At 74.1% G+C, this 57,671-nt stretch carries 27 protein-coding genes and 1 pseudogene (1 of these 28 running past the window's edge); 21 read left to right on the forward strand and 7 right to left on the reverse strand.

The window, feature by feature from the left end; all coding sequences use genetic code 11:
* The 3 genes and pseudogenes from KV557_RS11020 to KV557_RS11030 all read left to right on the forward strand — a co-directional run.
* Positions 1-348: malic enzyme-like NAD(P)-binding protein (locus KV557_RS11020; RefSeq protein WP_305148980.1), on the forward strand; the 348-nt coding region annotated here is incomplete at its 5' end.
* Positions 349-440: 92 nt separating this feature from the next.
* Positions 441-1,784 (forward strand): GH1 family beta-glucosidase, encoded by a 1,344-nt coding sequence (locus KV557_RS11025; protein WP_218199652.1) that lies wholly within the window; start codon positions 441-443, stop codon positions 1,782-1,784.
* An 86-nt stretch (positions 1,785-1,870) separates the two neighbouring features.
* A pseudogene (locus tag KV557_RS11030) lies at positions 1,871-2,002 on the forward strand (family 1 glycosylhydrolase); the annotation flags it as partial.
* A 162-nt stretch (positions 2,003-2,164) separates the two neighbouring features.
* Here KV557_RS11030 and KV557_RS11035 read toward each other — a convergent pair.
* The gene (locus KV557_RS11035; RefSeq protein WP_218199653.1) at positions 2,165-2,404 is read right to left on the reverse strand and encodes a hypothetical protein; all 240 of its coding nucleotides are present in this window, start codon (positions 2,402-2,404) and stop codon (positions 2,165-2,167) included.
* A gap of 165 nt (positions 2,405-2,569) precedes the next feature.
* Here KV557_RS11035 and KV557_RS11040 point away from each other — a divergent pair, with 165 nt between their 5' ends.
* The 10 genes from KV557_RS11040 (at position 2,570) to KV557_RS11085 (ending at position 18,471) form a co-directional block, all read left to right on the forward strand.
* On the forward strand, positions 2,570-2,851 hold the full coding sequence (locus tag KV557_RS11040; protein ID WP_218199654.1) for a hypothetical protein: 282 nt from the start codon (positions 2,570-2,572) through the stop codon (positions 2,849-2,851).
* 161 nt (positions 2,852-3,012) lie between these two features.
* Positions 3,013-4,659, forward strand: coding sequence for a TIGR02677 family protein (locus tag KV557_RS11045; protein WP_218199655.1), 1,647 nt, complete (start codon positions 3,013-3,015; stop codon positions 4,657-4,659).
* Positions 4,656-5,870, forward strand: coding sequence for a TIGR02678 family protein (locus KV557_RS11050; RefSeq protein ID WP_218199656.1), 1,215 nt, complete (start codon positions 4,656-4,658; stop codon positions 5,868-5,870). Before KV557_RS11045 ends, KV557_RS11050 begins: the two co-directional genes overlap by 4 nt.
* A gap of 19 nt (positions 5,871-5,889) precedes the next feature.
* On the forward strand, positions 5,890-10,008 hold the full coding sequence (locus KV557_RS11055; RefSeq protein ID WP_218199657.1) for a TIGR02680 family protein: 4,119 nt from the start codon (positions 5,890-5,892) through the stop codon (positions 10,006-10,008).
* Positions 10,005-11,231 carry a TIGR02679 family protein gene (locus KV557_RS11060; protein WP_218199658.1) on the forward strand — a complete coding sequence of 409 codons (1,227 nt, stop codon included), beginning with the start codon at positions 10,005-10,007 and terminating at the stop codon, positions 11,229-11,231. Before KV557_RS11055 ends, KV557_RS11060 begins: the two co-directional genes overlap by 4 nt.
* A gap of 399 nt (positions 11,232-11,630) precedes the next feature.
* A complete protein-coding gene (locus KV557_RS11065) occupies positions 11,631-12,974 on the forward strand; it encodes a cytochrome P450 (RefSeq protein ID WP_218199659.1) in 1,344 nt (447 codons plus the stop codon).
* A 40-nt stretch (positions 12,975-13,014) separates the two neighbouring features.
* On the forward strand, positions 13,015-14,124 hold the full coding sequence (locus tag KV557_RS11070) for a terpene synthase family protein (protein ID WP_218199660.1): 1,110 nt from the start codon (positions 13,015-13,017) through the stop codon (positions 14,122-14,124).
* Between the two features lie 235 nt (positions 14,125-14,359).
* Entirely contained in the window at positions 14,360-15,442 is a 1,083-nt protein-coding gene (locus tag KV557_RS11075) for an alpha/beta fold hydrolase (protein ID WP_218199661.1), read from the forward strand.
* Between the two features lie 321 nt (positions 15,443-15,763).
* Positions 15,764-15,982, forward strand: a complete 219-nt coding sequence (locus tag KV557_RS11080; protein WP_374106614.1) for a DUF5132 domain-containing protein — start codon at positions 15,764-15,766, stop codon at positions 15,980-15,982.
* 143 nt (positions 15,983-16,125) lie between these two features.
* Positions 16,126-18,471 (forward strand): ABC transporter ATP-binding protein/permease, encoded by a 2,346-nt coding sequence (locus KV557_RS11085; protein WP_308129845.1) that lies wholly within the window; start codon positions 16,126-16,128, stop codon positions 18,469-18,471.
* Here KV557_RS11085 and KV557_RS11090 read toward each other — a convergent pair.
* Genes KV557_RS11090 through KV557_RS11110 form a run of 5 tightly spaced genes read right to left on the reverse strand, consistent with a single transcriptional unit; the run spans position 18,426 to position 25,026 of the window.
* Entirely contained in the window at positions 18,426-19,736 is a 1,311-nt protein-coding gene (locus KV557_RS11090; protein WP_218199664.1) for an NAD(P)/FAD-dependent oxidoreductase, read from the reverse strand. The genes KV557_RS11085 and KV557_RS11090 overlap by 46 nt on opposite strands.
* Positions 19,733-20,734: an ABC transporter ATP-binding protein gene (locus KV557_RS11095; protein ID WP_218199665.1), complete on the reverse strand. Its 1,002-nt coding sequence runs from the start codon at positions 20,732-20,734 to the stop codon at positions 19,733-19,735. The genes KV557_RS11090 and KV557_RS11095 overlap by 4 nt, the downstream gene beginning before the upstream one ends.
* A complete protein-coding gene (locus KV557_RS11100) occupies positions 20,731-22,587 on the reverse strand; it encodes a dipeptide/oligopeptide/nickel ABC transporter permease/ATP-binding protein (protein WP_308129846.1) in 1,857 nt (618 codons plus the stop codon). Before KV557_RS11100 ends, KV557_RS11095 begins: the two co-directional genes overlap by 4 nt.
* Positions 22,588-22,592: 5 nt before the next feature.
* Positions 22,593-23,561 carry an ABC transporter permease gene (locus KV557_RS11105; RefSeq protein ID WP_218199666.1) on the reverse strand — a complete coding sequence of 323 codons (969 nt, stop codon included), beginning with the start codon at positions 23,559-23,561 and terminating at the stop codon, positions 22,593-22,595.
* A gap of 13 nt (positions 23,562-23,574) precedes the next feature.
* Positions 23,575-25,026: an ABC transporter substrate-binding protein gene (locus KV557_RS11110; protein WP_308129847.1), complete on the reverse strand. Its 1,452-nt coding sequence runs from the start codon at positions 25,024-25,026 to the stop codon at positions 23,575-23,577.
* A 377-nt stretch (positions 25,027-25,403) separates the two neighbouring features.
* On the opposite strand from KV557_RS11110, the gene KV557_RS11115 reads away from it, so the two are divergent.
* From KV557_RS11115 to KV557_RS11145, 7 genes are all read left to right on the forward strand, one after another.
* Complete coding sequence (locus tag KV557_RS11115; RefSeq protein ID WP_218199668.1) at positions 25,404-27,119, forward strand: DUF885 domain-containing protein; 1,716 nt, start codon at positions 25,404-25,406, stop codon at positions 27,117-27,119.
* Positions 27,116-27,472, forward strand: coding sequence for a DUF5132 domain-containing protein (locus tag KV557_RS11120; RefSeq protein WP_218199669.1), 357 nt, complete (start codon positions 27,116-27,118; stop codon positions 27,470-27,472). The genes KV557_RS11115 and KV557_RS11120 overlap by 4 nt, the downstream gene beginning before the upstream one ends.
* 113 nt (positions 27,473-27,585) lie before the next feature.
* The gene (locus KV557_RS11125; protein ID WP_218199670.1) at positions 27,586-51,354 is read left to right on the forward strand and encodes a non-ribosomal peptide synthetase; all 23,769 of its coding nucleotides are present in this window, start codon (positions 27,586-27,588) and stop codon (positions 51,352-51,354) included.
* A gap of 37 nt (positions 51,355-51,391) precedes the next feature.
* On the forward strand, positions 51,392-51,607 hold the full coding sequence (locus KV557_RS11130; RefSeq protein WP_218199671.1) for an MbtH family protein: 216 nt from the start codon (positions 51,392-51,394) through the stop codon (positions 51,605-51,607).
* A complete protein-coding gene (locus KV557_RS11135) occupies positions 51,604-52,851 on the forward strand; it encodes a cytochrome P450 family protein (protein WP_308129848.1) in 1,248 nt (415 codons plus the stop codon). The genes KV557_RS11130 and KV557_RS11135 overlap by 4 nt, the downstream gene beginning before the upstream one ends.
* Positions 52,852-52,884: 33 nt before the next feature.
* On the forward strand, positions 52,885-53,616 hold the full coding sequence (locus KV557_RS11140; protein ID WP_218199672.1) for an SRPBCC domain-containing protein: 732 nt from the start codon (positions 52,885-52,887) through the stop codon (positions 53,614-53,616).
* A gap of 92 nt (positions 53,617-53,708) precedes the next feature.
* Positions 53,709-53,882, forward strand: coding sequence for a hypothetical protein (locus KV557_RS11145; RefSeq protein WP_218199673.1), 174 nt, complete (start codon positions 53,709-53,711; stop codon positions 53,880-53,882).
* Between the two features lie 255 nt (positions 53,883-54,137).
* Here KV557_RS11145 and KV557_RS11150 read toward each other — a convergent pair whose 3' ends face one another.
* Positions 54,138-57,170, reverse strand: coding sequence for a hypothetical protein (locus KV557_RS11150; RefSeq protein WP_218199674.1), 3,033 nt, complete (start codon positions 57,168-57,170; stop codon positions 54,138-54,140).
* Between the two features lie 440 nt (positions 57,171-57,610).
* Here KV557_RS11150 and KV557_RS11155 point away from each other — a divergent pair, with 440 nt between their 5' ends.
* Positions 57,611-57,671 carry the 5' portion of a hypothetical protein gene (locus tag KV557_RS11155; RefSeq protein WP_218199675.1) on the forward strand. It continues 536 nt past the right edge of the window, so 61 of the gene's 597 nt are visible here — the first part of the coding sequence; its start codon is at positions 57,611-57,613; the stop codon falls past the right edge of the window.

Here is a 57,671-nt window from a genome sequence, read left to right on the forward strand (position 1 = left end):
TTCCCGAACCAGATCAACAACGTGCTGGTCTTCCCGGGCGTCTTCCGTGGCCTGCTGGACGCCCAGAGCCGCACGGTCAACACCGAGATGATGATCGCCGCCGCCCGGGCGCTGGCCACCACCGTCGCCGACGACGAGCTCAACGCGAACTACATCATCCCCAGCGTCTTCCACAAGGACGTCGCCAAGACCGTCGCCTCCGCGGTGCGCGAGGCGGCCCTGGCCGGGGCCCAGGAGGACGCCGCCCCGCCCCGCCCCACCCCGGGCGGCCACCACGAGATCCGCTGCCGGAGCCTGGCGACGGCCTTCGAGGGACGGGCCAACTCGGCGACGGCCCAAGGGGTTTGAGCCGTCGCACCGCGCCGGGGCCGGTCGCCTCTGGTGTTTTGGTGTCGCGCAAGTAACATGAGGCATCCTCATATTCTTGCTGGGAGGCTGCCGTGCCGGATCGTTTCGACTTGCCGGTCGGGTTCCGGTGGGGCGCTGCCACCGCCGCGTACCAGATCGAGGGGGCGGTGGAGGAGGACGGGCGCGGGCCGTCCGTGTGGGACACCTTCTGCGAGCGGCCGGGCGCGGTGCGGGACGGGCACTCGGGGACGGTGGCCTGCGACCACTACCACCGGTACGGCGAGGACATCGAGCTGATGAAGGGCCTCGGGCTGGACGGCTACCGGTTCTCGGTGGCGTGGCCGAGGGTGGTGCCCGCGGGGGCGGGCGCCGTCAACCCGGCCGGGACGGCCTTCTACGACCGGCTGGTGGACGCCCTGCTGGAGGCCGGCATCGCGCCGCTGCCCACCCTGTTCCACTGGGACCTGCCCCAGGGGCTCGAGGACGCCGGCGGATGGCTGAACCGCGACACCGCGTACCGGTTCGCCGACTACGCGGCCGTCGTCGCCGACCGGCTCGGAGACCGCGTCCCCGCCTGGATCACCCTCAACGAGCCCTTCGTGCACACGGTGTTCGGGTACGCGCTGGGCACCCACGCTCCCGGCCGCACGATGATGTTCGAGGCCCTCCCGGCCGCCCACCACCAGCTCCTGGGCCACGGCCTGGCCGCCACCGTCCTGCACGACCGGGGCCTGGAGGTGATGCTCTCCAACAACCTCACCCCCGTCGAGCCCGCCACCCCCTCACCCGCCGACGCGGAGGCCGCCGCGGCCTACGACACCCTCCACAACCGGCTGTTCACCGACCCCGTCCTCCTCGGCCGCTACCCCGACCTCTCCGCCCTCGGCGTCCCCGAGGACATCTACGGCGCCGTCCGCCCCGGCGACCTCGACCTCATCCACGCCCCCGGCCTCGACGGCCTCGGCGTCAACTACTACAACCCCACCCGCGTCGCCGCCCCCACCACCCCGGGCCTCCTCCCCTTCGACCTCGTCGACATCCCCGACGCCCCCCACACCGCCTTCGGCTGGCCCGTCGTCCCCGAGGCTCTGACCCGGCTCCTTCTGCACCTCCGGGACGTGTACGGCCCCGCCCTCCCGCCCGTCACCATCACCGAGAACGGCTGCTCCGTCACCGAACCCACCACCCCCGACCAACCCCGCATCGACTTCATGGCTTCCCACCTCGACGCCCTCGCCCAGGCCGTCGCCGAGGGCGTCGACGTTCGTGGCTACTACACCTGGTCCCTCCTCGACAACTTCGAATGGGCGCAGGGGTTCAATCAGCGTTTTGGTCTCATCCATGTCGACTTCGCGACCCAGCGCCGCACTCCGAGGGCTTCGTACGCCTGGTATCGCGACCTGATCGCTGCCCACAAGGCGCGGCATGCGAAGTAGGGGTCGATAACTCCCGTCACTGGTAGGTAAGTTGGGGAGGCTCGTGGCTGACGGTTGTGGTTTCCCTATAATGCCAGCTTGTTCGATGGGCCGAGGGGTTCAGCCAGAGATTCGGGCTCGTCCACGTCGACTTCGAGACGCAGAAGCGGACTCCGAAGGCCTCGTATGCCTGGTACCGCGACCTGATCGCCGCCCACCGGGCCAAGCGCAGGCGGTAGTTGGGGTTTTAGATGGGGGCGGAACTCATCAAGCCCAGGCCAGGGGAGCCGGAGACGACCACCAGCAGGGCCCCGGTGCGGACGGCGGGCTGCTTGAAGAGCCGCCGAGCGATCGGCAGGACGCCGCCGTCCGATCCGCGGATGGGGCCCGGTCCCGGCGGGTCAGGCGTCCAGGGGCCGCCACGGCGGGCCGTCTCCATCCTGCTGGACGTGTTTGAACGCCACGTCGGCGAAGTGGACACCGAAGCCGATCGTGCCGGGCTCTGCCAACTCGGCGACGAGACGGCGGCGGTGGTCGGCGGTCCGGGCGGGGTCGTGGTCGAAGGACGAGGACCAGTCGGGGTGGTCGATCTGGATCGGCGAGTGCACGGCGTCACCCCGCAGGAGCAGCGCGTCCTTCACGGCCTGCTGGAGCAGGCCGTCACCTCTCCGTGAGTCGGCGTCGGCGCAGCAATCGGAGGTACCCGGGAGCGTGGGGTGCCGCGGCTGAGGAACTGCGCCCTTCCTGCACCATGCCGGGGCCCCGTCGGTACTGTGGTGGCCCGGGGCGAGGAGGGGGCGGGCAGGATGGGATCAGGAACCGGGGCAACCGGGTGGCGTGCGCCGCTCGCCGCGCTGCGCGCCAGGCTGCTGGCCGAGATCAACGCCACCGTGCACGGGCAGGACCTGCACCTGGAGCGCTACGACCGCCCGGCCGGGGACCCCGGCCTCTTCGGCCCGGCCAGCGTGGTGTGGCGGGTGCACGGGCACCCGGCCGGGATGCTGGTGGGCGGCCGGATCATGGTCTGGGCCTGCGGCCCCTCGCAGATCCGCGCCGCCGCGTACGCGCGCCTCGGTCGGCGCACTTGACCGGCGCTGGGCGTATCTCCGCGCCCCGTGCGCCCCTGCCCGGTGCCTGACCTCGGGATCTCGCTCCGCCCTGTCAGTGCGTCCGCGTAGTGTGGTGCCGTCCTTGGAACAGGGGGGACCGGGGGAGAGGAGGGGAGCCGTTGCGCAGGGTGCCGCCGGAGATGTTCCGGTTCACGACCGGCGACCGGGCCGAGCTCTACAGTGCGATCCTGCAGGCGTTCGGGGCGGCCAACGAACGGCTGGAGACAGCGCTGGGGCTGGACGAGGTCCGTGCGCGCCTGCGGACGGTGGGCTGGCTCGACTCGACCCACGACGACGATCTGCAGGAGGCGCTGCGGAAGCTCAGGGAGTGGCAGCTGCTTGACGTCGTCCAGAACCACGCGGAGAACTACCGCACGGCCGAGGAGTACGAGCGCCGGAACCTCCACTACTCCCTGACGCGGCGCGGCGAGGCCGCACTCGCCGGGGTCGAGCACGCCATGTCCGTGCTCGCTGCCACGGGCGCGCTCCAGACCGCCGTACTGGAGGCCGTCACCGACCGGCTCGACGAGCTGTACGTGCTGCTCGGCGACCCGGCGTCGTCGGACCGCCGGGTCTTCACCACCCTGCACGAACTGGAGGGCCACCTGGAGGCGCTGCTGGCCAACACCCGGGCGTTCAACGGCGAGCTGCAACGCCTGCTGCGCGCCGAGGGTGCGGACCTGGCGACCTTCCGCGAGGTCAAGGCCGCGACGGTGGCGTACCTCCAGGAGTTCCTCCTCAACCTCGACCAGCGCGGTCAGGCGGTGGCCTCGGCCGCGCGACGGGTCGAGCAGCGCGGCGTGCGCCTGCTGCACGAACGGGCCTTGCGCGGTGCCGAGTTGCCGCCGCTCGCCGGTGGCGACCCCGCCCCGGCGTGGCTGGAGCGTCGGCAGGCGCGCTGGGAGGGCCTGCGGGCGTGGTTCCTGCCGACGGACGGCTCACGGCCCCGTGTGGAACAGCTGCACGACGTGGCCCGACGTGCGATCGTGACGCTTCTGCAGGTCCTCGACCGGATCACCGAGTCGCGTCGGCGCTCCTCCAGCGCCGCGCAGGACTTCCGCGAGCTGGCCCGCTGGTTCGCCGCCGCGCCCACGGAGGAGGACCTGCACCGCCTCTGGTCGGCCGCCTCCGGCCTCGGACCGGCTCGCCACGCGCACCTCGCCCACCCCGACCCCGAGGTGGTGCCGCCGTCGTCCACCTGGGCCGAGGCCCCACCGGTCGAGGTGTCCGCCCTGCTGCGCACCAGCGGCCGCACCGAGCGGTTCACGCGGACCGGCAAGGTGCGCGACATCGGCGGGATCAAGGCGGCCCGGGCCGAGCGGGCCCGGAAGGAGCGTGCCGAACTGGAAGCGGCCTGGGACATCCTGGGGACGGACGGCCCCGTGCGGCTCTCCGCGTTCGGCAGTCTGGAGCACGCGGTCTTCGAGCGACTGCTCGACCTCCTCGGCAGGGCGCTGGCCGTACGGCCGGACGGCAGCGGCGTGCGCCGGGCGGTCACCTCGGACGGCCGCGTCGAGATCGTCCTCCGGTCGGGCGACGGTGGACGAGCCGTCCTGCGGACGTCCCGCGGACGGCTGGAGGGGCCGGACTACCTGGTGGAGATCCGCAGTCCGGGCGGCCGGACGGGTGGTCCTTCGGGAGGCGGCCGGATGAGCGAGCGACGGGGGCTCCCCCGGCCGGAGGCTGGGGGAGAGCGAACAATCGAGAGTCGCGTGGGGGTGAATGCCCCTGTCGAGCCGCGGGAGCACCTCCCAGCCGCCATGGCTCGGGAAGGGGCGGGAGCATGAGCACCCTCGCCAACCAACTGGTCCTGGCCGAGCGGGAGGACGTCGCCCGAGGCATCAGACTGCTCCTCGGCCGGCCGCTGATCACCGAGCGCGGCGACTCACCCGCCTTCGAAGTGATCCGCCGCAGGCAGGACCCGCTGACGAAGTGGTTCGACTACCACTGCGGCTGGCACCTGGTGGTCGAGCCGCGGTTGGGGTACGCCCGGCTGCTCAAGATCCGGACCGTCCCCGACGCCTCCCGTCCGGCCCGCCGACTGCGCTCGGGCAAAGCGCCGTTCGACCGGCGGCGCTACACCCTGCTGTGCGTCGCCGCCGCCGAGCTGCTGCCGGTCCCGGTCACGACCGTCGGCCTGCTCGCCGACCGCGTCGTCCAGGCCTGCGCTGCCGACGAGGCGCTGCCGCCCTTCGACACCGCGAGCAAGGCCGAACGCATGGCCTTCGTGGACGTCCTGAAGCTGCTGGAGTCCTACGGCGCGCTGCTCACCGTGGACGGTGCCACGGAGAGTTTCGCCGACTCGGCGGACGCCAAGGTGCTCTACCGGGTGGACGCCACCGTGCTGACGCGCCTGCTCGCCGCACCCGTCGGCCCGTCCCGGCTGGCCGTCCCGGCCGACGAGGTACCTCTGCGCTTCGAGGGACTCCTGCGGGAGACGGTGCGCGAGCAGCGGTACGGGGGTGCCGATGCGTCGGAAGCCCAGCGAAACCTTCGGCTCCGGCACTCGGTCCTGCGTCGGCTCTTCGACGACCCGGTGCTCCACCACGACGAGCTCTCCGCCGACGAGCTGGCCTATCTCACGTCACCGACGGGCCGTCAGATCGTCCGGCGCGCGGCCGAGCAGAGCGGCTTCGTACTGGAGGAGCGAGCCGACGGCCTGCTGCTCGTGGACCCGGACGGGATTGCCACCGACAGCCGCTTCCCCGACGACTCCGCCACCGCCCGCGTCGCCGCCCTGCTCCTGCTGGAACCGTTGACGGCCGCACCGGGCGGGCTGATGCCGGAACAGCTCACCGCCGAGGCGTACGACCTGCTGCGCCGCTTCCCGCAGTGGGCGAAGAGCTACCAGTCGGAGGACGGAGCCCAGCGTCTGACTACCGACGCCGTCCGCGTCCTGACCGACTTCGGCCTGGCCCGCCGAGTTGGCGACCGTACGGTCCCCCGGCCCGCGGCCTTCCGTTACCGGGCCGCCACTGCCGACAGCCCCGCACCGTGACCAGGGAGGAACCCAACCGATGACCTTGACGGAACTCCCGCTGCCCTCGGCACCCCGAACCGTGGAGGCCGGTCCGGCGCGGTGGCAGCCCGCCAGGGCCGGAATCCTCAACGTCTGGCGCTATTACGACGAGACCTTCACCTTCCACGAGGGCCGCCTGCTGCTGAGGGGGCAGAACGGCACCGGCAAGTCCAAGGCGCTGGAGGTGCTGCTGCCGTTCCTGTTCGATGCCAGTCTGCGCCCCAACCGGCTGTCCACCTTCGGCGGTTCCGAGCGCACCATGCACTGGAACCTGATGGGTGAGGGAGCGTCCGGCAAGACCCGGGTCGGCTACGTCTGGCTGGAGTTCGTCCTCACCGACGGCCGTCACACCGACAGCCGGCACACCGACGGCCGTCCCGCCTGGTTCACCTGCGGCGCCAGGCTCCAGGCGAGCGTGCACACCAGCGGTGTCACGGCCGACTTCTTCACCACCACCGCGCGGATCGACCGTCCCGGCGGCCTCGCCCTGGTCAACGACGCGGGTCAGCCGCTCACCCGCGCCGCCCTGGCGGAGGCCCTGCAGGGCCGGGGCGAGCTCCACGCATCGGCGGCCGACTACCGCAATGCCGTCCGGACCACCCTGTTCCCCGGCCTGAGCGAGCAGCGCTACGACGCCCTGATCACCGCCCTGCTCCAGCTCCGCACCCCGAAGCTCTCCGAGCGCCTGGACCCGTCGCTGCTGTCCTCCCTCCTGTCCCGTGCCCTGCCCCCGCTCGGTCAGGGCGAGATCACCGAACTCGCCGAGGGTTTCGAACGTCTCGACCGCCAGCGTGAATACCTGAGGACTCTGGACGAGGAGGTCGCCGCGGCCACCGCCGTCGCGACCCAGCAACGCGGCTACGCCCAGCGCGTCCTGCGGAGCGGGGCGGCCGCGCTCATCTCCGCCACCACCGAGATGGACAACCTCACCCGGATCGCCCGCGCGAGCGAGGAGGACCACACCGACGCCCTCGGCGAGCGCGAGCGGCGCACTTTGGCCAAGGCGGAGCTCGAACACACCGCGCAGGAGACCGAGGGCGCCGTCCAGGGACTCCTGGACTCGGAGGTCTACCGGCAGGGCCGGGAACTTGACCAGCTCCGCCGCCGCACCGAGCACGCCGTAGCGACCGCCGCACGCCTCCGCGCCGCCGCCGACCGCAAGATCCTGGCGGCCTCCGAGGGCGCCGGCCGGGCCGACGAGGCCCGGCTGCGATCGGAGCAGCGCGCCGAGCACACCCGGGCCGCCGCGGAGGACGCCCGGGGCGCGGCGCGGCGAGCGGCCATGGAGTCCCTCTGCGCAGAGGTGCAGACCATTCTCGGCACCGCATCCGGCCCGTCCGCGGAGTCGGGGGAGCAGTCGCACGGCGCACGTCGCCTGCTGCGCGGCGCGATCGCGTCCCGCCACGGCCAGATCGCCCGGGTCCGTGCCGCCGTCGAGCGCCACGAGCGGTGTGTCACGGACCGCACCGTGGCGGAGGACCACCTCGACAAGGCCCGAGGCAGGCTGGCCGACGCGACCGCGCGGCGTGACCAGAACAGCCGCCACCACGAGACCACCGTCGACGCCCACGCCGACCGGTTGCGCCGGTGGGCGACGGCCGACTGCACCGAGCTGCGCATCGCCGACACCGAGGAACTCGCCTCCTGCTCCGCCGTCGAGACCGACGTCCTCGCCCTGGTCGAGACCGCTGCCCGCGCCGCCGAGAGCGACATCACCGCCGACGAGACCACCGCTCGCGCCACCCGGGACGGCGCCCGCGCCCGCCGTGACCGGATCGCCGACGAGCTGGAACACACCGCCGGTGAGAGCGATCTCCCGCCCGTTCCGCCACGCACCCGCACAGCGGACCGGTCGGCCATGGCGGGAGCACCGCTCTGGCGCCTGCTGGCCTTTCGGCCGGACGTGCCGCCCGCCGACCAGGCCGGCATCGAAGCCGCCCTGGAGGCGGCGGGGCTGCTGGACGCCTGGCTGACTCCCGATGGCGGCCTTGCCATCCCCGGCCACGACACGCTGGCCGACCCGGCATCGGCCGACCCCGTACCGGGCCCCTCGCTGCTCGACGTCCTGCGTCCCGAATCCGACGGCCCCGTGCCGGCCGACCGGGTACGGCGGCTGCTCGCCGGCGTCGCCTACGGCCCCACGCTCCCCGCAGGCCACCCGGCCGCCGTCGCGGCCGACGGCAGCTGGCGCCTCGCGACGGCCACCGGCACCTGGTCCAAGGACGAGTCCAGCCACATCGGCGCCGCGGCTCGGGAGCGTGCCAGACAGCGTCGGATCGCCGAACTCACGGCCCAGTTGGCCGAGGTCAACGCCACCGTCGCCGCGCTCGACGCGGAGCTGCGCACCCTCGCCGACCGTCGGCTGCGCCTCGGCGCCGACCTCGCGTCCCGGCCGCACCACCGGGAGGTGGACCAGGCCAGGCGCGCCTGGGAGCGTTCGGAGTCCGAGGTGGGCGCCCGCGAGGACGCCGTACGCGAGGCCGTCGAACGGCTCGCGCAGCAGGAGGACGTGGTCGCCGTCGCTCTGCGCGCACTCGCCGTGACCGCCGCAGAGCATGCCCTGCCGACCGAGCGCGCCGCCCTGGACACCGCTGCCTCCGCCGTCGATGGGCTGCGCGAACACGCCGACGTCTGGCTGGACTCCCACCTCGCCTGGGTGGCGGCCCGACAGGCCTGGGACACCGCTCGCGGCCATGCCGAGGCGTCCCGTGCCGTCGCCGAGGAGAGCGCGGCCGAAGCCGAGCAGGCCGAGGCCGACGCCCGGGGGCTCAGGGCGGCGCTCGCAGCCGTCGAGAACACCGTCGGCGCGGACTACCGCGAGGTGGCCGCCCGCATCAGCGACCTGCGCCAGGCGCTCGGCCGCACCCGCGGCGAGATCGAAGCCGCCACCAAGGCGCTCATCGCCCTGGAAGGCCGGATCGGCTCGCTGAGCGCGACCATGGCCCAGGACGCGGACCGCCGGGACCGGGCCGTGGCGGACCGCAACGAGGCCGCCCAGCGCTTCCGGCGCCTCTGCGTCCTCGGCTTCCCCGAGGACGCCGGCCTCACGCTCGCCCTCACCGCCGAGGACGGCACCCGCGCCACCCTCGAAGCCGCCCGCGAGACCGCCGCCAAGTGGCCGAACCTGCCGTACGGCACCAGGAACCTCGGCGACTCGCTCAACCGCCTGGCCGAAGCCGTCCACCGGGCCCGCCAGAGCCTCAGCACCCGTGCGGACCTCGAACTCGAAGCCGACGAGGACATCCACGTCCTCACCGCCACCATCGACGGCGTCCGGACCGGTGCGACGGGCCTCCTCTCCACCCTCACCAGCGACCGCGACCGCAGCCACGAGGACATCACCGCCGCCGAACGGAACCTCTTCGACCAGACCCTCACCGGTGACACCCGGCGCCACCTCGCCTCCCGCATCCGCCAGGCCGGTGAGCTCGTCGAGCGGATGAACGGCCACCTCGAACGGGTTCGCACCGCCTCCAAGGTCGCCGTCCGCCTGGTCTGGCAGATCCACCCCGACCTGCCCGCCGGTACCAGGACGGCCCGCGAACTCCTGCTCAAGGACCCGGCCAGGATCACCGAGGCCGACCGCGAGGCGCTGCACGCCTTCTTCCGCGGCCGCATCGAGGAGGCCAAGTCCCGTAACACCGCGGCCACATGGGAGGAACAGCTGGCCGAGGTCCTCGACTACACCGCCTGGCACCAGTTCGTCGTCAAGCTGGACCGCGCCAACGGCGCCGGCTGGCAGCTGCTCACCAAGAAGCTCCACGGTGCGCTGTCCGGCGGTGAGAAGGCCATCGCCCTCCACCTCCCGCTCTTCGCCGCCGTGGCCGCCCACTACGAGGCGGTTCCGGGATCCCCTCGCCTGATCCTCCTCGACGAGGTCTTCGTCGGAGTCGACACCGTCAACCGCGGGCAGGTCTTCGCCCTCCTCACGGCGCTCGACCTCGACGTGGTGCTCACCTCCGACCACGAGTGGTGCACCTACCGAGAGCTCTCCGGCATCGCCGTCCACCAGCTGATCACGGGCGCCGACGGCGACGACGCCGTCACCAGCGCCCGCTTCACCTGGACGGGCACCGACCTGCTGCCCGACGATTCCGCTACGGGAGAGCTGGAATGACGAGCCGTCACACTCTGGACCTCCCTGAACTCCGGCCCCTCTGGGACGCCGTCCACGGCCGGTTGTCCACCGGCCGGCCCGTGAGCCGTGTGCGGGTCGGGCCGCTCGACGACGCCGGCCGGGAAGCCCTGGCCGACCTCCTCGGACTCGACCGGCTCCCGGGCGCCGAGCCGACGGTCCCACTCGCCGGACTCGAAGCGGCCGTACTGGAGGCCTGCGGCCGGCCCGTACGGGAGGTGGTGACCGCCATCCTCGGGCCGATCAGGGATCGGGCCGCCGAGCGTGAACGAGCGGCCGACGAGCGCGACGCGCTGTGGAACTGGCTGGCCGGCCACGAGGTCGTCGCCGCACAGCCCGTCCTCGTGGAGTGGGTCACCCACCTCCGGGCGAACGGACTGGTCGACGGCTCACCCGAACGGACCCGCAGCCTGCTGGCAGCCGCACTCACCGTACTGGCCGAGCTCCCGGCCGACGGCGAACCGCTCCCGGTCGTCGCCGCCCGCCACCTCGACGGAGACTCCCACGCCCTCGACGACGGGACCCGGCTGTCCTCCGTCGTCCTGCGGGCCCTGGCGGTGCTGTACGGCACCGGCATGCCGGACAGCGCCCACGCCCGGCGCGCGCTCTGGAGCCGGGCCGGCGTCGCCGACGACGAACTCTCCTCCACCGTGCTCGCTGCCGGTCTTCACCTCAGCGGCGACGCTGCGGCCGCCCGGATCTGCCGGATCAGTGCCGAAGCCGGACACCCCGTCAGCCTCACCCTCGCCCAACTGCGCTCGGCCGGCCGACTCGGCCGGTCCGCAGGGCCCGTGCACATCACCGAGAACCCCAGCGTGCTCGCCCTCGCCCTCCGTCGTTTCGGTCGGCACTGCCCGCCGGTCGTCTGCACCTCGGGCTGGCCCAACACCGCCGTGATCCACCTGCTGCGCCTGCTCGCCGACTGCGACGCCTCCCTGCACTACCACGGCGACTTCGACGGCGAGGGCATCCGGATCGCCGCCCACGTCCTGGCCAAGACCGGAGCCGTCCCCTGGCGCATGGCCGCCGAGGACTACCGGTCCGCCGTGACCCGGGTGCCCGACGGCCCCGATCCCGGGCGCCTCACTCCGGCACCTTGGGACCCGGCACTCAGCGACGCGATGGCCGAACTGCGCACCGCCGTGGTCGAGGAGGTGGTCGCCGACGCCCTCCTCGACGACCTGGCAGGCCACCAACGGAGATAGGGTGACAGCCTGTTCGACGGGCCGAGGGCTACCACCAGCGCTTCGGGCTTTTGTTACGGGCCGAAGGACGGCTCACGCTGCCCGCAGCGTGAATCGGATTTGCAAGTGGAATCCGGTGAATAATTTGTGAAATGCACTACTGGGTGGTAGTGGCCGGATCTGGAACCGTTCGCCTGCGCGAGACCGCTCGGCCGGCGCACGCAGATGCGAATCAAACCAAGGACGCCATTCCCCGAGGGATGATCCGCACCGGCCGGAGATTGGTCGTAAATGTTTTCGGGGCGACCATGAGCTTCTCAACTCCACTGGTGTGGTGCCAGATTGGCTGCCCGCAGGAAAGCGCAGCGCCTGATGCGCCTTCCTGGAAAGCACACCTGCGGCGAATGGGGAGATATGACCGTGACCACGCAAACCGGCTACCGCACCTCCCGTGCCGCCGGCGCGCGCCCGCTGCTCGGGCACGTCCCGGCCCTGTTCCGCGATCCGCTGCCGTTCCTGCGCTCGCTCGCCGAGCAGGGCGATCTCGTGGAGATCCGGCTCGGGCCGCAGCGCGCGATGATGCTCTGCTCGCCCGACCTGTTCCACCACGTCCTCACCGACACCCGGCATTTCGACAAGGGCGGGCCGCTGTTCGACAAGCTGAGGTGGTTCCTGGGCGACGGTCTAGGATCCACCCCTCACGAGGTGCACCGCCGACAGCGCCGGCAGCTTCAGCCCGCATTCCGTCCGGACGCGCTCTCCCGCTATCTGGAGGTGATGCTGGAGGAGGCCCTCTCCGCCTCGTCCGGCTGGAAGGACGACGCGGTGATCGAGGTCGAGCAGCACGCGTACCGGCTGATCGCCAGGATCATCACCAGGACGATGTTCTCCGCGGACGGATCGTCCGCCGAGGTGGCCTCGCTCGCCGCGTCCTACCCGGACTTCCACGAGGGCATCGGCCGGCACATGCGCTCTCCGTTCCGGCTCCTCGATCGGCTGCCGACTCCGGCCAACCGCCGTTTCCGGCAGGCGTGTTCCATCGTGAGCCAGGTGGTCGAGGGCGCGATCGACGCCCGCCGGCACGGCGGCACCGGCCCCGGTCACGATCTCCTGGCGCTCATGGTCAAGGAGGGGATGAGCGACCGGGAGATGCGCGACCAGGTCGTCACCATGCTCACCGGGGGCATCGGCACCTCCGCCTCGGCGCTCGGTTGGGCGTTGTTCTTCCTCTCGCGGGACCCGGCGCTGGCTGACGCCGTCGCGGAGGAGGCGCGGGTCGTCCTGCCCGCAGGGGCCGGCATCGACCGTGACGCCCTCGGCCGCCTGGACCTCGCCCGCCGCGTGGTGACGGAGACGCTGCGGTACTACCCGTCCGCCTGGTTCTTCAGCCGTGCCGTCACCTCACCCGTCGAACTGGCCGGCCGGAGGCTTGAGAAGGGAACGGCGGTCCTGCTCTCCCCGTACCTCATCCACCACCGCCCCGACCTCTATCCGGAGCCCGAACTCTTCGACATCGACCGCTGGTTGCCCGGCCGCCGGGCCGGGATGCCCCGCGAGGCCTACATCCCCTTCGGGGTGGGCTCCCGCAAGTGCATCGGGGACGTCTATGCCCTCACCGAACTCACCCTCGCCGTCGCAGTCATCACCTCCCGGTGGCGGCTGGAGCCGCTGCCCGGTCCGGTGCCCCGCCATCTGCTCGAACCCCGGCCGTGGACGGTCATCCATCCGGGCCCGCTGCACCTGCGGCTCCGCGGACGACGCTGAACCCCACCGGAGCGGACCGACCCGAAGGAGCCGACGCCGTATGACGATGCCCCATCCCGTCCCCGACGACCTCCGGCTGCTGCCCGGCCCCGACCACATCCTGTACCGGCTGCCACCGCGGATGTCCCCCTATCAGGCCGACCTGGAGCTGCTCATCCTGGACTGGGCCGACCGCTACGGCCTGGTGGACAGCCCGCGAGCCCGGCAGAGACTCGCCGACACGCACCTCGGAGAGCTCATCGCCCGGTGCTATCCGCACCTTCGAGCGGAACGACTCGCGCCGCTGGCAGGCTGGTTCACCTGGGCCTTCGTCATCGACGACCTCTACGACGGCTGCGAGTCGGCGGAGGCCATGGGCCACACCCGCACGACCCTGCGGACGCTCGCCGCGTTCTCGCTCCGGTCGGGCGAGCCGTCACCGGCCCGGGACGTGCCGCCCCTCACGGTCGAACTCACCGAGGTGTGGCGGGCTCTCGCCGTCCAGCAGAGCCCGCAGTGGCAGCTGCGGTTCATCACCCACATGGGACAGTTCCTGGACGCCTTCCACTACGAGGCCGTCAACCGCGAACACCGGCACATCCCTTCCCTCGGCTGCTACACCCAGCTACGGCGTGCCTCGGGCGGTATCACCCCCTCGCTGGACCTGCTGGAGTTCGCGGCCGGCCTGGAAGTCCCCTCGCTGTTCTACGAGTCCGAGCAGCTCCGCACGATGGTCAACAGAGCCGCGGATGTCGTCGTCTGGGTCAACGACGTCCTCTCGCTGAAGAAGGAACTCGTCATCGGGGAGGTCACCAACGGCGTGCTCGCGGTGAGCCGGCAGCTCTGCTGTGGGATCCAGGACGCCATCGACCACGTGTACCGCAGGGTCGCCCGTGACATCCGCGCCTTCCTCCGCGCCGAGGAATCCCTCACCACCCTTTGCGGCAGCTGGCACGGCCTGCGGCAGGCCGACCGGGTCGCCATCAGCGCCTTCATCGACGGCATGAAGGCCTGGATGCGCGGCAACCTCGAATGGGCCCTCAACTCACACCGCTACTCGGAGGTCGACACCCTCCGCCTCACCGACAACTCGGCCCTGCTCAACCCGCGGTCCGGCCCGCATCCGTCGGCGGCGCCCACCGCCACCGAGCAGGCCGGAGACCCTTGCTGACCCCGAAGGGCGGGCCTTCCTGGGCGGCAACGCCAAGTCCTGCCGACGGCCACGTCCGGACTCAGGGATGGACCGACGTCTCCAGTCTGCGAGGGGGCCGACCGATGTGCCACCGCCCGCGCGGGCAGGGAGGGACGGGTTCCGGACGGTTGTTGTCCACTGGGTCGCGGTGGGTGGCGGGGATGGGGCAAGGTGGTGGGACGGGGCCGGTTTCGAGTGCTGCCGCGGAGGACGGATGCGCGGGGACGGACGGCTCGCCAGCACCTTGCTCGCGTCGCTCAGCCGCGACTGGCTGGGCTTACCGGTGGCGCTGCTGGTCGCGGGGGCGGGCGGCGGGCTGCTCGGGGTCGGCGCGGTCTGGGCCGTCGTGCTCGGGGCTGTCCTGGCGGTCGTCGGCCTGGCGCTGTTGCTGGGGTCGGTCCGCCACGTCGTGCTGGTGGCCCGGGTGGCTGCCGGGAATCCGCCGCCGGGCGTGCTGGTCGATGTGGGCGGCCACCGGATGCACGTCCTGGCCGAGGGGGAGTCCGCGGGCGGACCCGTGGTTGTGTGGATGCCCGGAGGGCATGCTCCCGGGGACGAGTTCCGGCACCTGCACACGATGATGGCGGCGCGGACCCGCTCGGTCCTGGTCGACCGGCCCGGCTCGGGCTGGAGCGACGCCGGGCCGTTCCCGAGGACGACCGCGCGGGAGGCCTGGGAACTGCTGGCGGCGCTGGAGGGGGCAGGCGAACGAGGGCCCTTCGTTTTCGTCGGGCACTCCTTCGGCGGCCTGCTGGTCGCGAACGCGGCGAGGCGCCGGCCGGATCTGGTGGCCGGACTGGTCCTGCTCGATCCGACCCCGCCCGAGGTCATCGCCTTCGGGCCGCCCAACCCGTCGCTCGCCGGGGCCCGTCGGGAGTACCTGCTGACGGCGGTGCGGCACCTGTTCGGGGCGCAGCGTGGCGGCGGCCGTCGGACGCGCCCGGACTGCGCCGCGGCGTCGATCTTCGGCGAGCTCTCGCCGTCCGGTCTGGCGCGGGTGGGCTGGGAGACCGTGGTCTACGACGGTGATCTCGGGGACCTGCCGCTCCTGTTGATCACGCCCCGGGATCTCACGGGGGGCGAGGAGGTGCTCGACCTCGCCGCGGACCCGGGTGAGGCCGAGCGGATACGGCGGTTCTACCTCCGCACCAGGACGCGTTACCTGGCGGCGTCGACCGCGGCTCAGGTGGTCTTCACGCCGGATGGCACCGGCCATAATTTTCCCTACGAAGTACCTGAGTTTGTGGTGGATTCGGTATGGGGTCTGACGCAGGAAGTCGGCGAGGAAATTCGCTGATTGTCAGATCGGTGGGCGCGTCGTAGCCCAGTGCCCGGAAGGTGGGCAAGTCGCGTGCGAGAATTCACCCTCCTGTGGCATTGGAGCACTCGCATGGGTGAATTCGGGTGCGGCCGATTGGTGAGGCCCCTGGTGTGCGGCCTAGTCTTTGAATCCGTGTCCGGTAGGTTGCTCGGGCAGAACGTCGATCAGTCCGTCGAGCAGTCCCGAATAGTCCATTCAGGGAGTAGGACCATGCCGCCTGTTGTTCCCCCGTTTCTGGTGGGTCTGATTGTGGCCCCGCTGGCGAAGCGAATCGCGAAGCCCTTGCTGCGAGGAATTGTGAAGACCTCCATCGGGCTCGTCGTGGAGGTGAAGAAGGTCGCCCACGAGGCCACCGAAGGAATTCAGGACCTGGCCGCCGAGGTGACGGCCGAGATGATCGGATCCGACATCGCCGCGGACTCGGTCGAGTCCGGCAACGGCAAGTCGGGGAAGCCCAGCAACGCCACCCCCGCTCCGGTGCCTGCCACGGTCGGCGCCGGCGCCAAGTCCGGCTGAGCGTTCCCGTCCCCGAAGTCCGGCCAGTCCGGCCAGTTCGGCTGGTCCGGCAAGTTCGGCCAGTTCGGCCGAGCGTTCCCGTCCCCCTCTCGCGTCTTCCGAAAAATCGGTGATCGGTACCCATGCAATCTCTCGTGGGCGAAGTGGCACAGCGTCATGGCGTCGACCCGGCACTGCGGCTGCAGTCGGTCGTTCCGGGCCGGCAGCGCTGGGAGGCTCCCGTGGTGCTCGGCAGGCCCAGGGCCGCGGAGGCCCTGGAGGCCGTCCTGCGGCGCTCCCCGGGGATCACCGAGGCGCACGCGAGTGCGGTCACCGGGCGGGTGCTCATCCGGCACGACGGGCGGGTACTGGGACCGAAGGAGGCCGCCCGGGTGCTCCGGCAGGCTGTCGGCCTCGTGGTCGGGCGACTGACCGCACCGCGCCGGCCGGCCACCCGGGCTTCGGCGTCGGACGCACCCCCGGCGAGCACCGACCGCACCGGCGACCGTCGGCGGTCGGTGCTCGTCGGCGGTGCGGCGGCGGTGGTCGCACTGGGGGGAGCAAAGGTCCTCCTCCGGCCGCTGGTCAGTTTCGGCGCGGTCGCGGTGGCGACGGCGGTCGTCGTCCGCCGGGCCTGGCGGAAGGCCGCCCGTTCCCGGCCGGATCCGTTGTCGGGGGAGACTCCGAAGCATCCGCTAAGCCGGATCGTCGGCCCGCACAGACGAGAGTTCGCCCTGGCGTCCCTGCTCTCGATCGGCGGGCAGGTCGTGGAGATGGCGCTCGGCCTCTTCATCGGCTGGATCGCGCTGGTGCTGATCAAGGGCGAGAGTGCGGCCCTGGTCAAGCTGGGCCTGGCCGGCGCGTCCACGCAGCTCTGGGCGCTGGCGGGGGTGACCGGCCTGGTCTGTGTCGCGGTCGCGGGGCTGTCGTACGCCTCCGGGGTGTCGTGGCGCCGGCTCGGCCAGGCGATCCAGCACGACTGGCGCAAGGAGACGTACCCGCACGTCCAGCGGCTGGAGCTGCCCCACCTGGAGGGCGAGCGGACGACCCGGATCGCCGGTGTGCTCGCGGAGGACATCAACCAGCTGGGCAACTTCGTCGGCAACTCCGCCCACGAGGTCATCCAGCTCGTCACCAGCTTCGCGGTGCTGGTACCGGTGTTCCTGCTGATGGCACCGCAGATCGCCTGGATCGCCTTCGCGCCGATCCCGGTCATCGCCTGGCTGTCGTTCTACTACCACGACCGGACCGCGGCCGACTACGCCGTCTCCGGTGAGAACCGGGCGCAGCTGCAGAGCCGGTTGATCAACAACCTTGAGGCCAGCGCCACGGTCAAGAGCTTCTGCGCCGAGGACCACGAGGCGGAGCGGGTCGACCGGTTGAGCGAGATCTGCCGGGAGAGCAACGAGCAGACGGACCGCGGTGTGGTGATGTACACCGAGAACGTCCGGATCTGTGCCACCGCCTCGATGGCCGGGATGCTGCTGCTCGGCGGCCGGGCGGTGCTCAACGGCACGCTCCCGTTCGAGGTGTTCAGCCCGCTGATCGGGCTGCCGCAGCAGGTGCTGTGGAAGCTCACCAGGCTCGGCGGCACCATCGACCAGTACCAGCGCACCCTGTCGGCCTTCGATCGGGTCGAGCACCTGCGCGGCCTGCCGGTCGAACCGGTGGCGGACGGCCGGCGGCTGGAGGCGGCCGGGGTCAAGGGCGAGGTCGTGCTCGACGGCGTCACGTTCTCCTACCCGGGGCGCCCGCCCGCGCTGCGGGACCTCTCGCTGCGGATCGCGCCGCGGCAGGTCACCGGCATCGTCGGGGCCACCGGCTCGGGCAAGACGACCATCGCCAAGCTGCTGATGCGCTTCTACGAGGCGGACTCCGGGCGCATCCTGCTCGACGGGCAGGACATCCGCGAGCTGAGCCTGCCGGACCTGCGCCGGGCCGTGGGCTTCGTGGCGCAGGACGCGCACCTCTTCGACGGCACCGTCGCCGAGAACATCGGGTACGGGAGCTTCGGCCTCAGCCGCCGGCAGGTGGTCGACTCGGCCCGGCTGGCGGACGCCGACTCCTTCATCGCGGCTCTGCCCCAGGGCTACGACACGGTGATCGGGGAACGCGGGGCCACGCTGTCGGGTGGGCAGCGCCAGCGGATCGCGCTGGCCCGGGCGATCCTGAAGGACTCGCCGATCGTCGTCCTCGACGAGGCCACCTCGGCGGTGGACAACGAGACCGAGGCCGCGATCCAGCGGGCGCTGCAGAAGTTCGCGGCCGACCGGACGATGATCGTCATCGCGCACCGGCTGTCGACGATCCGGCATGCCGACTGGATCTATGCGATGGACAAGGGCGGTGTCGTCGCGGAGGAGGGTACGCACGACGCCCTGCTCGAACGGAACGGTCTCTACGCCTCCCTGTGGAATCTGCAGGCCGGCGACAAGCACGCGTCGCTGGCGTCCTGCCGGGTGGGTCAGCCCATGACCGTCCGGGCGGTTCCCTTGCCGACGCGGCGCTGACGGGAGAACGCCCCCAGGTCGACGACGTTGCTGGTGTGCTCGCAGACGTGACGCACCGGCTCGTGGTCGTGGTCGTGCCCCGCCTCGACCCGGTCGACCAGCGTCGCGAGGAACCGGCCCACCAGCGGGGCGTTCTTGAACTGGTTGCCGCTGGTGCCCATGGCGACGTAGTAGCCGCCGAGGGCGGTGCGGTCGTAGATCGGGGTCCAGTCGTCGGCGACGTCGTACACGCCGGCAATGCCGGTGGGCCGGTTCGGGACGCCGAGCCCGGGAAGGCGGCGGGCCGCGCGGGTCACCTGGGCCCGGAAGCGGTGGACGGTGGGGCGGGGGTCGGCCTCGTCGGGATCGTCGATCCACTCCAGGGGGTCGCAGGCCGGTTCGGTGCCGCCGACGAGGAGCCGTCCACCGGGGGCCGCCCGCAGGTAGATGCCGAGATCGAGGTCGGCGATCACCGGGCCGAGGTCGGCGGCGAGGCTGTAGCCCGGCGGGGCGGCGACCTGGTGGACCTCCTGGCGCAGTGGCCGCACGCCGACGGTGAACTCGCCGCCGACACCGGCCAGTCGGTTCAGGCCGCCGGACCATGGACCGGCGGCGTTGACCACGATCGGCGCGGCGATCCTCGTACCGTCGGCGAGCCGGACGCCGGACACCCGGTCCGTCCGCCGGTCGACGCCCACCACGGTCTGGTGGAACAGGAACCGCGCGCCCAGCTCGGCCGCCGCGTCCGCGAGGTTCTGCGCGGCGAGCTGCGGGTCGTCGACGAACCCGGCGTCGGGGGTGAACAGCGCACCGAGCTCACCGGTGGGGCCGGCGAAGAAGGCCTCGTCGTCCACCGGCTTCGGCGGCCAGTACCGCCCGGGGTCGATCCCGGGGAGGCGCCGGCGCAGCGTCGCGGCGTCCCACCGCTCGTACGGGACGCCGGCGCGGTCGAAGAGGGCGGCGGTGGCCGAGGGCGGGGCGCCGGGTGCGTCGAGGACGACCGCCCCGGTGCGGTGGAAGGCCGCCAGCGGGCGGCGGTCGGGGAGCCGCAGGTGATCCGGCCAGGCGGCCCAGTAGTGGCGGGACTCCCACGCGGTGGCGACGCCGTCGAACGTGGAGTAGTTGAACCGGATGATCGCGCTGGACGCGCTGGTGGAGCCGTGCCCGGCGCCGCCGGCCTTGTCCAGCACGACCACCTGCCGCCCGGTGCGCGCGAGTTCGAGGGCGACGGCCGCGCCGATCACGCCGGCACCCACCACGATGGCGTCCGGATTTCCGGCGTTCATGAGAGTCCGTCCTCGGGCTCGTCGGGCTCGACGGTGCCGGACGGGAAGTGGCAGGCCGCCCGGTGCGGACGGTCGGCGGCACCCTGCTGGGGATCCCGCTCGGTGCAGACGGTGCGTTCCGGGTGCCGGCCTGGCCCGTCCGGGCAGAGCGCGCTGAACCGGCAACCTGCGTGCAGCGGAGCGGAGTTGGCCGTGTCGACCGAGAGTGGAGTGCTGCCCGGTGGCGGTGAGGTGGCGGGGAGGCCGGGAACGGCGGCGAGGAGCGTCCGGGTGTACGGGTGCTGCGGTGCGCGCAGCAGGGCATCGGTCGGCGCCGATTCGACGATCCGGCCGCGGTACATCACCGCCACCACGTCGGAGACGTAGCAGACCGCGGGCAGGTTGTGGCCGATGAACAGTATGGACAGGCCCAGTTGACGTTGGAGTTCGCGGATGGTGTTGAGGACGGACGCCTGCACCGAGACGTCGAGCGCGGAGGTGATCTCGTCGGCGATCAGGAGGTCGGGCCCGACGGCCAGGGCGCGGGCGATGGCCACCCGCTGGCGCTGCCCGCCCGACAGCCGGCTCGGCAGCCGGCCGGCCAGCTGCGGATCCAGGCCGACCAGGTCGAGCAGCCGGGCCACGCGCTCCGCGCGGGTGCGCCGGTCGAGTCGGTGGAAGGCGGTGGCCGCCTCTTCGAGCGTCCGGCGGACCGTCATCCGGGGATTCAGCGCGGTGTCCGGGTCCTGGAAGACGACCTGGACCCGGCGGCCCAGCCGGCGCCGGGCCCGGACGGTGTGGCCGCCGGCCTCCCGGCCGTCGAGCAGGATGCGGCCGCCGTGCACCGGTGCGAGTCCGACGATCGCCCGGACCAGGCTGGACTTCCCCGAGCCGGACTCGCCCACCAGCCCGACCGTGGTGCCGGCCGGGATCTCCAGCGAGACGCCGTCCACCGCGGTGACCGGGCCGTGCGGGCCGTCGTGGCGCACGGTGATGTCGGAGAGCTGCAGAACCGTCATGAGGTGGCCGCCTGCACCGGCAGCGGCAGCGGGTGCCAGCACGCGACCCGGTGCCCGGGGTCGAGCTCGGTCAGCGAAGGGGTGTCCGTGGCGCAGCGGTCCCGCCGGTGTGCGCAGCGGGGCTGGAACGGGCAGCCCGCAGGGGGCGTGAGCGGGTCGGGCGGACTCCCCTCGACCGTCCGCAGCGGCCGGTCGCGGTCGGCGGTCAGGGCCGGCACGGACTCGACCAGCGCCCGGGCGTAGGGGTGCCGGGTGGCGGTGGCGAGCCGGTCCGTCGGCAGGCTCTCGACCACCGTTCCCGCGTACATCACCAGCACGCGCTCGCACAGGCCGGCGACGAGCGCGAGGTCGTGGCTGATGAACAGGACCGCGGTGGGGGAGTCCTGCCGGATGCCGGAGAGCAGGTCGGTGATCTGCCGCTGCACGGTGACGTCGAGTGCCGTCGTCGGTTCGTCGGCGATGATCAGCCCCGGCCGCACCATCAGACCGGAGGCGATCATCACGCGTTGGCGCTGGCCGCCGGAGAGTTGGTGGGGGCGGGACCGCAGGAGCGTCGGTGACAGCGCGACCCGGCGCAGGGCACCCGCGGCCTGCTCGGCGGCCTCCGCCCGGCTTGCGCCGCGGTGCGCCCGGACGGCCTCGGTGAGCTGGGTGCCCACCCGGAGCGACGGGTTGAGCGCCGAGGCCGGGCTCTGGAAGATCATCGCCAGTGCGGTCGCGAGGTGATGGTGGCGCTCCTTCGCGGTCATGGTGGTGAGGTCGGCGCCGAGCAGGCGGTGGGTCCGCCGGGTCACCCGGGCCTGCTCCGGCAGCAGGTCGGCGATCGCGAGGGCGGTGAGCGACTTGCCGGAGCCGGACTCGCCGACGAGCCCCACGATCTCGCCGCCCCGCAGGGTGAGGGAGACGCCGCGGACCGGCCGGATCACCCCGTCTGGCGTGGGGAGTTCGACGGTGAGGTCCTCGATCTGCAGGACCTGGTCGCCGGTGGCCGGCCTGCCCTCGGCGGGGGCTTCACGACGGGCCCTGAGCGCGGGTCCGCGCCGGGCGACGCCGCCGGCCAGGACCTCGCCGAGCAGCTGGAAGGTCAGGGCCGCGTAGAGGACGGCCAGGCCCGGGGCGAGGGCGGGCACCGGCTGGGCGTAGATGCGGTCCAGCCCCTGGTTGAGCAGTTGGCCCCAGTCGTACGCGGGGGGCTGCACGCCCAGCCCGAGGAAGCTCAGCCCGGACAGCGCGACGAGCGCCGTTCCCGCCGCCATGGTGGTGCTCAGCAGGAGCGGCTCGGCGATGTTGGGCAGGACGTGCCGCCGGATCAGGCGGTGCCGGCGCAGCCCGAGGACGCGGGCCGCGGCCAGGTAGTCGGTGTTCGCGACGCCGGCGGCGAGCGTCTGGGAGAGCCGGGCGAAGCCGGGGATGCCGGCGACGGCGAGGGCGAACAGCGCGCCAGTCGCGCCCGCGCCGAAGACGACGGCGAGGAAGACGGCGACCAGGAGGGCGGGGAAGGCGAGCAGGAGGTTGATCAGGGCGCCCAGCCACCGGCGGGCGCGACCGCCCACCACGGCGGTGGACGCCCCGAGCAGGATGCCCGCCGTCGCGCTCAGCAGCGTGGCCGCGAAGGCGAGCAGCAGGGAGAGCCGGGCGGCCGTGAGGACCCGGGCGAGCAGGTCCCGTCCGAGGTTGTCGGTGCCGAACGGGTGCGCGGCCGACGGGCCTTGGAGGACGGCCGACAGGTCCGGACGGTCGGCGGCCGCGCCCCCGACGAGCGGGCCGGCGACCGCGAGCAGCAGCAGCGAGGCCAGCATCGCCAGCGCGATCCAGGTCATCGGGGAGCGCGGCGGTTTGACGGGCAGGCGCACCGGATTCACATCTCTCCGATCGCCGAGCGCGGGTTCACCAGCGCGAGGAGCAGGTCGACCGCCAGGCCGGCGAGCAGGACGGTCGTTCCCAGGATCAGGACCATGGCCTGGACCACGGGGTAGTCCTGGGCGACGACGGACTGCGCCATCGCCGATCCGATGCCGGGCCAGGCGAACACCTTCTCGACCAGGACCGTGCCGGCGATCATGGCGGGCAGCAGGCTGCCGGCGACGGTCAGGGACGCGGTCGCCATGTTCGGGGCCGCGTGCCGCAGGTAGAGCCGGACGGGGGGCAGCCGTTTGGCGCGGGCGGTGCGCATGTAGTCCTCGGACAGCACCTTCAGGGCCTCCACCCGGACGATCCGCACCAGGACGGCCGTGGGGGCGAGCGCCAGCGCGAGCACGGGGAGGACGGCGGAGCCCGCGCCCGCGGCGCCCGCGACCGGGAGCAGCTGGAGCCCGACGGCCAGCAGCGCGGTCAGGCCCGCGGCCAGGACGAAGTCCGGCACCCCGGCCAGGGTGGCGGTGACCGCCGTGAAGGCCAGTTCGGCGCGCGGGCGCCGTCCGTCGCGGGTGTGGACGGCGGCGAGCAGTCCGCCGGGCAGGGCGACGGCGAGGGTGGCGAGGAAGGCCGGGAGGGCGATGCCGAGAGTGGCCGGCAGCCGGGTGCGGACCAGTTCGGCGACCGGTGCGCCGGTGACCAGGGAGGTCCCCAGGTCGCCGTGCAGGAGCCCGGCGAGATAGTGCCGGTACTGGGCCAGGAAGGGCTGGTCGAGCCCGAGTTGGTGCCGGCGCGCGGCCACCAGGGCCGGGGCGGCGTCGACGCCGAGCGCGGCGCGCACCGGGTCGCCGGGGACGAGCCGGATCATCGCGAAGGACGCGGTGAGCACGACCGCCAGGGAGGGGAGCAGCCGGGCCGTCCGGCGGCCGAGGAACGCCGGCCACGGGTGGCGCGACAGTCGCGGTGGGGACACGTCGTTCTCCCGTTCACCGGTGCAGGCGGATGCTGGTGGGGACGATCTCGCCGCCGAAGGTGGTGGCGAAGGTGGTGCGGTAGCCGTAGACGGTGCTTCGGCCGTCCGCGACGGGCAGGGCGTCGGCCGAGCGGAACAGCGCGGCGGAGGCCCGGTTCCAGGTGCCGCAGCCGGCCGTGTCCGGCTCCTGGAGCGCCTGGGCCACGAGGGCGTCGTACTCCGGGTCGGTGACGCCCGCGAAGTTCAGGCCCTGGGCCGGAGGCGGGCCGGAGAAGAAGGGGACGAAGCCGACCGGGAGGGGGAAGCCCGGGGTGCTGCCGACCACGGCGTCGAAGTCGCCCTCCTGGTACATCGCGTTCACCAGGGCGGGGAGGCTCTCGCTGACGAGCCGGACGTCGGCGCCGAGTTCCGTCCAGGTCCGGGCCATCAGCTCGGCGACGGACGGCAGGGTCGGCCCCAGGTCCGGGCTGGTGATCAGCCGGAGCCGCAGCGGTCGGCCGTTCTTGGCCAGCCGGCCGGCGGCGGTCCTCGTCCAGCCGGCGGCGCGCAGCGCCTCGGCCGCGTCCTGTGCAGGGAGGTTGGCGGGGGCGAGGTCCGCGTGGCAGACGGCGCCCACGGCGCCGAAGTCGCCGGCCGGTCGGCCGGTGCCGCCGACGGCGACGTTGGCGAGGCCCTGGCGGTCCAGCGCGGCCACCAGGGCCCGGCGCACCGCCGGGTCGGCGAGCGGGCGGCCGGGGCGCTGGTTGAAGAAGGTCAGTCCCACGACGGTCGCCACGTCCGCGGTGGCCAGGCCGCGGCCGGTGAGCCGGGCCCGGTCAGGACCGCGCACCGTCGCGATGTTGACGTCCCCGGTGAGCAGCAGGTTCGCGGCGGTGGACTCCTGCGGCACCACCGAGATGACGATCCGTGCGGGCAGGCCGGGTGCCGCGGTCGTCGCCCCGGCCGGTCCCCAGGTGTAGCCCTCGCGCACGGTGAACTCGTACGGGCCGCCGACGGTGTAGCCGGTCAGCACGTAGGGTCCGGTGCCCGCGGTGGCCCGGTCCAGCGACTGCGGCCGGTCCAGGCCGGCGGGGCACACGATGGGCAGCAGACCGAGGGTGCGGGTGAGGAACGGGTGGGGGGCGGCCGTCGCGACCGACACCGTGCCGGCCGCGTCGTCGGCGGCCACGGTGAACGGGACGCCGGGCAGCACCGCCTGCGCGCCGGCGAGCTGGTTGGCGGGATCCGCTGCGTAGCGCAGCGCGCGGGCCACGGCTGTGGCGGTGAGGACCGTACCGTCGGAACAGGTCACCCCCGGGCGGAGCGTGAACACGGCCGAGGTCGTGGTGGCCTGCCAGGCGGAGGCCAGACCGGTGACCAGCGTGCCGTCGGCGTCCACGTTGACCAGCGAGTCGTACGCGTACCGGGCCGGGCCGGCGCCGAAGGCCGAGTACGGGTGGAAGCTCGGCGTCTCGGTGGATGCCACGATCCGGACGGTCCCGCGCTCCACGACGGGAGTGCTCGTCGAGGACCGGCCGGGGCCTGCGCAGCCCGCCGTGGCGACGGCTGCGGCGGTGAGGGCGGCCGTCAGCAGGACCGGGGCGCGTCGGGTGGATCTCCGAACACGCCCTGGGGCGGTGTGACGGGGCATGGCGGCCATGGTGCCATCGCGAGGGCCGCGGCACACCGACCGCCGCGGCCCCGGGCCGGCCGGGACAACCGGTTCGGCCGCCACGGCACTTGACCTCCGGCGGTGGCCGGGCGGCCCGGGGCGGGAGGAGGATTTCGCTCTTTCGGGCGACATCGGCACCCGGCCCGGCTGCGTCCGTGCCCGGCCGGGTGATTCGTGGCCACACTGGCGGCATGAGGACGGATGAAGCGGGCCGTGAGATCGGTCATCTGGCGGATGCCTACTGGGAGTTCCTGCTCGCCCGCGACCCGCTGCTGCGGGCCCGGCGGGGCCTGGCAGTGGAGTCGCTGCCGGGGGTGTCGGTCGGCGAGGCCGAGGAGCGGGCGGGGTTCGCGGCAGGCGTCCTCGACCGCCTCGGGGCGCCGGAGGACGCCGAGTTGTCCGGGACGGACGCCGACACGGCCGCGTTCCTCGCGGCGCTCGCGGAGCAGGAGGTCCGGGCCCACCGCTGGTACTGGCTCACGCCCGCCGCCACGCCGTACCGGCTGTTCCCGCTGGCGCAGTACGGCGACGCGGTTTTCGGCGCCTTCCGGTTCGCCGAAGCGGGCGGTACTGAACAGGGAGGCGCTGAACGCTACCTGGCCCTGGTGCGCGAACTCGCCCGGGTGGTCGGCACGATCGGGGACAAGACGGCCGAGCAGGCGGCCCGCGGCTTTCGCGTCCCGGCCCCGGCCGTGGCCGGGACGCGCGCCACGATCGTCGGCCTGCGGGACTCGCTGGCCCGCCGGGTGACGGTCGACGGCGGCCGGCTCGGCGGCCTGGCGGCGGCGGACCGTGGCCGGGTGCGGGACGGGGTGCGGCGGCTGGTGGAGGCGGAGTTGGAGCCGGCCTTCGACCGCCTGCTCGCCGTCCTCGACGATCCGTCCTACCTGCGGGCTGCGCCCGAGGCCGTCGGCTGGGCCCGGTACGAGGGCGGCGAGGAGGCGTACCAGGAGTTCGTCCGGGCCCACACCGGAGCCGACCGCTCGCCCGAGCGGCTGCACCGGCTCGGCCTGGAGCAGTGCCGGGAGCTGGCCGAGCGCATGCGGGAAGTCCGGGCCGCCCTCGGCTTCCAGGGGACCGAGGACGAGTTCCACGCGCGGCTGCGGACCGAGCCCCGCCTGTACGCCGGCACGCCCGAGGAGGTCGAGGCCCGCTACCGCGCCCACCTCGATCGCCTCGCGCCGCTGCTGCCACGGTGGTTCGCGACCCTGCCGGCCGCGCCCTACGGGCTGGCGCGGCTGGATCCGGCGCTGGAGGCGGGGCTGACGTTCGGGTACTACGAGCAGCCGACCGAGGCCGGGCCCGTCGGGCGCTACCGGTACAACGGCTCGAACCTGGAGGAGCGGTCGCTGCTCGGGGCGGCCTCCCTGATCTACCACGAGCTGGCGCCGGGGCATCACTTCCACCTCGCCCGGCAGGCCGAGAACCGGGCCCTGCCGGACCTGCGCCGGGAGGTGATCGAGTTCGGCGCGTTCAACGAGGGCTGGGCCGAGTACGCGGCCGGGCTCGGCTGGGAGATGGGGCTCTACGACGATCCCTGGGACGCGTACGGGCGGCTCGGCCAGGAGCGGTTCACCGCGCAGCGCCTGGTCGTCGACACCGGGCTCAACCTCGGGACGATGACCCTGGAGCAGGCGCGGGCGTTCATGCGCGCCAATTCGACCGAGTCCGACCGGCAGATCGCGTCCGATCTGTTGCGTTACTCGACCGATCTGCCGGGGCAGGCGCTGGCCTATCGGGCGGGTTATATGGAATTCAGTGAAATGCGCGCGGATGCGGAGGCGGACCAGGGGGCGGGATTCGACGTGCGGGCCTTCCACGAGGTGCTCCTGAGTGGCGGTGCGCTGCCCTTTCCTGCCGTCCGGCGGCGGATGGTGCGCGAACTCGCCGATAGCTCGAATGGTTGACTTCCGCACCGCTGCTGACGGTTGATTGGCCGAATGGTTCGGCGGCGGACTACGGTGTGTGCGGGTTTGATTCCGTCCTGGTCTTGACGCGTCCGGCTGCATGTCTGAACGCGTATCGGAGAGATGTGAATTCCATGCTGCCTGCTCTGCGCCCCTTTCTGTTCGGTCTGGTCCTGATGCCGCTGGTGAAGCGGGTCGCCAAGCCGGTGCTGCGCGAGGTCGTGAAGGCCTCCGTCGGGATTGCCCTCGATGTGAAGAACGCCGCCGCCGACGCCCGTGCCGAGCTGCAGGTGATCGCGGCCGAGGCGAGCGCCGAACACCCGCCGGCGAAGGCGGTCAGGTGGACGCCCTGACGGTCAGCGGCGAACGCAGCAAGGCGCTCTGAGCCGCTTCGGCGGTGTGACGGCCCGTTCGGAGACCTGGCACGGCTCCGGCATCGCTCATGTAGATCTGTGGAGGTTCTCCGTTGTCGCGTCCTGAAGGCACCGTTCACCCCCTGACCGCCGCTCAGCGCGAGATCTGGTTCGCGGAGCAGAGGTCGAGCACGGGAGGTCCGGCCTACCGGATCGGCGAGTACCTGGAGATCCACGGACCGCTCGACACCGGGCTGTTCGAGCGGGCCCTGCGGCAGACCGTGGGCGAGGCCGAGGCCCTGCACGTCCGCTTCCTGGACGGCGGCGACGGCCCCGTGCAGGTCCGTACGGTGCGCGACTGGGAGCTTCCGCTGGTCGACCTCGGGGCCGCCGCCGATCCCCACGCCGCCGCCGAGGCGTGGATCGCGGCGGACCTGGCCCGGCCCGTGGACCTCGCCGAGGACGTGCTGTTCGGCCATGCCCTGATCGCGCTGGGGGAGGACCGCTTCGCCTGGTACCAGGCGTACCACCACATCGTGATGGACGGCTTCGGCTACGCGCTCGTCGCGCGGCGGGTGGCGGAGGTCTACACGGCCCTCGTGGAGGGGCGCGAGCCCGGCCCCAGCGGGTTCGGAACGCTGGCGGAGCTGGTCGCCGGCGACCTCGCCTACCGCGCGTCGGAACAGGCCGGCGAGGACCGCGCCCACTGGACGGGCCGCCTGGCGGGCCGCCCCGAGCCGGTCACCCTCGCGAACCGCCCGGCGGCGCCGGAGCGGCGGTCCGACGGCGTCCGCAAGACGGCGCTGCTGCCGCCCGGACGCCCCGAGGCCCTGGAGGCCGCGGCCGACCGGGCGGGGGTGCGCTGGTCCCGGCTGCTGATCGCCGCGACCGCGCTCTACCTGCACCGGATGACCGGCGCCCGCGACCTGGTGGTCGGCCTGGCCGTGCCGGCCCGCCCGGAAGAGGCCCTGGCGGCGATCCCGTGCACCCTGTCCAACGTCGTGCCGTTGCGCCTGTCGGTGCGGCCGGACCAGCGGCTCGGCGATCTCGTCGCCCAGGTGGCGGCGGAGGTCCGCGGCGCCGTGGCGCACCAGCGGTACCGCGGGGAGGACCTCCAGCGCGACCTCGGCCTGCCCGGCGGCATCGGCACGGCCCTCTCCACGGTCGTCAACCTCATCAGCTTCGACTACCGGGTGACCTTCGCCGGCCACCGCGTCACCGCCCGCAACGTCTCGACCATGGCGGTGGCCGACCTCAACGTCGTCGCCTGGGACCGGCGGGACGGGACCGGCCCGCGGATCGGCCTCAAGGCCGACCCCGAGCGGTACGGCGACGAGGAGTTGACGGAGCATCAGCTCCGGTTGATGCGCCTGCTCGACACCATCGCCACCGCCGACCCGGACCAGCCCGTGGGCCGGCTCGACGTGCTGTCCGACGAGGAGTGTCGCCGGCTGCTCACCTCCGGCGACGGCGGGCCCGCGCTTCCCGCCGCCACCCTGCCCGCGCTGTTCGAGGCCCAGGTGCGGGCCACCCCGGACGCCCCCGCACTGGTCGCCGGGGACCGCACCCTGACCTACGCCGAGCTCAACGCCCGGGCGAACCGCTGCGCCCACGCCCTGATCGCCCGTGGCGCCGGGCCGGAACGCCTGGTCGGGCTGGCGCTGCCGCGCTCGGTCGAACAGGTCGTCGCCGTCCTGGCCGTGGCCAAGGCGGGCGCGGCCTACCTGCCGGTGGATCCGGAGTACCCGAAGGCCCGCATCGCCCACATGCTCGCCGACGCCCGGCCCGTCCTGGTGCTCGACGACCCCGCGCAGGTGTGGCAGGCGGAGGGGCCCGACGCCGACCCGGTCGTCGCGCTCGATCCGCGGCACCCTGCGTACGTGATCTACACCTCGGGCTCGACCGGGCTGCCCAAGGGCGTGGTGGTGAGCCACGCCGGCCTGGTGAGCCTGGTCGCCGCCCAGACCGAGCGCTTCGCGATCGACGCGGACAGCCGCGTCCTGCAGTTCGCCTCGCCGAGCTTCGACGCCTCGGTCTCGGAGCTGTGCACCGCCCTGTGCTCCGGCGCGACGCTCCTCCTGCCCCCGGACGGCTCCCCGCTCGACACCCTGACCGACCCCGCCGCGCGGGTCACCCACGCGACCCTGCCGCCCTCCGTGCTCGCCGCCCTCGCCGCGGACGCCGTCCCCGCCCTGCGGACGCTCGTGGTGGCGGGCGAGGCCTGCCCCGCGGAGCTGGTGGCCCGGTGGGCGCCGGGCCGGCGGATGATCAACGCCTACGGCCCGACCGAGACCACCGTCTGCGCGACCATGAGCGAGCCGCTGACGCCGTCCGGGCAGGCACCCCCGATCGGGCGGCCGATCGACGGCGCGCGGGTCCGGGTGCTGGACGCGGCGCTGCGCCCCGTCCCGCCGGGCGTGCCCGGCGAGCTGTACGTGGCCGGGGCCGGGCTCGCGCGCGGCTACCTCGACCGGCCCGGCCTGACCGCCGAGCGGTTCCTCGCCGACCCGTACGGCCCGGCGGGCGCCCGGATGTACCGCACCGGCGACCTGTCGCGCTGGGGTGCGGACGGCTGCGTGGAGTTCCTCGGCCGGGCCGACGAACAGCTCAAGGTCCGGGGGTTCCGGATCGAACCCGGCGAGATCGAGGGCGCGCTCGCCGCCCACCCCGCGGTCGTGCAGAGCGTGGTGGCCGTCCGCGACGACCGGCTCGTCGGCTACGTCGTGTGCCCGGCGGACACCCGCACCGGACCGGCCGAGCTCCGGCGGCACCTGCGGGAGCGGCTGCCGGAGCACCTGGTGCCCTCGGCGTTCGTCGTGCTGGACGCGCTGCCACTGACCCCCAACGGGAAGATCGACCGCGCCGCGCTGCCGGCCCCCGAGGGCGCCGCGGCGGCGCCGGGCCGGGCCCCGCGCACGCCGCAGGAGCAGCTGCTGACGGAGCTGTTCGCCGAAGTCCTCGACGTACCGGAGGTGTTCGCGGACGGGGACTTCTTCGAGCTCGGTGGCCACTCGCTGCTCGGCACCCGGCTGGTCTCCCGGGTCCGTGCCACCTTCGGCGTCGAGCTGCGGCTGCGCGACCTGTTCGAGGCGCCCACGGCCGCGGCGCTCGCCACCCGGCTCGGGGACGCCGGGCAGGCCCGCCCGGCCCCGCGGGCCGGCGCACGGCCCGAGCGGCTGCCGCTCTCCTTCGCCCAGCGCCGGCTCTGGTTCCTGCACCGGATGGAGAGCGCCGGCGCCGCCTACCACATCCCGCTGGCCCTGCGGCTGTCCGGCGCCCTGGACCGGGCGGCGCTGGAGGCCGCGCTGGCGGACGTGACGGACCGGCACGAGAGCCTGCGGACGGTGTTCCGCGAGGTGGACGGGGTGCCCTACCAGCACGTCCTGGACGGGGCGAGGCCGCCGCTGCCGGTCACCGACACCGCGGAGGGCGAGCTGGCGGACCGGCTGGCTGCGGCCGCCGGCGAGCGCTTCGACCTGGCGGCGCGGCCGCCGGTGCGCGCGGAGCTGTTCCGGCTGGCGCCGGACGAGCACGTCCTGCTGCTGGTGATCCACCACATCGCGGCGGACGGCTGGTCGACCGGGCCGCTCGCGCGCGATCTGACCAAGGCCTACGCGGCCCGCTGCCGGGGCGAGGCACCCGGCTGGGCGCCGCTGCCCGTCCAGTACGCCGACTACACGCTCTGGCAGCGGGACCTGCTCGGCGACCCCGCCGACCCCGAGAGCCTCTTCGCCCGCCAGAGCGCCTACTGGGAGCGGGCCCTGGCCGGTCTGCCGGAACAGACCGAGCTGCCCTTCGACCGCCCGCGCCCCGCGGTCGCGTCCAGTCGCGGCGGACGGCTGCCCGTCCGGATCGACTCGCAGCTGCACCGAGGACTGCGGGACCTGGCGCGTGCCAACGGCGCCAGCCTGTTCATGGTGCTGCAGGCCGGCCTGGCCGCGCTGCTCACCCGGCTGGGCGCGGGCACCGACGTCCCGATCGGCACCCCGATCGCAGGGCGGACCGACGAGGCGCTGGACGAGCTGGTCGGATTCTTCGTCAACACCCTGGTGCTGCGCACCGACACCTCGGACGACCCGACGTTCGCCGAGCTGCTCGGCCGGGTCCGTGAGCACGCCCTCGCCGCCTACGCGCACCAGGACGTCCCCTTCGAGCAGCTGGTCGAGGTACTCAACCCGGTCCGCTCGATGGCCCACCACCCGTTGTTCCAGACCATGCTGGCGCTCCAGAGCGCCCCGGCGGGCGCGTTCGACCTGCCGGGCCTGACGGCCGAGGCCGTCCCGGTTTTCACCGCGGGCGCCAAGTTCGACCTGTTCGTCGGCCTGTCCGAGCAGCGCGACGCCGACGGCGGCCCCGGAGGCCTGGCCGGGACGGTCGACTACGCCACCGACCTGTTCGACGCGGCCACCGTACGGTCGCTGGTCGAGCGCTGGCTGCGGCTGCTGGGGGCGGTCGTCGACGCGCAGGACCTCCCGATCGGCCGGATCGACCTGCTCTCGGCCGACGAGCGGCGCCTGCTGCTGGCCGCCGACCACACGCCGACGGCCGAACTCCCCGCCGTCGGACTCCCGCAGCTCTTCGCCGCCCGGGCGGCGGCCGCCCCCGACGCGATCGCCGTGGTCTGCGACGGGACCGCGCTCAGCTACCGCGAGCTCGACGAGCGGGCCAACCGCCTTGCCCACGCGCTGATCCGGCGCGGCGCGGGGCCCGAGCAGCTGGTGGCGCTGGCGCTGCCGCGTTCGGCCGAGCTGGTGGTGGCGGTGCTCGCCGTCCTCAAGTCCGGTGCGGCCTACCTGCCGGTCGACCCCGACTACCCGGCCGCGCGGATCGCCTACCTGCTCGGCGACGCCCGGCCCGCCCTCGTGCTGGCCGACCGCCGCTCCGCCGGCCTGCCCGTTCCCGATGGCACCCCCGGGCTGCTGCTCGACGACCCGGACACCGCGGCCGAGGTGGCGTCCTGCCCGCCCACCGACCCCGGCGTCGCCGTCGACCCGCGGCACCCCGCGTACGTCATCTACACCTCCGGTTCCACCGGCGAGCCCAAGGGCGTCCTGGTGCCGCACCGGAACGTGGCGCGGCTGTTCTCCAGCACCCGGGACCTCTTCGCCTTCGGGCCCGAGGACGTGTGGACGCTCTTCCACTCGTACGCCTTCGACTTCTCCGTCTGGGAACTCTGGGGAGCCCTGCTGCACGGCGGCCGGCTGGTGGTCGTGGACCACGGGACCAGCCGCTCGCCCGGGCGGTTCCTGGAGCTGCTGGACCGCGAGGGCGTCACCGTGCTCAACCAGACGCCGTCCGCCTTCTACCAGCTGATGCAGGCCGACCGGGAGACGCCCGGGCGGGCGACCGCGCTGCGCACCGTCGTGTTCGGCGGGGAGGCGCTGGAGCCGGCCCGCCTGGCGGAGTGGTACCGGCGGCACCCGGACGGTGCCCCCGTCCTGGTCAACATGTACGGCATCACCGAGACCACGGTGCACGTCACCCACCTCGCCCTGGACGAGCGCAGCGCCGCCGCTGCGGGGGCCAGCGTCATCGGCACGCCGCTGCCGGACCTGCGCGGGTACGTGCTCGACTCCGGCCTGCAGCCCGTTCCGCCCGGGGTGGCGGGGGAGCTCTACGTCGCCGGGGCCGGCCTGGCCCGCGGCTACCTGAACCGGCCCGCGCTCACCGCCGGGCGGTTCGTCGCCGACCCCCACGGGCCCGCCGGGTCGCGCATGTACCGTACGGGCGACGTGGTGCGGCGCCGGGCCGACGGCGCGCTGGAGTTCGTCGGCCGCGCCGACGACCAGGTGAAGGTCCGCGGCTTCCGGATCGAGCTGGGCGAGATCGAGGCTGCGCTCGCCGGGCATCCGGAGGTCGTGCAGGTGGCCGTGCTGGCCCGGCAGGACCGCACGGACGACACTCGTCTGGTCGCCTACTTGGTGTCCGCTGGAGCCGCGCTGCGCCCGGACGAGTTGCGTGAGTACCTGCGGGAGCGGCTGCCCGGCTACATGGTGCCCGCCGCGTTCGTCCAGCTGGCCGGGCTGCCCCTGACGGGCAACGGCAAGCTCGACCGGCGCGCCCTGCCGGCCCCGGAGTTCGCGTCCGACCGCGGCACCCGGGAGCCCGGCACGCCGCAGGAGCAGCTGCTGGCCGAGCTGTTCGCGAAGGTGCTCGGTGTCTCCCGGGTCGGCGCCGACGACAGCTTCTTCGACCTCGGCGGGCACTCACTGCTCGCCACCCGGCTGGTGGCCCGGGTGCGCGCGGTGCTGGGCGTCGACCTGGAGCTGCGCGCGCTGTTCGAGGCGCCGACGGTCGCCGGCCTGGCCACCCGGCTCGGCCGGACCGGACGGGCCCGGGCCGCCCTGACCGCCTACCAGGAGCACGGCGCCGCCGTGCCGCTCTCCTTCGCCCAGCGCCGGCTCTGGTTCCTGCACCAGATGGACGGCCCCGGCGGGGTCTACAACATCCCGCTGGCCCTGCGGCTGTCCGGCGCCCTGGACCGGACGGCGCTGGAGGCCGCGCTGGCGGACGTGACGGACCGTCATGCCGTCCTGCGGACCGTCTTCCCCCAGGTGGACGGGGTGCCCCACCAGCACGTGCTGGACGCGGTGCGGGTGCCGCTGACCGTCACCGACACCGACGAGAGCCGACTGGCCGACCGGCTGACGGCGGCCGCCTTCCACCACTTCGACCTGGCGGCGCGGCCGCCGGTGCGCGCGGAGCTGTTCCGGCTGGGGCCGGACGAGCACGTCCTGCTGCTGGTGATCCACCACATCGCGGCGGACGGCTGGTCGACCGGGCCGCTCGCCCGGGACCTCGCGGCGGCCTACGCGGCGCGCTGCCGGGGCGAGGCGCCCGGCTGGGTGCTGCTGCCCGTCCAGTACGCCGACTACACGCTCTGGCAGCGGGAGTTGCTCGGCGACCCCGCCGACCCCGAGAGCCTCTTCGCCCGCCAGAGCGCGTACTGGGGAACGGCCCTCGCCGGGCTCCCGGAGCGGCTCGAACTGCCGACCGACCGCCCCCGGCCCGCGACCATGTCGTACTGCGGCGGCCAGGTGACCCTCGGGCTCGACGCGCCGACCCACCGGGCGCTGGCCGAGCTGGCCGGCCGGACCGGCAGCAGCCTGTTCATGGTGCTGCAGGCCGGTCTGGCCGCGCTGCTCAGCAGACTGGGCGCGGGCGCCGACGTCCCGGTCGGCACCGTGATCGCGGGGCGGACCGACGAGGCGCTGGACGAGCTGGTCGGGTTCTTCGTCAACACGCTGGTGCTGCGCACGGACGTCTCCGGTGACCCCACGTTCACCGAACTGCTGGGCCGGGTACGGGAGAACGCGCTCGCGGCGTACGCGCACCAGGACCTGCCGTTCGAGCACCTGGTGGAGATGCTCAACCCCACCCGGTCGCTGGCCCACCACCCGCTGTTCCAGACCATGCTGGTGCTGCAGAACGCCCCGGCCGGTGAGTTCGACCTGCCCGGGCTCCGGGTGTCCGCCCTCCCGCTGCCGACCACGGTCGCCAAGTGCGACCTGACGTTCAGCCTCACCGAACGGCACGGCGCCGACGGCGCCCCGGAGGGACTGCGCGGCATCGTCGAGTACAGCACCGACCTGTTCGACGCCGCCACCGTCGAGACGCTCGCCGCACGCTGGGTCCGGCTGCTGACGGCCGCCGTCCAGGCGCCGGACCGGCGGATCGCGCTGCTCGACGTGCTGTCCGCCGACGAGCGCCACGAGCTGCTGGCGGCCCGGAACGACACGGCGACGGCCGCCTCGGCCGCCACCGTGCCCGAGCTGTTCGCCGCCCAGGCCCACGCCACGCCCGACGCGGTCGCCCTGGTGGCCGATGGTGTCGAACTGACCTACCGCGAACTCGACGCGTGGGCCAACCGGCTGGCGCACGCCCTGATCGCCCGCGGCGCGGGGCCCGAGCAGCTGGTCGCGGTGTCGCTGCCGCGCACGGCGGAGCTGGTGGTGGCGATCCTCGCCGTCCTCAAGTCCGGTGCGGCGTACGTCCCGGTGGACCCGGACTACCCGGCCGCCCGGATCGCCCTGATGCTGGAGGACGCCCGGCCCGTCCTGGTGCTGGACGACCTCGCCACCGTGCGGGACACCGACGGGTACCCGGACACCGCTCCGCCCGTCCCGCTGCGCCCGCAGCACCCGGCCTACGCCGTTTACACCTCCGGCTCCACCGGCCGGCCCAAGGGCGTGGTGGTCGCGCACGCCGGCCTGGCCAACCTGCTCGCCGAACACCGCCGGACCCTGCTCGCCACGGACCGGCCCGACCGCCGGCTGCGGTTCGCGCTGACCGCCTCGGTCTCCTTCGACGCCTCGTGGGACCAGCTGATCGCGCTGCTCGGCGGCCATCAGCTGCACGTGCCCGACCAGCAGACCTGGGCGGATTCCCACCGGTTCGTCGACTGGCTCGCCCGGCACCGGATCGACGTCCTCGACACGACCCCTTCGTACCTCCAACTGCTGCTGGAGCACGGCCTGTTCGACGACCCGGAGAGCTGCCCGGTCAGGGTCGTGGTCGGCGGCGAGGCCGTCCCCGGACCGCTCTGGGAGCGGCTGCGCGCGCTGCGCGACGTCGAGTGCCTCAACTTCTACGGGCCGACCGAGTGCACCGTCGACGCGCTCACCGCCCGGATCGACCGCTCCGCCGGGCCGGTGATCGGCCGCCCGATCGCCAACACGCGGGTCTACGTGCTCGACTCCGGAATGCAGCCCGTTCCGCCCGGGGTGCCGGGGGAGTTGTACGTCGCCGGCGCGGGGCTGGCCCGCGGCTACCTGAACCGGCCCGGGCTCACCGCGGCCCGGTTCACCGCCGACCCGTACGGCCCGGCGGGCGCCCGGATGTACCGCACCGGCGACCTGGCGCGCTGGGGTGCGGACGGCTGCGTGGAGTTCCTCGGCCGCGCCGACGAACAGCTCAAGGTCCGTGGCTTCCGCGTCGAGCCGGGCGAGGTCGAGGCGGTGCTCGCGGCGCACCCGGACGTCGCCCAGGGCGCGGTGGCCGCCCGGGACGACCGGCTGATCGGCTACGTGGTGCCCGCCGCCGGCCGCGCGGCCCACCCGGCGGAGCTGCGCCGGTACCTCCGGCAGCGGCTGCCGGACCACCTGGTGCCGTCGGCGTTCGTGGTGCTGGAGGCGCTGCCGGTCACGCCCAACGGCAAGCTGGACCGGACGGCGCTTCCCGCCGCCGAACCGGTGCCGGCCGGTGGCGGCCGGGCGCCGCGCACGCCCGGGGAGCAGTTGCTCGCCGAGCTGTTCGCCGAGGTCCTGGGGGTCGCTGCGGTCGGGGTCGACGACGGCTTCTTCGACCTGGGCGGGCACTCGCTGCTGGCGACCCGGCTGATCTCGCGCATCCGGGCCGTCCTCGGGGTCGAGGTCGAGCTGCGGGCGCTCTTCGAGGCACCGACCGTGGCGGGCCTGGCCGAGCGGCTGGGCGGCGCGGAGCGGGCCCGGCCGGCGCTGACCGCGCGCCGCCGCCCCGACCCGGTGCCGCTGTCCTTCGCGCAGCGCCGGCTCTGGTTCCTGCACCACCTGGAGGGGCCGAGCACGACCTACAACATCCCGATGGCCCTGCGGCTGTCGGGCGGGCTCGACCCGGCGGCACTGCAGGCCGCGCTGGGGGACGTGCTGGCCCGGCACGAGTGCCTGCGCACCGTCTTTTCCGAGGCGGACGGGGTGCCCGTGCAGCGGATCCTGGACGAGGTCCGGCCGGTGCTGCCGGTCACCGAGGTGGCCGGGGCGGAGCTGCCGGGCCGGCTGGCCGCGGCGGCCGGCCACCGCTTCGACCTGGCGGCGGAGCCGCCGGTACGCGCGGAGCTGTTCCGGATCCGGGCCGACGAGCACGTGCTCGCCCTGACCGTCCACCACATCGCCGCGGACGGCTGGTCGACCGGGCCGCTCGCGCGCGATCTGACCGCGGCCTACGCGGCGCGCTGCCGGGGCGAGGCGCCCGGCTGGGCGCCGCTGCCCGTCCAGTACGCCGACTACACCCTCTGGCAGCGCGACCTGCTCGGCGACCGCACCGACCCGGCGAGCCGGTTCGCCGCGCAGCTCGGCTACTGGTCCGCAACGCTCGCGGGTCTGCCCGAGCAGTTGGAGCTGCGGTTCGACCGCCCGCGCCCCGCCGTCCCCTCCCACCGCGGCGACCACGTCGGCATCGAGCTGGACCCGGCCCTGCACGCGGGACTGGCCGAACTGGCGCGCAGCTGCGGCGCAAGCCTGTTCATGGTGCTGCAGGCCGGCCTGGCCGCGCTGCTCACCCGGCTGGGCGCGGGCACCGACGTCCCGATCGGCACACCGATCGCCGGGCGCACCGACGAGGCCCTGGACGAGCTGGTCGGATTCTTCGTCAACACCCTGGTGCTGCGCACGGACGTCTCCGGCGACCCGGACTTCACCGGCCTGCTCGCCCGCGTGCGGGAGGGCGCGCTGGGCGCCTACGCCCACCAGGACCTGCCGTTCGAGCACCTCGTCGAGGAACTCAACCCGGCCCGCTCGCTGGCCCACCACCCGCTGTTCCAGGTCATGCTGGCCCTGCAGAACGCGCCGGCCGAGGAGTTCGACCTGCCGGGCCTGCGGGTCTCGGCCACCCCGGTCTCCACCGGCACGGCCAAGTTCGATCTTTTCCTGGCGCTGTCCGAGCTGCGCGGCCCGGAGGGCGAACACCAGGGCCTCAGCGGCGCGGTGGAGTACAGCTCGGACCTGTTCGACCGCGCCACCGTGGAGGCGCTGGCCGCCCGCTGGATCCGGCTGCTGCGCGCCGTGGTCGCCGACCCGGCGCGGCCGATCAGCCGGATCGACGTGCTCTCCTCCGCGGAGCGGCGCGAGCTGCTGGCGGACTCAGCCCACTCAGACCTGCCTGCCGAGGGTCCGGCCGAGCTGTTCGGGGCCCAGGCCGGGACCACCCCGGACGCGGTCGCGCTGGTCCTCGCCGACACCGCGCTCACGTACCGCGAGCTGGACGCGCACGCCAACCGGCTCGCCCACGAGCTCATCCGGCGCGGGGCCGGTCCGGAGCGGATCGTCGCCCTCGCGCTCCCCCGCTCGACCGAGTTCGTGGTGGCGGTGACCGCGGTGCTGAAGACCGGCGCCGCCTACCTGCCCGTCGACCCCGAGTACCCCGCGTCCCGGATCGCCTTCATGCTCGACGACGCCCGGCCGGCGCTGCTGCTCACCGACACCCGGACGGCGCCCGTCCTGCCGCCGGACGCCGACCGGGTGCTCCTCGACGCCCCGGAGACGGTCGCCGCGGTGGTGGCCCGACCGGACACCGCCCCGCGGATCGCGACCGATCCGCGCAACCCCGCCTACGTCATCTACACCTCCGGCTCCACCGGCCGCCCCAAGGCCGTCGTGATGCCGGGCGGCGCCCTGGTCAACCTGCTGCGCTGGCACCACCGGGAGCTGGGCGGCGGCGAGGGCACCAGGACCGCCCAGTTCACCGCGGTGAGCTTCGACGTCTCGGTCCAGGAGATCCTCTCCGCGCTGCTCTTCGGCAAGACGCTGGTGATCCCCACCGAGGAGGAACGGCGCAGCGCCGAGCTGCTGGCCCGGTGGCTGGACCGCCATCGGGTCGAGGAGCTGTTCGCACCGAACCTCGTCCTGGAGGCCCTGGCCGAGGCCGCCAACGAGCAGGGGCTCGACCTCGCGCACCTGCGCGTGATCGCGCAGGCCGGCGAGGCGCTGCGGCTCGGCGGCCCGCTGCGCCGGTTCCACGGCCGACGGCCGGGCCGGACCCTGCACAACCACTACGGCCCGGCCGAGACCCACGTGGTCACCGGGTACACCCTGCCGGAGCAGCTCGACGACTGCCCGCTGCCGCCGCCGATCGGCCGGCCGATCACCGACACCCGGGCGTACGTGCTGGACGGCGCCCTGCAGCCGGTGCCGGCCGGGGTGCCGGGGGAGCTGTACCTGGCCGGTGCCGCGCTGGCGCGCGGCTACCTGAACCGGCCGGGCCCGACCGCGGAGCGGTTCGTCGCCGACCCGTACGGCCCGGCGGGCACGCGGATGTACCGCACGGGCGACCTGGTGCGCCGACGGACCGACGGCGAGCTGGAGTACCTCGGCCGACGGGACCACCAGGTCAAGGTGCGCGGCTTCCGCATCGAGCTCGGCGAGATCGAGGCGGCGCTGGCCGGCTGCCCGGAGGTGGCCCAGAGCGCGGTGCTCGCCCACCGGACCCGGAGCGGCGACGTCCGGCTGGTCGCCTATGTGGTGCCGTCCGGCGAGGGCTCCTGGAATCCGGAACAACTGCAAGGCCGGCTGGCCGAGTTGCTGCCGGACTACATGCTTCCCGCGGTGTTCGTCCGGCTGGACGCGCTGCCGCTGACACCCAACGGCAAGCTCGACCGGGCCGTCCTGCCCGTCCCCGACCTCGACGCCCCGCCGGTCGGCCGCGCCGCGCGGACGGCCCACGAGCAGGTGCTGGCCCGGCTGTTCGCCGAGGTCCTGGGGGTCGCCGAGGTCGGCGTCGACGCCGACTTCTTCGCGCTGGGCGGCCACTCGCTGCTCGCCACCCGCCTGGTCTCCCGGGTCCGGGCGACCCTCGGGGTGGAGCTCGCCCTGCGCAGCCTGTTCGAGACGCCCACGGTGGCGGGCCTGGCCGCCCGGCTCGGGGACGCCGGGCGGGCCCGGCGTGCCCTGACGGTCCGTCAGCGACCTGATCTGGTACCGCTGTCCTTCGCCCAGCGCCGGCTCTGGTTCCTGCACCGCCTGGAGGGGCCGGGCGCGACGTACACCATGCCACTGGCCCTGCGCCTGTCCGGCACGCTGGACCGCCCGGCCCTGGAGGCCGCGCTGCGGGACGTGGTGGGCCGGCACGAGAGTCTGCGGACCGTCTTCCCCGAATCCGAGGGCGTGCCCTTCCAGCAGGTCCTGGCCGAGCCGGGTCCGCTGCTCACCGTCACCCGGAGCAGCGCGGCACGGCTGCCGGAGCAATTGGCCGCGGCCGCCCGGGCCGGGTTCGATCTGGCGAACCAACCTCCGCTGCGGGCGGAGCTGTTCGAGGTCGCGTCGGACGAGCACGTGCTGTTGCTGGTGGTGCATCACATCGCCGGGGACGGCTGGTCGCTGGAACCGCTGTCGCGCGATCTGGCGGCGGCGTACGCGGCGCGGTGCGCCGGGACGGCACCCGGGTGGGCGCCGTTGCCGGTGCAGTACGCGGACTACACCTTGTGGCAGCACGAGCTGCTCGGTGACGAGGATGATCCCGAGAGTCTGATCAATCGTCAGCTTTCCTATTGGGTAGAACAGTTGGCCGATCTTCCGGAGCAGGTCCAGCTGCCGGCCGACCGGCCGCGCCCCGCCGTGGCGAGCCACCGCGGCGAGCTCGTCGACCTCGATCTCGACGCGGGGCTGCACGCCGGTCTGCTGGAGCTGGGCCGTCGGACGGGTGCGAGTCTGTTCATGGTGTTGCAGGCGGGTCTGGCTACGCTGCTGAGCAGGCTGGGTGCGGGCACGGACGTTTCGATCGGTACCCCGATCGCGGGGCGTACCGATGAGGCGCTGGACGAGTTGGTCGGGTTCTTCGTCAACACGCTGGTGTTGCGGACGGATGTGTCCGGTGATCCGACGTTCGCCGAACTGCTGGGCCGGGTGCGGGAGAACGCGCTCGCGGCGTATGCGCACCAGGATCTGCCGTTCGAGCATCTGGTGGAGGTGCTGAACCCGGCGCGGTCGCTGTCGCACCACCCGTTGTTCCAGGTGATGCTGGCGCTGCAGAACGCGCCGGGCGGGGACTTCGAGCTGCCCGGTCTCAAGGTCTCCGGCCTGACCGTGCCGACCGGCACCGCCCGGGTCGACCTCACCGTCGGCCTCGCCGAGTTGCGGGGCGAGGGCGGCGGCCCGGCCGGGCTGCGCGGGGTGATCGAGTACAGCACCGACCTGTTCGACGCCGGGACGGTCCGGGCGCTGGTCACCCGCTGGGCGCGGCTGCTGGCGGCGGCCGTCGCCGATCCGGATCTGCGGCTGAGCCGGATCGACCTCCTCGGCGCCGACGAGCGGCACCGGTTGCTGCCCGCCCAGCACGGGGATGCCCCGGCCGAGGCTGTCTTCCCCGCGTTGTTCGAGGCGCGGGTGGCGGCGGCTCCGGACGCGGTGGCGCTGGTGTGCGGTGGTGCGGAGCTGTCGTACGGGGAGTTGAACGCGCGGGCGAACCGGTTCGCGCATGCGGTGATCGAGCGGGGCGTGGGTGCCGAGCAGGTGGTGGCGCTGGTGCTGCCGAGGTCGGTGGAGCTGGTGGTCGCGGTGCTGGGGGTGCTCAAGGCGGGGGCGGCGTATCTGCCGGTGGACCCGGAGTACCCGAAGGACCGGATCGACTTCATGCTGGCGGACGCCCGACCCGCGCTGGTGGTCGATGATCCGGCCGTGGTGGCGGCGCCCAACAGGCCGGAGACGGATCCGGTCGTGGCGCTCGACGCCCGGCAGCCGGCGTACGTGATCTACACCTCGGGCTCGACCGGGCGGCCCAAGGGCGTCCTGGTCAGCCACGCCGGCATCGCGAGCCTGCTGGCCGCCCAGGTCGAGCGGTGGCGGATCGACACCGGCAGCCGGATCCTGCAGTTCGCCTCGCCGAGCTTCGACGCCTCGTTCTGGGACCTGTGCGGGGCCCTGCTGTCCGGCGCCACCCTGGTGCTGGCACCGGCGGCGCAGCCGCTCACGGCCCTGACCGACCCGGGCCTGCGGGTGACCCATGCGATGCTGCCGCCCTCGGCGCTGACGGCACTGTCCGAGACCGAGGTGCCGGTGCCGACCGTGATCGTGGGCGGCGAGGCCTGCCCGCCGGAGCTGGTGGCGCGGTGGGCGCCCGGTCGGCGGATGATCAACGCGTACGGCCCGACCGAGATCACCGTGTGCGCGACGATGAGCGGCCCGCTCACCCCGGACGGTCAGCTGCCGCCCATCGGCGGGCCGATCGAGGGCACCCGGGTGTACGTGCTGGACGCGGCCCTGCAACTGGTGCCGCCGGGCGTTCCGGGGGAGCTGTACGTCGGCGGGGCCGGGCTGGCGCGCGGCTATCTGAACCGGCCCGGCCTGACGGCCGAGCGGTTTGTCGCCGACCCGTACGGCCCGGCGGGCGCCCGGATGTACCGCACCGGGGACCTGGTGCGCCGACGCGCGGACGGCGAGCTGGAGTTCGTCGGCCGGGCGGATCACCAGGTCAAGGTTCGCGGCTACCGCATCGAACCCGGTGAGATCCAGGCCGTGCTGGCCGCGCACCCCGTCGTCGCGCAGTCGGCGGTGGTCGCCCGCGACCAGCGGCTCGTCGCCTACGTCGTGGGTGGCGATGCCCGGCCGGCGGAGCTGACGGAGTACCTGCGCGGCCGGTTGCCGGAGTACATGCTGCCCGCCGCCTTCGTCCTGCTGGACGCGCTGCCGCTGACGCCCGGAGGGAAGCTGGACCGCAGGGCGCTGCCCGAGCCGGACTACGGCCCGGCCCCTGCCGGGCGGGCCCCGCGGACGCCGGAGGAACTGCTGCTGGCCGAGCTGTTCGGCGAGGTGCTCGGCCTGCCCCGGGTCGGGGCGGACGACAGCTTCTTCGAGCTGGGCGGGCACTCGCTGCTGGCCACCCGGCTGGCGGCGCGGGTGCGGGCGGTGCTGGGCGTGGAGCTGGAGCTGCGCACGCTGTTCGAGGCGCCGACGGTCGCCGCTCTGGCCGCCCGGCTCGGGGACGCCGGGCGGGCCCGGCTGGCGCTGACACCGTACCGGCGCCCCGCCGCGGTGCCGCTGTCGTTCGCCCAGCGGCGGCTCTGGTTCCTGAGCCGCCTGGAGGGGCCGAGCGCGACCTACAACATCCCGCTGGCCCTGCGGCTGTCAGGCCGGCTGGACCACGCCGCCCTGGAGGCGGCCCTGGCGGACCTGGCCGCCCGGCACGAGAGCCTGCGCACCGTCTTCCCCGAGGTCGACGGCGTGCCGTGCCAGCGGCTGCTGGACGCCGCAACGGTCCGGGTGCCGCTTGCCGTCTCGGCAGTCGCGGAGGCCGACCTGCCGGCCCGGCTGGCGGCGGCCGCCCGGCAGCCCTTCGACCTCGCGACCCAACCTCCGCTGCGGGCCGACCTGTTCACGATCGGAGCGGACGAGCATGTGCTGTTGCTGGTGGTGCATCACATTGCGGGGGACGGCTGGTCGATGGGGCCGCTCTCGCGCGATCTGGCGACGGCCTACGCGGCGCGCTGCGCGGGCGTAGCACCCGGGTGGGCGCCGCTGCCGGTGCAGTACGCGGACTACACCTTGTGGCAGCACGAGCTGCTCGGTGACGAGGACGACCCGGAGAGCCTGTTCGCCCGTCAGCTCGCCTACTGGACCGAGCAACTGGCCGACCTGCCCGACCAGTTGATGCTGCCGACCGACCGCCCCCGGCCGCCGGTGGCCGACTACCACGGCGACCACGTGATCGTCCGGCTCGACGCCGGGCTGCACGCCGGTCTGCTGGAGCTGGGCCGTCGGACGAGCGCGAGTCTGTTCATGGTGTTGCAGGCAGGTTTGGCCGCACTGCTGAGCAGGCTGGGTGCGGGCACGGACGTTCCGATCGGCAGCCCGATCGCGGGGCGTACTGATGAGGCGCTGGACGAGTTGGTCGGGTTCTTCGTCAACACGCTGGTGCTGCGGACGGATGTGTCCGGTGATCCGACGTTCGCCGAACTGCTGGGCCGGGTGCGGGAGAACGCGCTCGCGGCGTATGCGCACCAGGATCTGCCGTTCGAGCATCTGGTGGAGGTGCTGAACCCGGCCCGGTCGCTGTCGCACCACCCGCTGTTCCAGGTGATGCTGGCGCTGCAGAACGCGCCGGGCGGGGACTTCGAGCTGCCCGGCCTCAAGGTCTCGCCCGTCGCGGCCCCGACCGACACGGCCAAGTTCGACCTCGGCTTCAGCCTGTGGGAGCGGTTCGGCCCGGACGGCACGCCCGAAGGCGTCGTCGGGACGGCCGAGTTCGCCACCGACCTGTTCGATCCGGGCACGGTGGAGACCCTGGTCGCCCGGTGGCTCGGGGTGCTGGCGGCGGTGGCCGCCGACCCGGACGAGCGGCTCGGCCGGATCGACATCCTCACCGCCGAGGAGCGGCACGACCTGCTCGCCGGCGGCAACGACACCGAGCGGCCCGTTCCCACGGGCCCCGTCCCCGCGTTGTTCGAGGCGCGGGTGGTGGCGGCTCCGGACGCGGTGGCGGTGGTGTGCGGTGGTGCGGAGCTGTCGTACGGGGAGTTGAACGCGCGGGCGAACCGGTTCGCGCATGCCCTGATCGAGCGGGGTGTCGGTGCCGAGCAGGTGGTGGCGCTGGTGCTGCCGAGGTCGGTCGACCTGGTGGTGGCAGTGCTGGGGGTGTTGAAGGCGGGGGCGGCGTATCTGCCGGTGGACCCGGCCTATCCCAGGTCGCGGATCGACTTCATGCTGGCGGACGCCCGGCCGGTGCTGGTGGTCGACGATCCGGCCGTGGTGGCGGCGCCCAGCAGGCCGGAGACGGATCCGGTCGTGGCGCTCGACGCCCGGCAACCGGCGTACGTGATCTACACCTCCGGTTCGACCGGGCGGCCCAAGGGCGTCCTGGTCAGCCACGCCGGCATCGCCAACCTCGTCGCGGCCCAGCTCCAGGGGTTCTTCATCGACTCCGGCAGCCGGGTGCTGCAGTTCGCGTCGCCGAGCTTCGACGCCTCGGTGTCGGAGCTGTTCACCGCGCTGCTCTCCGGCGCGGCGCTGGTCCTGCCGGGGACCGGTTCGCCGGTCGACGCACTGGCCGACCGCGGCCTCGCCGTGACCCACGCGACGGTCCCGCCGTCGGTGCTCGCCGCGCTGGCCGAGGACAGCGTCTCCGCGACCACGCTGGTCGTCGCCGGTGAGGCCTGCCCGCCGGAGCTGGTGGCCCGGTGGGCGCCCGGCCGCCGGATGATCAACGCCTACGGCCCGACCGAGACCACCGTCTGCGCCACCATCAGCGACCCGCTCACCCCCGGCGGCCGGGTGCCGCCGATCGGCCGGCCAATCGTCAACGGCCGGGTGTACGTGCTGGACGCGGCCCTGCAACTGGTGCCGCCGGGCGTTCCGGGGGAGCTGTACGTCGGCGGGGCCGGGCTGGCGCGCGGCTATCTGAACCGGCCCGGCCTGACGGCCGAGCGGTTCGTCGCCGACCCGTACGGTCCCGCCGGCGCCCGGATGTACCGCACCGGGGACGTGGTGCGCCGACGTGCCGACGGCGAGCTGGAGTTCGTCGGCCGGGCCGACCACCAGGTGAAGGTTCGCGGCTACCGCATCGAACCCGGCGAGATCCAGGCCGTGCTGGCCGCGCACCCCGTCGTCGCGCAGTCGGCGGTCATCGCCCGCGACCAGCGGCTCGTCGCCTACGTCGTCGCGGACCGGGGCGCCGGGCGGGAGCGGGACGTCAGGCTGGAGCACGACCACGTCGGTGAGTGGCAGGAGCTGTACGACGCGCTCCCCGTCACCGCGGACAGCGCCGGCTTCGGACAGAACTTCACCGGCTGGAACAGCAGTTACGACGCCCGCCCGATCCCGCTGCACGAGATGCGCGAGTGGCGGGACCGGACGGTCGAACGGATTCTCGCCCTGCGCCCCCGCCGGGTGCTGGAGGTGGGCTGCGGGACCGGACTGCTGCTGTCCCGGGTCGCCCCGCACTGCGAGACGTACCGGGCCACCGACTTCTCCGCCACGGCGATCGACGCGCTGGTCGAACAGGTCGGCCGGGAGCCGCAGTTGGCCGGGAAGGTGGTGCTGGAGGTCCGGCCCGCCCACGACACCGACGGACTGCCGGCCGACGGCTTCGACACCATCGTCCTGAACTCGGTCGTGCAGTACTTCCCGACCGCCGACTACCTGACCGAGGTGCTCGACCGGTTGCTGGGGCTGCTCGCCCCCGGCGGCACCCTGTTCGTCGGCGATGTGCGCAACCTGCGGCTGCTGCGCTCGCTCGCCACCGCCGTCCAGGTGCACCGGGCCGGTCCCGCCGCGGATCCGGCGGCCCTGCGCCGGGCGGTGGAACAGGCGGTGCTGGTCGAGAAGGAGCTCCTCGTCGACCCGGAGTTCTTCACGGCCCTGCACGCGCGGCGCAGTGACCTCGCCGGGGTGTCCGCGCAGGTGAAGCGCGGCACGTTCGACAACGAGCTGACCCGCTACCGCTACGACGTCACCCTCCACAAGCACCCACTCGTTTCGGTTGGCGAGACCGCCGAGGAGACCGAGCTGAGGTGGGGCCGGGAGATCGACGGCCTGACCGCGCTCGCGGAGCTGCTGCGCGACCGGCGCCCCGCCCGGCTGCGGATCACCGGGGTCCCCAACCGCCGGGTGCTCCGGGAGACCGCGCTCGCCCGGGCCGTCCAGGACGGCGGCACCGACCTCGCCGACCTGCTCGCCGAGCCGGACGACGCGGGCCTCCCGGACCTGGAGGAGTTCCACCGGCTCGGCGAGGCGTGCGGCCACCGGGTGGCCGTCACCTGGTCCACCACCGCGGCGGACGCCGTGGACGTGGTCCTCGCCGAGCCCGGTCCCGGGCCGCTGGTCGGCCTCTGCCGCCCCGCCCCGACCCCGGCGTCCCTGTCGGCGCTGACCAACGACCCGACCGGGAGCCGGGGCACCACCGCCCTGGCCGAGGAACTGCGCGGCTTCCTCCGCGAGCGGCTGCCCGACTACCTGGTGCCCTCGGCGCTCGTCCTGCTGGACGCGCTGCCGCTCACCGCCAACGGCAAGCTCGACCGGGCCGCGCTCCCGGCCCCCGACCTGGGCACCGCCGGGGCCGGGCGGGCCCCGCGGACGCCGCAGGAGGAGCTGCTGGCCGAGCTGTTCGCCGAGGTGCTGGGCCTGCCCAGGGTGGGCGTCGACGACGGCTTCTTCGACCTGGGCGGGCACTCGCTGCTGGCGACCCGCCTGCTGTCGCGGATCCGCGCGACGCTCGGCGCGGAGCTGGAGGTCCGCGCCCTGTTCGAGACGCCGACCGTGGCCGGCCTCGCCGCCCGGCTGCAGGACGCCGACCGGGCCCGGCCGCCGCTGGTGCGCCAGGAACGGCCGGAGACGGTGCCGCTGTCGTTCGCCCAGCGGCGGCTCTGGTTCCTGCACCAGCTGGACGGCCCCGGCGCCACCTACAACATGCCGCTCGCCCTGCGACTGCGCGGACGGCTCGACCGGCGGGCCCTGACGGCCGCCTTCGGGGACGTGCTCGCCCGGCACGAGAGCCTGCGGACGGTCTTCCGGGAGACCGGAGGCGTGCCGAGCCAGCACGTGCTGACGGTGGTTCAGGCCGCCGTGACCCTGCCCGTCGCCGCCGTCAGCACGGACGAACTGCCCGTTCGGCTCGCGCAGGCCGCGCAGCGCGGGTTCGCGCTCGACGCGGAGCCGCCGGTCCGGGCGGAGCTGTTCCAACTCGCCCGCGACGAGCACGTGCTGCTGGTCGTGGTGCACCACATCGCGGCCGACGGCTGGTCGATGGGTCCGCTCGCCCGCGACCTGGCGGCGGCGTACGCGGCCCGCTGCCGGGGTGCGGAGCCCGGCTGGGCGCCGCTGCCCGTGCAGTACGCCGACTACACGCTGTGGCAGCGCCAGCTGCTCGGCGAGGAAGGCGACCCGGACAGCCGGTTCGCCGCCCAACTGTCCTACTGGTCACAGGCGTTGGCGGGCCTGCCGGAGCAGCTCCAGCTGCCCGCCGACCGGCCGCGGCCGGCCACGGCGTCGCTGCGCGGCGCCCAGCTGGCGGTGCGCGTCGACGCCGGGCTGCACCGCGGCCTGCGGGAGCTGGCGGCGGCGAACGGCGCGAGCGTGTTCATGGTCCTGCAGGCGAGCCTCGCCGCGCTGCTGACCGGGCTCGGCGCGGGCACGGACATCCCGCTGGGCAGCCCGATCGCCGGGCGCACCGACCAGGCGCTGGACGAGCTCGTCGGCTTCTTCGTCAACACGCTCGTCCTGCGCACCGACACTTCGGGCGATCCGGGCTTCACCGAACTCCTCGCCCGGGTCCGGGAGAACGCGCTCGCCGCCTACGCCCACCAGGACGTCCCGTTCGAGTACCTGGTCGAGGTCCTCAACCCGGCCCGCTCGCTCGCGCACCACCCGCTGTTCCAGGTGATGCTCGCCCTGCAGAACGCGCCGGCCGGGGAGTTCGCCCTGCCGGGCCTGGAGACCGGCTTCGAACCGGCGCCGACCGGCACCGCCCGCGTGGATCTGACCTTCAGCCTCGCCGAGGAGCACGCCGCCGACGGCGCCCCGGCCGGTCTGCACGGCGCCGTCGAGTACGCCACCGACCTGTTCGACGCGGCGACGGTCGAGGCGCTCTTCGCCCGCTGGGTGCGGCTGCTGGAGGCCGTGATGGCCGACCCGGAGCGGCCGATCGGAAGGATCGACCTGCTCAGCGCCGAGGAACGCGCCCTCCCGGCCCGCGACGCGGTCACCGTCGAACTCCCCACCGCAGGCCTCCCGGCGCTGTTCGAGGCACAGGTGCGGCGGACCCCGGACGCCGTCGCCGTGGCCTGCGGGGACACCGCCGTGACGTACCGGGAGCTGGACGCCCGGGCCAACCGGCTCGCCCGCGCGCTCGCCGCGCAGGGGGCCGGGCCTGAAGGCACGGTCGCCGTGCTGCTGGACCGCTCGATCGAGCTGGTGACGGCGATCCTGGCCGTCGTCAAGACCGGCGCGGCGTACGTCCCGCTCGACCCGCGCTTCCCGTCCTCGCGGATCGACCTGATGCGGCGCGAGACCGGGGCGGGCGTGCTGCTCAGCGAGGACGTGCTGACCGCGCTCGGCGGGACGGAGCAGGACGACTCCGCCCTCGGGATCGACTGCCACCCCCGGCAGCTCGCGTACGTCATGTACACCTCGGGCTCGACCGGGCAGCCGAAGGGCGTCGGGGTCACCCACCACGACGTGACGGCACTGGCGCTGGACCCGTGCTGGGCGACCGGCGGCCACGAGCGCGTCCTGCTGCACTCGCCGACCGCCTTCGACGCCTCGACCTACGAACTGTGGGTGCCGCTGCTCACCGGCGGCCGGGTGGTCGTCGCCCCGCCCGGGCAGCTGGACGCCCCGACGCTGGCCCGGACCATCGCCCGGCACGGCGTCACCGGGATGTTCCTGACGGCCGGCCTGTTCCATCTCCTGGCCGACGAGCAGCCCGACTGCTTCACCGGCGCGCGCTCGGTCTGGGCGGGCGGGGACGTGGTCTCCCCGGCCGCGGTCGCGCGGGTGATGGCCGCCTGCCCCGGCCTGGCCGTGACCAACGGCTACGGACCGACCGAGGCCACCACCTTCGCGCTGTCCCATCCGCCGGCCGAGCCGCCCGTCGCGTCCCACCCGCTGCCGCTCGGCCGCCCGCTGGCGAACATGCGGGCGCACGTCCTGGACGGGGGCCTGCGGCCGGTGCCGCCGGGCGTGGTCGGCGAGCTGTACCTCGCCGGGGCCGGCCTCGCCCGCGGCTACCTGGGCCGGCCGGGCCTGACCGCCCAGCGGTTCGTCGCCGACCCCGACGGGCCCGCCGGGGAGCGCATGTACCGCACCGGCGACCTGGCCCGCCGGCGCACCGACGGGACGCTGGAGTTCGTCGGCCGGGCCGACGACCAGGTGAAGCTCCGCGGCTTCCGGATCGAGCCCGGCGAGATCGAGACCGCGCTCTGCGGCCTCCCCGGCGTCGCCCAGGCCCTGGTCCTCGCCCGCGAGGACCGGCCGGGGGACCACCGGCTCGTCGCCTACGTCGTGCCCACCGCACAGGCCGCTCCGGAGCCGTCGGCGCTCGCGGACGACCTCCGGCAGCAACTGCCCGAGTACATGGTCCCCTCGGCGTTCGTCCTGCTGGACGCGCTGCCGCTCACCGCCAACGGCAAGCCGGACCGCAGGGCCCTGCCCGCCCCGGAGTACGAGTCCGCGGGCACCGGCCGGATGCCGAGGACCCCGCAGGAACAGCTGCTGTGCGGCCTGTTCGCCGAGGTCCTCGGCCGGGAGCAGGTGCGCATCGACGACGACTTCTTCGCCCTCGGCGGGCACTCCCTGCTGGCCGCCCGACTGGTGGCCCGGGTCCGGGAGACGCTCGGCACCAAGCTCGGCCTGCGCACGCTGTTCGAGGCGCCGACGGTCGCCGGGCTGGCGGAGCGCCTCGGCGTGGACGACCTCGACGACGCCTTCGACGTGGTCCTCCCGCTGCGGCCGAAGGGCCGGCACGCGCCGCTGTGGTGCATCCACCCCGGCGGCGGGATCAGCTGGTCGTACTGCGGCCTGATGAACCACCTCGGGCCCGAGCACCCGATCTACGCGATCCAGGCGCGCAGCCTGGGCCGGCCGGAACCCCGCCCCGAAACCATCGAGGAGATGGCGGCCGACTACGCCGACGAGATCCGCAAGGTCCAGCCCACCGGCCCCTACCAGCTGCTCGGCTGGTCGGTCGGCGGCCTGGTCGCCCACGCGATCGCCACCGAGCTGCAGAACCGCGGCGAACGCACCTCCCTGCTCGCCATCCTCGACGCCTACCCGGTGGGCGACGTCGCCTTCGACGAACCACCGGTGCCCACCGAACGGGACGTCCTGGTCGGCATCCTCGACTGCCCGGAGGTGCTGGACGAGGGACCGCTCAGCTTCGACCAGGTGTCGGAGATCCTGCAGAACCGGGGTAGCGCGCTGGCGAGCCTGACCGAACGCCACATCCGGGCCGTCGTCGACATCATGATCAACAATGCCCAGCTCGCCCTGGACTTCGTCCCCGGCCGGTTCGACGGGGACCTGCTGCTCTTCAACTCGACGATCGACCGGGAGGCGGACTCGCCCGACGCCGGCGTGTGGCAGCCCTACATCGCCGGCCGGATCGAATCGCACGACGTCACCACCCGGCACGACCGGATGACGCAGCCCGGATCGCTGGGCCAGATCGGACCGGTCCTGGCCGCGAGGATCGCCGAACTCCACGACTGACCGACGTCATGACTGACACCACGAAAGGAACCCGACCATGACCAACCCGTTCGAGGACGACGACGCCCGCTACCTCGTCCTGGTCAACGACGAGGGCCAGCACTCCCTCTGGCCCGCCTTCGCCGACGTCCCCGCCGGCTGGACCGTCGCCCACCCGGAGGACACCCGCCAGGCCTGCCTCGACCACATCGAGCAGAACTGGACCGACATGCGGCCCAAGAGCCTCGTCGACGCCATGAACGCGCAGTCGTGACACCCACGACCGACGCCCGCCCCGCCGAGCGCACCCCGGGAGTCCCAGGGGCGCCCGGCGACTACACCGCGGAAATGCAGACCCCCGGGTTCCGGCGGGACCCGTACCCGCTGTACGCCCGGATGCGCCGCGAGGACCCGGTCCACCGCAGCCCCCGGGGCATCTGGTACCTGACCCGGTACGCCGACGTCGAGACCGCCCTCGGCGACCTGCGGCTGTCCAACGACCGCGAGCGGATCACCGCCGCGCTCTCCGCCCGCGACGGGAACCTCCGCAGCCTCAGCCGGCTCACCAGCCGCCTCGGCCGGGTCATGACCAACACCGACCCGCCGGACCACGCCCGCCTGCGCAAGCTCGTCAACAAGGCCTTCACCGCCCGCCGGATCGAGGCCCTGCGCACCCGGCTCCAGGAGATCGTCGACCGCCTGCTCGACGCGGCCGTGGCCGCCGGGCCGACCATGGACGTCATCCGCGACCTCGCCGCACCGCTGCCCGACACGGTGGTCTGCGAGCTGTTCGGCATCCCGGACGACGACCGCGCCCACGTCACGGCCTGGTTCCGCGTCCTCGGCAACCTCAGCGAGGACGTCGAGCAGGCCGAGGCGGTGGTCGGGCAGTTCGAGGACTACCTCTCCCGGCTGATCCACCGGCGCCGCGCCGAGCCCGGGGACGACCTGATCAGCGCCCTCGTCACCGCCCAGGCCCGCGGCGACCAGCTCACCGACGAGGAACTGCTCTCCACCTGCTTCATGCTCATCACCGCGGGCGACGAGACCACGACCAACCTCATCGGCAACGGCACCCTCGCCCTGCTGCGCCACCCCGGGCAACTGGCGCGGCTGCGCGCGGAACCGGCCCTGATCCGCCAGGCCGTCGACGAACTGGTGCGCTACGACACCCCCACGCAGGTCATCATCCGGGCGGTCGCGGAGGAACTCCGGATCGGCGGGCGGACCCTGCCCGAGGGAGACCTGGTGTACCTGGTCCTCGCGGCGACCAACCGGGACCCGGAGCGCTTCGACGACCCGGACCGGCTGGACCTCACCCGCCCCGGCAACCGGCACCTGAGCTTCGGCAACGGACCGCACTTCTGCCTCGGCGGACCCCTGGCACGGCTGGAGGCCGAGACCGCCATCGGCACCCTGGTCCGCCGGCTCCCGGAGCTGCGCCTGACCGGCGACCCCCTGAACTGGCGGCCCAACCCGCTGCAACGCCGGCTGGCCGCACTGCCCGTCGCGTACTGACCCACCACCCCGACATCCGAAGGAGTCCCCACCATGGCCCGGGAATTCACCGCAGACCGCGAGTACCGGCTGACGGCCGCCCCCGAGCGGGTCTGGCACGCGGTCGCGACCGGTGCAGGCAACGTCGGCTGGCTGTACCCGATGGAGATCGAGCCGCGCGTCGGCGGAGAGGTCTCCCGCGGGCCGTCCAAGGTGCTCGCCTGGGAGCCGCCGCACCGCCTCGTCATCCGCTACGCCGACGACAAGGGCTTCTCCAACACCCTGCACTACGACATCGACGGCCGCGAGGACGGCGGTGCCACCCTGAGCATGGGGATCCACTGGGTGCACGAGGGGACGCCGGACGCCAACTGGGACACCAAGGCGGACGCCGCCGACAAGCACATCGACTTCTACCAGCACAGCCTCCGCCAGTACCTGGAGCACTTCGACGGCCGCCCCGCCACCTACGTCCGGGCCGAGCAGTCCGCGCCGCCGGCGGGACCGGAGGCGTTCGCGGCCCTGCGCCGCCGCCTCGGCGTCCCCGACGGCAGCGCGGCCGGCGACCGGCTCCGGCTCACCCCCGACGGCATCGACCCGCTCGACGCGGAAATCGACTACCTGACCGAGGACTTCATCGGGCTGCGCACCCAGGACGGGCTCTACCGCTTCTTCGACGGCAGCTCCTGGAACTGGCCGATCTGGCTGGGCCACCACCTGTTCGCCGCCGACGCCGACGAGGACAAGGCCACCCAGGTCTGGCGCGCCTGGCTCGGAAGGGCGTAGGGCGGGTCCGCCCCAGGAACGTGACCCCAGGAATGCGACCTCAGGAACGCGACCCCAGGAATGCGACCTCAGGAACGCGAAAGGAACCGACGATGGAATCCCTGCTGTACACGGCCGAACTGACCGAGGAGGACGGCACGTTCACCGTCATCGTGCGGGACTTCGTGAACGACACCGTGCAGACGGTCGAGGTCTCCCGGCGGGCCGTGGAGAAGCTCCCGGTCCTGCTGGCCGCCCTGACCTCGAAGCAGAAGATCCGGTTCTGACGTCGACCGGTGTCCCCCGGCTCCGCCCGTCACGGGGGCAGACGGACCGGGGCGGCTCCTCGTGGCCCTGAACCTGCAAGGAGAAACACAGATGTGAGTGGGGCGGCTGCACGGGCAGCCGCCCCACTCCGTCGTTCCGGTGATCAGCACGGCGGCCACGGCGACGTGCAGGGCCTTCGGCCGGGACGGGCGGGCGTGTTCGGACGTCATGCGTGATCCGGGGGCGAGTGGGAGGGAGGGCCGGCCGGTGTCCGGTCAGACCTCGGCGGGCGGGTCGGAACCGACGTCGGCATCGACCGAAGGGGGTGCGGGAGCCGGCTCGGGACCGGCCTCGGGACCGGCCTCGGGACGGGGCTCCGGGAGGACCGCGCCCGGGGTGAGACGGAAGCGTTCCGGGCGGACGACCGCCCGGCGGTCGGCCGGCGCCACCTTGTCCCGGCGCTCCAGCCAGGCGCGCAGGCGGTCGCGGGCGCTGCGGTCCCGCTCGGCCTCGGAGCCCGCCGCCGACGGGCCGGTGGCCTCGCGCAGCAGCACCCGGGCGGGGCGGGCCGCACCGTCCCCGGCGGCGACCTCGACCACGACGAGGCCGGTCCCGGGCGGGAAGGCGACCTGGGGCACCTCCCCGTCGGCCCCGAAGGCGGCGGTCCGGCGCCCGGTGGTCGACCAGACGACGAACTCCACCGGGGTGCCGAGCTCGGCCGCGGGCGAGGACAGACCGGCGACCGGCGCCGGTTCGACCAGGGCCAGGCCCGGCGCGTACGCCTCCAGTGCCTCGGGCGGAAGGTCCGCACCCAGCAGGACCGCGCCGTGGTGGCTCGGCAGCCGGCGCAGGCCCGAGGCCAGGCAGGCGAGGTACGGGCCGAGCGGGCCCGGGGCGCCGCTCCGGGCCTCGGCGATCAGCGCGGCCCGGCCGGCGGGCGCGCCGGAGTCCTCGTGGTGCAGCAGGACCGCGACCAGGTCGGGTTTGAAGTCGTCCCGGCCGGTGGACCGCAGGCCCGGCAGCCGGGTGACGGCCGGCTCGACGCGTCCCGCGCAGCGCTGGTAGCGGTCGCCGAGGAGGGTCCGGAACGCGTCCCGGTCGGCGGCGCTGCTCACCGGGGCGAGCGGCAGGACGTCCGGCGCGCCGAAGTAGCGCGCAGCGAGGGCGGGGGAGACCGGGGCCGGAGCGGCGGGCTGCGCGGGCTCGACGGGTTCCGGCTGCGGGGGCGGCGGGGGCAACTCCGGTGCCGGTCCGGTCGGTTCGCCGGGGGTGGGCGGCGTCGGCTCGGGGTCGGGGGCCGGGTCCGGGGCCGGGTCCGGCAGGGGGTTGGGCTCCGGGACGGGTTCGGCCGGCCGGACGGGCCCGGTGACCAGGGCCGGTTCGGGGGCGGCGGGTGGCCGTTCCCCGGGACGCCCGGTGGCGGTGGCCGTGGCCGTGGCGGTGGCCGTGGCGGTGGTCGGTTCGGGCGCGGCCGGCACGGACGCCGTGGTCGCCGGGGGTTCGCTGCTGGTCGCAAGACCGGCGGGCGGCGCCGTCGGCGCGGGCAGTCCGGGGTCGGTGGCCATGGGCAGGACCGGTCCGGTCGGGATGGCCGGGCCGGGAGCGACGGGCCCGACCGGCACCGGAGCGGTGGCCACGGCCGGCCCCGGCACCCGCGCCTCGCCCGCGCGCGAAGGCAGGGCGAACCGCTCGGGTACGGCGGGCGCGCCGACAACGCCGGCCCAGCCGCCGCCCACCGCGTAGGAGGCGGGAAGAGCCGTGGGCGGGCCGGCCTGCTGCCCCGCGTTCGGGTGGGCCGGAGCGTTGAGCCACACCAGGTCGTGCATGCGCGCGAAGAACCGGGCGCTGCTCTCGGAGGCCGAGTCGACCAGCCCGTGCAGCAGCAGTCCGAACCCCCGGACGCCGGGTGCGGGCAACTGGTCGAGCAGGGCTGCCAGTTGCTCCCACACGTCGTGCGGGATCAGCCGGGCCTGCTCGCCGACGACGAGCAACGGGTGCGCCGGGTCGGGGCGCAGGAAGCGCGGTGCCCAGGCGTACGGCGGCTCGGGGCGGAGCCAGAGCCCGGCCGGGACGGCCTCCAGGCACCAGAACGGAAAGGCGCGGAAGACCCCCGGGCCCACCGTCTGCCACGCGGCGCCGCCGTTGCGCCAGGCGGAGCTGACGGTGTCGTGGCGGCCGGCCGAGGTCAGCCGGAGCAGGTACGGCTCCCAGGTGGTGGCACCCCGGTGGTCGAGCACCCGGGAGGTGTACGCGCCCTCGCCCGCCACCGGGAGGCCGATCGAGGCGTGCACCGGCCGTCCGAGCCGCTCGGCGAGCGTCCCGGACATGACGGCGAGCGAACCGGGGTCCGCCCAGGGGGCGCTGACCACGAGTTGGTCCGAGCCGATCGGCAGGGACAGCGCGGCGTCGGCGAACTCGTCAGGGGCGAGGACGGGTTGGGCGGGGGTGCCGACCAGCAGGGGGGTCGTCCCGGGCGGCGTCGCGAGCTGCTGGAGGAACGGCATCGGGCCCTCGGGACGGGCCGTGACGTGGCTGAGCCAGAAGCCGGAGGCCAGCCGGTGGACGGAGACGGACGCCGGCAGCGCGGTCGGCCCGGTCGCGGCGACGGTCCGCGAGGGGGCGGGGACGGGGACGGCGGGCGGCGAGGGGGCGGGGACGGGGACGGTGGGCGGCGGCCATGCCCCGGCCCCGGTGACGGTCCATGCGGGGCCCACCGGCGCCGGCCACAGTCCGGCCTCCGGCCGGGCCTGCGCCACCTCGACCGTGGTCGCCGCCTCCACGGTCTCGCGCAGTCGTCGGGGCCGGCCTCCGGGCGGGCAGTTCCACCACGTCGCGGGCTCGTGGCAGCCCTCGGGCGCGGTCAGCTTGAAGGTGCCGTCGGGCTGGATGGAGACCAGGCCGTCCGGGGCGACCACCGCGAGCCCGGCCTTGTCGGCGACCAGTTCGGCGGGGCGTCGGCCGCCCGGGCCGAGCGCGGCGAGGCCGGAGGCGGCCAGGATCAGGCTGGACGCGCCGCGCGTCCTGGCGATCAGCCCGAGCTCGGCCATCTGCTCGCGCAGCACCGGGGCGGCGTCGGCCGCCGCGGCCACGACGACGAGGGCGTTCGGGACCGGGCGCAGGCTGCCCATGGCCGCCGACAGCTCGTCATCGCCCACCTCGGGCGGGGCGATGACGTAGTGCGGCCCGAGCGGTCGCAGGGTCGAGCGCGCGGGCCGGCGCGCGGGCGCCGTGGCGGCCGGCGCGCTGCGGCGGCCGAAGCGGCGCCGCGGGGCCGGCTCGGCCGCCGTCCCGGCGTGCGCCGCACTCATCGCGGACCCCGGACGGTGGGCCGGACGGCCCCGGCGGATGTCCGGTGAGGCTCCACCTCGGCCATGGGCGTGCGCCTCCCTGCTCGATCGTCGGAGCCCGCACGGGCGGCACCCCGTCCAGCTATACGGCCCCCGCGCACTCTGGGGTTCACCGTCCCCGTGGCGCCGGACCGCCGGGCGCCTCCGCCCCGGGGACCAGGGCCGTCCGCCGCCGTGTCGCCGTGCTGGTCACGTTGCTGTCTCCCCAGGGATGCGGTCGGATGTGGCCACCTGCGGGCGGCGTGGGCCGGGGTGCCGCCTCGTTGAACGGCTCCCGGCCGCCGCGCGGTTCAGCTGCGCCGCGCGGAAGAGATCCGGTCGAACCTCGGCGGGTGCATCGTCCGTGGTACCAACTGAGGCCGGTCGGCAGCCGGCACGAGGACGGACGCGGGAGGACAGCGATGGCCTGGTACCAGGGGCCGAGCCGGATCACGGTGACGGCGGTGGAGGGCCAGTGGCCGC

The organism is Kitasatospora aureofaciens (genome assembly GCF_019192735.1).
Lineage (GTDB): Bacteria > Actinomycetota > Actinomycetes > Streptomycetales > Streptomycetaceae > Kitasatospora > Kitasatospora aureofaciens_A.

Excerpts from the sequence above, each read along its gene's own strand:
- KV557_RS11040 (WP_218199654.1), top strand. The coding sequence starts at position 2,570 with ATGGGATCAGGAACCGGGGCAACCGGGTGGCGTGCGCCGCTCGCCGCG.
- KV557_RS11045 (WP_218199655.1), top strand. The coding sequence starts at position 3,013 with ATGTTCCGGTTCACGACCGGCGACCGGGCCGAGCTCTACAGTGCGATC.
- KV557_RS11050 (WP_218199656.1), top strand. The coding sequence starts at position 4,656 with ATGAGCACCCTCGCCAACCAACTGGTCCTGGCCGAGCGGGAGGACGTC.
- KV557_RS11055 (WP_218199657.1), top strand. The coding sequence starts at position 5,890 with ATGACCTTGACGGAACTCCCGCTGCCCTCGGCACCCCGAACCGTGGAG.
- KV557_RS11060 (WP_218199658.1), top strand. The coding sequence starts at position 10,005 with ATGACGAGCCGTCACACTCTGGACCTCCCTGAACTCCGGCCCCTCTGG.
- KV557_RS11070 (WP_218199660.1), top strand. The coding sequence starts at position 13,015 with ATGACGATGCCCCATCCCGTCCCCGACGACCTCCGGCTGCTGCCCGGC.
- KV557_RS11075 (WP_218199661.1), top strand. The coding sequence starts at position 14,360 with ATGCGCGGGGACGGACGGCTCGCCAGCACCTTGCTCGCGTCGCTCAGC.
- KV557_RS11090 (WP_218199664.1), bottom strand. The coding sequence starts at position 19,736 with ATGAACGCCGGAAATCCGGACGCCATCGTGGTGGGTGCCGGCGTGATC.
- KV557_RS11095 (WP_218199665.1), bottom strand. The coding sequence starts at position 20,734 with ATGACGGTTCTGCAGCTCTCCGACATCACCGTGCGCCACGACGGCCCG.
- KV557_RS11115 (WP_218199668.1), top strand. The coding sequence starts at position 25,404 with ATGAGGACGGATGAAGCGGGCCGTGAGATCGGTCATCTGGCGGATGCC.
- KV557_RS11130 (WP_218199671.1), top strand. The coding sequence starts at position 51,392 with ATGACCAACCCGTTCGAGGACGACGACGCCCGCTACCTCGTCCTGGTC.
- KV557_RS11140 (WP_218199672.1), top strand. The coding sequence starts at position 52,885 with ATGGCCCGGGAATTCACCGCAGACCGCGAGTACCGGCTGACGGCCGCC.
- KV557_RS11145 (WP_218199673.1), top strand. The coding sequence starts at position 53,709 with ATGGAATCCCTGCTGTACACGGCCGAACTGACCGAGGAGGACGGCACG.
- KV557_RS11150 (WP_218199674.1), bottom strand. The coding sequence starts at position 57,170 with ATGAGTGCGGCGCACGCCGGGACGGCGGCCGAGCCGGCCCCGCGGCGC.